Source organism: Methylobacter sp., from assembly GCF_036845245.1.
Lineage (GTDB): Bacteria > Pseudomonadota > Gammaproteobacteria > Methylococcales > Methylomonadaceae > Methylobacter_A.
Genome location: NZ_DAIUEH010000029.1, coordinates 1 through 57,671 on the forward strand (window position 1 = coordinate 1; position 57,671 = coordinate 57,671).

Here is a 57,671-nt window from a genome sequence, read left to right on the forward strand (position 1 = left end):
CTCATCTTTAATACAGCATAAAAGGCTTGCGCCTTTCTTCATGACACACTAGCCCGAAAAAAGCAGTGTAATCCGGCATAAAGCCCTGCTGTCGAGAGGACTCTACGGGTTGCTTGTAAAACAAGCCATCTGCAATCGATACCAGCAACAAGAGACAATCAATTTATTCGCAATGATGGGGGTTGATTATGCGGCATGAATGATCGCCCTGCGGCGATAACAAGTCCAAAACCCAATTAACGTCACGATGACCAACCCCGCCAAAGTTGAAGGTTCCGGCGTTGCACCGCCTGAAAAATTTTGTGCCGTCATCATGGCTTGTGTTGGGGTTGTTTGCCCTGAACTCTCACCATAAGCTTTTGCTCTGACGCCGTTGACCATCGGCAACGGAACATGTCTTTGCACCGCTTGCTCAGGATGCGTATTAACAATTTTTTGCGCTACGGCGACAAAAGCCGTCCAACGCGTGGTTAATCCATAGTTCAATCCTAAATCGACGACTTTGGCTTTTAACACGTCATCGGCAATGGTTTCGGTACGTAAATACGAGGGCGTATTGATCTGCCGCATCGCTTCGGCAATTTGCGCGCGCGCCCAAATCACCGGTATCGGGTTATCCTTGTCGTCCGAACCGGCAGGCAGTGTGACGGTGACAGGCAGCTGGGCTTTGCGTCCATTGACTAAACCGCTAACTTTGATGGTGTGTTGCCCGGATTGTCGGTATTTGCCTTGAATACGTAACGCGCCACCGGCAAACAAATCGGGGATTTTCGTCGGCGCGATGTCGCTAACCTGCAAATCGCCCCAATCGATGCTGATGTCGGTCAGCACCGGGCTTTCCAGCTTACCGGCCAATTGTATTGCCACATCGTCGGCGATTTCGGTAGGATCGATAAAACGGGCAAAACCGCGTCCCATACCGGCCATTTCTTCCAGTAAAAAACGATTCACGGAAGTGCCGACACCTAAAGCATATATTCTCGCTGTGCCTATTTTTTCTGCAACTTGCTTCAGAACAGTAGATTCGTTACCGATATAACCATCGGTCAGGAATACCACTAAGCGTAATGTGTTAGCTTTGGCGGGCTTGGCAAAAGCCTGCTGTATCGCATTAGCTGCTTCCGTGCCACCATCGGCGGTCAGTGCTTGCACATAGCGCAGTCCTTGCTGGATGTTTTCTGAAGTTGCAGCAACCGGTTCGTCGGTAAATTCTTCGGCATTGTTGCTGAAGCGGATTATGCGGAAATAATCGTTGGGATGCAGGTTATGGAGCGCGTGCAGCATAAACTGCTTGCTTGCCTCAATCGGCTTGCCGCTCATGGAGCCGGAGGTATCGAGCACGAAAACCATTTCCCGCGCGGCAATGTCTTTCACTTCAGGAACGGCGGGCGGTTCCAACTGTAAACTGAAAAAACCGCCGCGCTCATCTTGGTGAGCCAATAAACCGGCCTGCGTGGCGCTGCCGCTCAAGCGGTAACGCAACACAAAATCCTTGTTGTCGATGGTTTTGCCTTCGGCCAAACGTATGACCCTCTGGCTTGCCGACAGTTTTTCTTCGCTGACGGCATGGGTTTTACTGCTCAACTCGGTAATCGGTAAGCCCCCGTCCAATTCAACGGTAATCGCAACACGTTCTTTATCGATGATTTCCGGGCTGTTTAAACCTGCCACATCGGGATAATCCGGCAGTTTTTCGATTTCCCATTGTCCTAAGGATTCGGTGCTTTTCACTTCGGTAACAGGCGTCGGCGCAACGCCTGCACCGGCCGGTTGATAGCGAGGCCCGACAATTAACGGCAACACCAGTTCATATTGCCCGTCGATTTTAGGCAGTGTTTGGCTATAAGTGAGGGTGACTTGCACCGGCAGCCCCGGCATCAGGTTAGCGATGTCTTGGGTGAACATGTTGGGACGGTGTTCGGTCAGCAATGAGGCGGCCTTGCCTTGTTGTTTGGCCTGTTCAAAAACGGCCTTTGCGTCTTCAATGCGCTGGATTTTTGCCTCGACGCGCTCATCGCCGACGTCCATCACCATCCGGTGAACCGCCGCATTTTGATTCAACGGGAACAAATAAGTCGCGTGCAGTGGCTTATCGTGCGGATTGGCAAAGGTTTGTTTGACGGTAACCGTCACTAAATCGCCTTTAACTTTGGCAAGCATATCGGTTTTCAGTAACGGGAAGTTTATTTTCTTGCCGTCGGCCAAGGCTTCAATGGCACCGCTCATTTCCGATGCGGCCGCCGAAACGAAACAGCTTAAGCAGAGCAACAGCAAACAGGCGGTATGTTTAATCAGGTTTAGCATGAGAATTCTCCTGGAAGTGGACTGAAGTTAAATCCAAGGCTGCAAACAGGGTGTTATCCCATTCGGAAGCTTCGGATTCGGGGATGGAAACGGGGGTAATGCGTTGCAGAGCATACCAAGTGCTGTGCGGCTGTTGCAGCCAGCGCCACACCACTTCGGAAACGTTGGTCGTAAACTGCCCAAGATCGGAATAAAAAGTCACGGCGATACGCCACTGCGCTCCGTTTGGAGCGGTCGCCAAGTAAATAGCCGTCGGCAGCGGTTGATACTGAATGCCTTGATAGTGCACATCGAATCCCAAGCCGCGCAGGCAATCGTCGGGCGTGTGCATATGTCGAAGCGGCGAGTTGGTGCGAATTAACATTGCGCTGTTGTCGCCGTAACGCATTTTTACCGCAGTGCCGCCGTATTGGGTGAAATAGGCTTGTTCTTGAATACTTAAGGCGACGGTTTGCCCGTATTGTCCGTTTAGGTAAAGCGGCAAGCTGAGCGCGGTGCGGGTATCGGAAATATCCAAAGGCTGCCGCGGCAGCGCAACAATCACAGCTGCCAGCATTGCAAACCCAAGCGCTGCCAGTGTTTTTGTTTTTCCGGCTTGAATGGGCTGCGGACAGTTATGGCTTGGACTTTTTTGACTGCCCTCCTCTCCCGAACGACGAGGAGGACAAAGCAAAGCCAACGGCATAGCCGCCAATATCAAGCAAAACAATCCGATTAAGTCATGCCAAGGCTGCGCCAGCACATTGATGCCGCCTATTTTTTCCGGGTAGGCGATAAAGATGGACAGGCAAGTGATGCGAATAATATTGGCCAGCAACGCGCTAGCCAGCGCCGTCAGCCCCATCACAACACTATTTAACAGCGTCGGCCTGAGTACGCACATCAGCGCGGCATACAGAACCAGCAACAGGGTGATGCTTTTTACCCCTGAACAAGGCAAATCCACCAGAACGTCGCGGCCTGCCAACAGGATTCTTATCCCTGCACACTGCACATCGGCGAATAACCCTTGCAGCACCCTACATGCCCCGTCCGCTGATAGGTGTTGCAAACCGAAACCGATGATTCGTTGCAGAATGCGTTCCAGCGGCAGCGAAAAGGCGAACAGAACTGCCAACCAGCCAGCCGATAGCGGGGTTTTCCTGTCGTTCAATGCGGCCAGTAAACCAATGGCGTAGACATCAATCGCTAACGCTACCGCGCCCAACACATTAACCGCAAAAACCTGGCCTATGCCTCGGATGAAGGCGGTGACTAACAACAAAATAACGGCTTTTTTATGGGTCTTGCCGGTAACGGCTTGTTGCGGACTGCGCACGCTCCAAAAAAACAGCCCGGCGCAGAGTAAAAATATCCAGCCGCCTTTGGAATCGTGAGCGGGTTCAAACCAAGTGTTAACCAGCCAGGCGATGGGTTCGACAGCCATTAACAGCATCCCGATGCCCATCAATAATGGATAGATCGGAAGCTGTACCGGCAAATGTTTTTTTAAGTGAGTATCCATGTCTTTATAGTGACAGGACGATGTGCAGGGCGAATGGCGGGGTTAAGGATTTTTTGTGGAATTTTTGTGCAGATAGAATGATGCTACGATTCACTACGAACGACTTTTTGTCTCGGTCCCACGCGCTGTGCTCATCGTTATACACAAGTGTCTGCGGGCTATCGAAATGACGACAGCCCCTTACCTCCGTTAGGCGGGAAACATGCCGATAGGCGGACCTTCCCGGTTTTTAAAACCTGGAAGGTCTGCCTGGCAACGTTCTGAACGGCGGGACGTTTTGTCTCGTTCCCACGTAGCGCGTGAGAACGAGGGTAAAAAATTCACCACGAAGACACTAAGAGCACGAAGCAAACGAATAAATATAAAACTTCGTGTCCTTCGTGCCTTCGTGGTGAATAAAAAACCTTAAAAGACTTTTGATCGACTGCTTAACGGCAAACTCAACACAAACAAAGCCCCCTGCCCGCTTTCGGCCAGTTCAATCCTGCCTCCGTAGGCCTTCAATAATGAATGCGTGATCTCCAGCCCCAAACCGGTACCGCCGCTATTTCGGCGTGTGGTAAAAAATGGAATAAAAATCTTGTTGCGATTGGCCGGTGACACACCTGTGCCATTGTCTTGCAAGCTAAGTTGCAAGGTATTTCCGTGAAAACCAGAGGTAATTTCGACTCGGTCGGCCGCATGTTGCAAGCTGTTTTCGAACAGGTTGATCAGCACTATTTCCAGCGCATCCGGGGCAATCGCCAGCGTTGTACCGGGCAGGTTGCTGTAATGCAGTTGCAAACCGCGTTCAGCATAACGGCTTTGCAGCGCAATAATAGCAGCCGGAACATGACTATCCTGGCGACTGGGCTCCAACGCGTCGGCACGGGCAAGTTCCAACAACCGGTTGACCAACTGCTTTAGGCGTTGGGTATCGGCCAGCAGGTTATCAATGAAACGTCGGCGCTGGCCGTCGGGCATGGTATCCGGATGATCCTGCAACAATTCCAGTGCGCCTTGCATGGAAGTCAGCGGGGTTTTGAATTCGTGCGACACATGGGTTGCGAAACGCTGAATGTAATCAGTACGCTCCGCCAAGGCTAGCGACATGCTCGCGAAGCTTTCCGAAAGCTGGGCAATTTCGTAGGTGACAGGATTTTTCAACGATTCGAGCAGTTTTTGCTCGCCTTGTTTGATGCGCTCCGTCTGGCGGATGAGTTCGCGGATAGGCCGCGAGATGGTGGCCGACACCAGCAGCACCAGCGACACGACCAAACCCAGCAGGATCGAAAAGGCCACGAAAACCTTTTTTCTGACTTCAAACAAATGCCTGAGGATATTTTCCGGCGTTCGCGAAACATAGATTACGCCTTGCAAGTGCCGGTCTTCAATCACCGGAAAGGCGACGAATACGCGAATATTAGCGCCTCGGCTCATTGAATACAAAGGCGGCGGGGGCTCGTCGGAAAGACGCTGACGAATCGTACCGGCATAGTGTCCGTCCAAGGCGCGCCGGACTTCAGAAATATCTGCAAACGACAGCCCAACGTCTTCGTTCCCGGCTATCACTGTGCCATTCATATCCAGTAAACGTATTCCGGACAGCGTTATGCGTTGGGTATCCGCTATCACCGGGCGCATTATCTCGCCGATATGTTGCGCCAGTTCATCCGCAGGAATTTGTACCGGCTGTGCGGCAGGGCGCGGCGGCTGAACCGGGTTAACCAAGCTCAATACAGGAATAACGGGGTGGTAGGTATCGCTTTCGGGCGGCAGCGACGGCAGGATCTTTCCGTAAGCGCTATCTTCATGGTGCAGATTCCGCACATGTTGCCGAAAATCGGCCGACAATACCGCAGATTGCGAGATTAATTCCCGCTCGGTTTGTTGCACCAATTCGTTTTCGTAAATGCGGAAGAAATACAATCCGCCCAGCGGCAAGCCCAATACCATCAGCATTACAATCAGCAAAATATTCCTGAGCCGAAACAGACGCCGATTTGACATCGGCAGTTGCGCATTTATTGGCATGAGGCGAGCTTGTAGCCGACGCCATGGACGGTTTCTATTACCGCCTCGCAACCGGCATCATTGAATTTTTGGCGAATGTGGCGAATATGGCTGTCGATGGTGCGATCGCTAACGTAGACATTGTTGGAATAGGCGCTGTTCATGATGGTATCGCGGCTGAACACCCGGTTGGGTTGGCGTATCAAAAGCAACAGTATGGCGAATTCCGTGGCCGTAAGACCGATAACTTGGTTGTTCCAGCTGGCCGCGTGTTGTTCAACCTGAATGCGCAGTTTGCCATGATAGAGATTGCTTGCTTCGATAACAGGTTTTGCTGCGCTGTGAATACGTTTGAGTATGACGTTAATACGGGCGACCAATTCGCGCGGGCTGAAAGGCTTGGTGACATAATCATCGCCGCCGATTTCCAGGCCCAATATCCGGTCGATTTCATCATCGCGCGAAGACAGGAACAAGATTGGCACATCGGAGGTTTTACGAAGTTCACGGCAGACTTCCAGCCCGTCAAACTCCGGCATGTTGATGTCCAGTACAATCAGGTCAACGGCCTGTGCGTTAAATTGCTGTAGCGCCTGTCGTCCGTCTTCTGCGAGTGTCACTTGCATACCCGCTTTTTTCAGCGCGAAGCTGATGACTTCGCGGATATGGGCGTCGTCGTCAGCGATCAAAATGTGCTTATTCATGATTTGTTTAAATCCTTTTTGGCAATATTGTAGGCGACTTGCCGATCACCCAGACGATGGAATTAAAATCGTGCCGGGATCAAGGTAAAACATTCTATTCCAAGGCTCTGGTTTACTGTCATCGTATTGCCAAAATAACGGAAACAAACTGCGAATAACAAAATGCAAATGTGGTGGTTTCCCTTGCGCATTGCCGGTACTGCCGACTGTGCCGATAGTATCACCCACGCTGACCAGCCGTAAAACGCGGGTATTGATTCGCTGCAAATGAGCGTAGTAATAAAAACGCCATTTCTCCCCCAATACCACTATGACATTACCGCCTATGTCGTTAAAACCGGTATAAATCACCACGCCGCTACTCGCCGCCAACACGGGAACGCCTGCCTTGGCAAAAATATCTATGCCTTTGTGTGTGCCGGAACGTCCCCAGGGATAGTACCAGAAGGATACCGGATTCCAATCGGTAGCGGTCGCGCCTGCTACCGGTATCTTGTGGCTCACCGGGACCAGAAAGCCAACGGCAAGCCCTACGAATAGAAAAATCAACGATATTTTTTTCATGGCGTTGAATATCGGTTTTGCGTTCTAATTATCCTGAACTTTCATTATTCTTTCATATAAGCCAAACAAAAAAAGGGATTGCGACGAATCACAATCCCTTTTTTATACCCTTAAGCCGCCCTATTGTTAAGAGCGGCAAACAAAGCTTGGGTTATTCCGCTTCGACTTCTTTCATGCTCAATCTAACTCGGCCTTGACGGTCAATTTCAAGTACTTTGACTTTGACCACATCGCCTTCATTCAATCTGTCGCTGACTTTATCAACACGTTCGTCAGAGATTTGCGAGATATGAACCAAGCCGTCTTTACCGGGAAGAATGGTAACGAATGCGCCGAAGTCCATTAATCTGACCACTTTGCCTTCGTAGGTTTTACCGACTTCAACTTCAGCGGTAATTTCCTCGATCAAACGACGCGCTTCTTCACCGGCAGCTTTATCGACAGATGCCACTTTAACGATGCCGTCATCGGTCAAATCAACGCTGGCGCCAGTTTGCTCGGTGATGCTGCGTATGGTTGCGCCGCCTTTGCCGATAACTTCGCGGATTTTGCTAGGATCGATTTTAAAGGTGATGATACGCGGTGCGAAGTCAGACATTTCTTCACGCGTGGTGGACAACGCTTTGTTCATTTCGTTCAGGATATGCAAACGACCGTGTTTTGCCTGATCCAGAGCTGTCTTCATGATTTCTGCGGTAATGCCATCTATTTTGATGTCCATTTGCAGTGCGGTAATGCCGTTCACTGAACCGGCAACTTTAAAGTCCATATCGCCCAGATGATCTTCATCCCCCATGATGTCGGACAATACTGCAAAGCTGTCGCCTTCTTTAATCAGGCCCATTGCGATACCGGCAACCGGTGATGTAATAGGCACACCGGCGTCCATCAACGCCAGACTGCTGCCGCAAACCGAAGCCATGGAGCTTGAACCGTTGGATTCAGTGACTTCCGAGACCACGCGAATGGTGTACGGGAATTCATCCATATTAGGCAACACGGCGGCAACGCCACGTTTCGCCAAACGGCCGTGGCCGATTTCACGGCGTTTTGGTGAACCGACAAATCCGGTTTCGCCAACGCTGTACGGAGGGAAGTTGTAATGCAGCATGAACGGTTCTTTGTATTCACCGGCTAACGCGTCGATGATTTGCGCATCGCGTTGTGTACCCAATGTTGCAACAACCAAGGCTTGAGTTTCGCCACGGGTAAATAATGCGGAACCATGAGTTCTGGGTAATACGCCGGTTCTGACAGTAATCGGTCTGATCTTGTCCAACTCGCGTCCGTCAATACGTTTGCCTTCGTTAAGAATAGCGTTACGCACGATGCTGTATTCCAGATGTTCGATAATGCCGCGTATATCGCTTTCTGCATATTCGCCATTTTCCGTCAGTTTTTCAACCACGGCATTTCTAATCTCTTTCAGTTGTTCTTGTCTAACCAATTTTTCGGCGACTTGATAAGCGGCTTTAATACCTGCTTCAACTTCGGTAGTTACCAATTTTTTAAGTTCGGCATTCGCTTCGGGAGCTACCCACTCAACAACGCCTGCACCGGCAGCGGCTGCAAATTCGTTAATGGCGTTAATGGCGACCTGCATTTGCTGGTGACCGAATAAAACCGCGCCCAACATGACGTCTTCCGACAGGTTGTCGGCTTCAGACTCAACCATTAATACCGCATGAGCGGTTCCGGCAACAACCAGTTCCAGCTGCGATTCTTTTAATACGGCAGGAGTAGGATTTAGTAAATACTCGCCGTCTTTATAACCTACAGTAGCTGCGCCTACCGGGCCGTTAAAAGGCAAACCTGAAACCGCCAAGGCAGCAGAGGCGCCTAATAAAGCAGGAATTTCGGGATTAACTTCAGGATTTAATGATACGACTGTGGCAATAATCTGAACTTCGTTGGTATAACCCTCTGGGAAAAGAGGACGGATAGGCCGGTCAATCAAACGAGACGTTAAAGTCTCTTGTTCACTTGGACGACCTTCTCTCTTAAAAAAGCCGCCTGGTATTTTACCGGCTGCATAAGCTTTTTCTTGATAGTTAACAGTCAATGGAAAAAAGTCGCCACCACTTGCCTGTTTTTTACCGACGACGGTGACTAACAGTGTCGTACCATCTACATCGATCATTACAGCACCGTCAGCTTGACGTGCTATTTCACCAGTTTCTAATTTAACGAGTCGATCGCCGTACTGAAATTCTTTCCTGATAGGGTTCACTATAAGGTTCCTTTGTGTCGAGGTTGTTTAAAAATTTGTTCAATCCATGAAATGTTAAAACAGAAACGGCACAAGAGCTCTGTGCCGTTTCTTTGTTCTATTACTTACGTAATCCGAGACGTTCAATTAAATTACGGTAACGGTTTACGTCTTTATTTTTTAGATAGTCCAGCAACTTACGACGTTGATTAACCATGCGCAACAATCCACGACGTGAATGGTTGTCTTTTTTATGTTCTGCAAAGTGCGGTGTTAAATGCGTGATATGTGCCGTCAATAAAGCAATTTGCACTTCAGGCGAACCGGTGTCGGTTTCTGATTGACGATAGGCCTCAACGACCGCTTTTTTTTGTTCTGCTGTAAATGGCATTTGTAATCCCTATTTAGATTAAAAATTAAAAATAAAGCCGCCAACATGGCGGCTCCTTATGCACACTGTTTCCACGATAGGGTGTAGGAACAGATGTATTTTCTCTGTCTGAGTGTATAAATTCAGAGCAGTTCGTTGCTCATATTGAACAACTTTTTCGGTGCTAGTTTACCATCCATTAGCATTTCTCCCAAGCCTAAAAAGACCGCATCATTATACATGCGCACTGTACCTTGCCTCCTTTCCGGACTTGTGCTGCCTCCATTTGCGCCGAGCTCTTCCGCTACGCTCAGTAGAGTTTCATCGAAAGATAAAAAATCGAGCGACTGGCCGTATTTTATGCAAATTGTCTGTTGATCCGACAACTGCACGGCGGGCAGAGCTTCCAGTGGTTTATCGACATTAATCAGGCATTGAAACAAGCTTTGCTGATCCATTGCCGTCAGCTGTTCGATGGTTTTGGCATTTGCAATGTTAAATTGACCCGCTTCGAGTCGGCGTAACTCATTTACCGTTCCGCCGCAACCCAAGTAATGCCCGATATCTTCCGCCAGCGAGCGGATATAAGTGCCTTTCGAACAAAAGACATCCAGCGTCAATTGATCCGGTTGCAAAGCAAGCGCTTGAGAATCAGTCAGCAACTTCAATTCAAATATGGTGATACGCCTGGCTTTACGCTCAACCGTTTTACCTTCCCGTGCCAGCTCATAAAGCTTTTTACCGTTATGCTTTAAAGCCGAATACATCGGGGGAACTTGGTCGATTTCGCCGGTAAATTTTTCCAGACAGGCCTGTATGTCGTCGATGGACAGCTCTGGCACCGGCTTAGTCTCTAAAACCGTACCTTCCCGGTCTCCGGTATCGGTCATAACCCCGAGTTGAATGACGACTTGATAACGCTTATTGTCATCCAGCATCAACCCCGAGACTTTGGTCGCTTCGCCGAAACAAAGCGGCAATAAGCCGGTAGCCAAAGGATCCAGGCTGCCGGTATGTCCCGCTTTATTGGCATTAAACAAGCGCCTGACTTCCTGCAAGGCTTTATTTGAAGATACCCCAAGGCGCTTATCTAACAGCAATATGCCGTGAATATTGCACCCGGACTTGCGTTTACTCATCTGAACTAGCCTTCGTTTTCGTCGTGCCCGTCCTGAGCGGATTCGATAGGCTTATCCAAACCGCTTAACAGTTCCGACACCCGCATGCCGGTATCGAATGAATCGTCATAATAAAAACGCAAATCGGAAATATGCCTTAAGCGCATTCTTTTGGCCAATTGATGCCGAATCACAGGCGCCATCTCGTTAAGCAATTTAACATTGGCTTTTTTGCCCTGCTCATCAACATTCAATACCGTAACATATACTTTTGCCACAGCAAGGTCTTTAGTCACTACCACTTCATTGATAGTAATAAAGCCCAGCCTGGAGTCATCAATATCCCGTTGCAAAACCAGAGAAAGCTCTTTCTGCATCTGCGATGAAACGCGGGCATTACGACCAAATTCTTTTGCCATAAGGTTTATATTTCCCGTTTAACTTCTATACGTTCAAACACTTCGATCTGGTCGCCGGGCTGTACGTCGTTGTAATTTTTTACACCGATACCGCACTCCATGCCCATCTTGACCTCGGATGCATCGTCTTTGAAGCGGCGTAAAGATTCCAGCTGCCCTTCATAAATCACTACGTTATTACGCAGGACCCGTATCGGCAGATTTCTCTTCACATAACCGTCAACAACCATACAACCTGCAACCGCACCGAATTTAGGTGATTTAAAGACATCACGCACTTCGGCAAGACCGACAATCTGTTCTTTGATTTCTGGCGCCAACATACCGCTGATGGCTTTTTTAACCTCATCAATCGCTTCATAAATGATGCTGTAATAATGCAGGTCAATGCCTTTTTCTTCAATCAGTCTTCGTGAAGCCGCGTCAGCCCGAACATTAAAGCCCATCAAAATCGCACCGGAAGCCAACGCCAAGTTTGCATCGCCTTCATTAATGCCGCCGACGCCACCGAAAACAACTTTAACTTCGACTTCGTCATTCGACAACCCGACCAAAGAGCCGCGCAACGCTTCCAGACTACCCTGAACATCGGTTTTAAGCACCAGATTGACACTGGCAATTTCACCGGTCGTCATTCTGGAAAATACTTCATCCAGTTTAGACGCTTGCTGCACTGCATGTCGGGACAGTTTTTTGCGGTCTTCGCGATGCTTAGCCAAATCTTTGGCAATGCGTTCGTTCTGTACCACCAGGAATTCATCCCCGGCATTCGGCGTGCCTGAAAGCCCAAGAATCTCAACCGGCGCACACGGTCCGGCATCTTTAATGGCTATGCCGTTCTCGTTAAACATGGCTCGAACACGTCCGTATTCATGACCGCACAGTACCATTTGACCACTTTCCAGCGTACCTTTTTGAATCAGCACTGTTGCCACGACACCGCGGCCTTTATCGAGCCTTGATTCAATAACAATACCCGATGCAGCACCTTCAACAGGCGCTTTCAATTCAAGGATTTCAGTCTGGACAATCAACGCTTCGATCAAGTCATCGATACCGTCGCCGGTTTTTGCCGAAATTTTCAGGAACTGCACATCGCCGCCCCATTCTTCCGCAAGTACGCCGATGGTGGACAGTTCCTGCATTACTTTTTCAGGATTCGCGTCGGGCTTATCGATCTTGTTAATTGCGACAATAATCGGCACATTGGCCGCTTTGGCATGTTCGACCGCTTCCTTGGTTTGCGGCATAACACCGTCATCCGCTGCAACCACAACAATGACCACGTCGGTAACGTCAGCACCTCGGGCACGCATCGCGGTAAATGCCGCGTGGCCCGGTGTATCTAAAAAGGTTACTGAACCATGATCGGTTTTAACCTGATAAGCACCGATATGCTGGGTAATACCGCCCGCTTCACCGGCGGCAACACGGGTTTTACGAATATAATCGAGCAGCGAGGTTTTACCGTGATCGACGTGACCCATGATGGTAACAATAGGTGCTCGCGGCAATTCGACGCGATTATCTTCTTCTTGCGCCTCAGCCAGCATTTCCTGCTCGAGATCGTCATCACTCTGCATAATCGCTTTGTGACCCATTTCTTCAACCAAAATGACCGCTGTGTCCTGGTCTATGCTTTGATTAATCGTCGCCATAATGCCGAGTTTCATCAGGTGTTTAATCACTATCGCAGCTTTAACACTCATTTTTTGAGCAAGATCGGACACAATAATCATTTCCGGAATGGTAACCTCTTTTACAATAGGTTCAACCGGCATTTCAAATTGATGCTTACCTTCAGGCTTTACAGCGACGCGCTCAGTCTTCTTACCTTTTTTCTTAGGCTTTTTATTGTCTTTACCGCCTGCTCCTGCACGTGATCCTTCTTCCTGTTTTTTTCTATGCAGAATTTCTTGCTTGGCTGATGCCTGTTGCCTTACTTTGTCAGCATTTCTTTTAATAGACTCTTCAAGCCGAAGATCTTTTTCCTGCTGTTTTTTTCTAGCTTCTGCCGATTCTTTGACTTTAACCGATTTTTCATGGTCAAACTTCTTTTCTTCCTGAGCTGACAACGCTTCAATTTTTTCGTCGACCTCCAAAGATGGCGAGAGTGTTTCAACTACTAGGGAATCGCTCTGATCAGTCCCAGGGGCAGCAACTACTTCAGCTTCAACGGGCTCGACAACTCCCTTAACTTCCGGCTCAAATGCAACTTCTTCTTTCTTTTGTTCCAAAACAACTTCTTCTGGTTTTACCGGCTCCTCAACTGGAGGAATATTTTCGGCTTGCTTTGCAATCTGCTCTTCGAGAGCATGCTTGGCCAACTCCAAATTCTTTTGTTCGTCAGAATCCGCTACTTCACTACGTTTTATATACGTTTTCTGTTTGCGAACTTCAACGCTGATCGTTTTGGTAGTACTGCCTGGTACGCTCGCCTGCTTAAGCTCGCTCACAGTTCTGCGCTTTAAAGTCACCCGCTTCAGTGAACCTTCGGCGGCGCCTTCGTCCTTACCATGGCGTTTGCGCAAATGCGCAAGCAGTTGCATTTTTTCGTCATCATTAATGACATCATCAGGGGCACTTGCAGATAGCCCTGCTTCCTTCAGTTGCTCTAATAATCGTTCCAGAGGTATTTTTACCACCTCCGCTAATTGCCGTACCGTTTTATTGCTCATTTCATACCCCTTACCTACTCGCCTGTTCCTCAGCAAACCAAGGCTCACGCGCCTTCATAATCAACTTTGCCGCCCGATCTTCGTTCATTCCCGGAAAACTCAACAAATCATCTACCGCTTGCTCTGCCAAATCATCCATCGTAATTATACCTTGGCTTGCCATATCATAAGCCAAATCCCTATCCATACCTTCCATTTCCAGCAAATCCTGTGCAGGTTCGGCCGTTTCTATTTTTTCTTCAGCGGCAATTGCGCTAATCAGTAAAGCATCTTTAGCACGGCTTCTAAGTACAGTAACAAGACCCTCATCAAAGCCTTCAATTTCCAGCATTTCACTAGCCGGAACATAGGCGATTTCTTCGACCGTATTAAAACCCTCTTCAACCAGAATCAATGCGATTTCTTCATCGACATCCAACTGCTCGATAAACAACTGCTTTATCTTGTCAGCTTCGGCTTCACTGTTTTGTTCGGCTTTGGAAGCATCAATTACATTCAGCTCCCAGCCTGTTAACTGTGTTGCAAGACGTACATTTTGTCCACCGCGACCGATAGCCTGAGACAAATTATCCGAACTTACCGCCAGATCCATACTGTGTTTGTCTTCATCGACAACGATGGACTGGATTTCAGCCGGTGACATCGCATTAATCACGAACTGGGCATCACTGGGATTCCAAAGAATAATGTCGACGCGTTCTCCGGCCAGTTCATTTGAAACCGACTGTACTCTTGACCCTCTCATGCCAACACAAGCTCCGACCGGGTCCAGCCTGGGATCATTGCCTTTGACCGCAATCTTGGCTCTGGAACCGGGATCACGCGCCGCACCTATCACTTCGATCAAACCTTCGCCCACTTCCGGCACTTCAAGACGAAACAATGCAATCAACAATTCCGGCGCAGTTCGACTGACGAATAATTGAGGGCCGCGAGGCTCTGAACGCACGTCTTTTAAATAACCCCTGATTCTGTCGCCAATACGGATGGCTTCGCGGGGAATCATGTCTTCTTTGGCAATATAAGCCTCTACATGTCCGCCCAAATCCAGGTAAACACTACCCTTTTCAATACGTTTTACGATACCGGTAATCAGCTCACCCACACGACTCTGATAGGCATCAACAATTTTCTTGCGTTCGGCTTCCCTGACTTTATGAATAATTACCTGCTTGGCAGTCTGCGCAGCGATACGTCCGAAATCGACAGATTCAATTTCTTCTTCCACAAAATCACCGACTTGGGCATCCGGATTATCAAGTCTTGCAACTTCCAACAGTATTTGCGTTTCCGGAAACTCGACATCGCCGTCAATTTGGCTATTGGCATCAACTACTTCCCATATTCTATGAGTAACATAGTCGCCGGTTTTTCTGTTAATGTTGACACGAGCTTTAATTTGATTCGCATGACGCTTGATTGTAGCAGCTTCTAGCGCTGATTCTATGGCCTGGAAAACGACCTCCTTTTCAATATCTTTTTCATTAGAAAAAACATCCACTACCAACAAAATTTCTTTATTTGCCACTGCGCCCCCCTTTTTCAATTAAATACTCAGGAACCAAACGCGCTTTGCTCATCGCGGTAAATGGAACCTCAAAAACCTGTTCGCCATCCTTTAGCGTAATAATATCGCCTTCAACTTTCTCAATCAGGCCTGTAATTTTTCTACGGCCATCTATGGCCTGAAATAAATTAACCAACACGGTACTGCCAATATACCGCTCAAACTGGCTCACTTTAAAAAAAGGCCTGTCTTCGCCCGGCGAAGAAACCTCCAAATGATAGTAGCCTTGAATAGGGTCTTCCACATCCATCACGCCACTGACCTGATGGCTGACTTTAGAACAATCTTCAACCAGAATTCCATTCTCGCTATCAATGTAGATTCTTAACAGGCCATGCTTAGGATGAGGGTTATATTCAATGCCGACGCATTCATAACCTAAACCTTCAACAATTGGCTCAATTAGATTAACCAAATGCTCAGGAGCCTGTTTCATTTTTTCCTCACTTACTTTCGCACAAAAAAAAAGAGCCTAAGGCTCTTCCATTAACAATCAACAATGAGCCTTAAAATTCACCAAAGCCCAGAAAATAAAAAACCCCAAAATGGGGTTCTCGGCAACCAATCCTTGAGTCACACTAACTCCTGCATCCGTGCAGTTCTATATGGTAGCGGGGGCAGGATTTGAACCTACGACCTTCGGGTTATGAGCCCGACGAGCTACCAAGCTGCTCCACCCCGCGATTGATTTTGAGCATTATAGAGTATTTTCAACATTTGGCAACTTATTTATTTCTTTAGTTTGAATGAATGACTTATTAAGCCCCAAACACTGCATTTTCTCGAGCGCATAAACTTCCAAGGCATTAATTATCTGCGTATTTATATTTTCGCCATACCGCAGCTCTTCCAATCGATTGAAATATTTATCGAGTACAATGCCCGCCCCTCTTTGACAATTTGTTAACCGATTAACACAAAATTCATTCCATCTTTGTAGCTCATCAGCACTTAACGTTTCAGGATAATTTCTGGCACGGTACCTAAACAACATTTCCGGTAATCGACTATCCGTAAATTTAAATGCAGACTGTGCTAATTGTTCGGGCAGCATTCCCCTGATTTTGACCATTTGTTTTTTATCATTGTCAGAAAAAAAACCGCCACTGTAGATTTCCAGATCAGGATCAGAGTCTTGTTCGATGTAAACTTTTCCATCAAATACAGCAGCCACCTTTTCAGCCAAGCCGGCAGCAGCTTTAATCTTATCGATATTGACATAGCATAAAGCCAGATCAATTTTTAACCGTTGCGCATCCTCGGGCCTGATAACAGACATGGGCGCTAAAACAGGACATTTATTGATATGCACGGTTTTTAAAGGGATTCTTTCCACACCGTCCGGCAAGTCCGCAGTTGCGGTAAAGATTCTTTGCTGAATTTCTTCTACGGACAAAGCAAGCATCGGCCCAGGGTCAACGGACAAGTCATAGACGATCACGCCGTTGGCATTGGTAGGATGCTTGCAAAGAGGCAGCACTATAGCCAAACAATTTTTAACGGCAGGGTATTTGCCTGAAATATGAACAACGGGTTTAAAACTGCCTAACTGAAGCAAATTAAGCGCTTCGGTTTTAACTCTATGCTGCAACAGAAACTGATAGAGTTTTGGTTGAGCCTGTTTAACCAATTTGGTGATTGCCAAGGTCGCATAGACATCCGAAAGCGCATCATGCGCTGCTTCATGGTCTATATTGTTGGCACGGGTAAGCTGATCCAGCCTGAAACTGGGACCGCCCTCTTCGTTAACAGGCCAAACAATACCTTCAGGACGCAAAGCCCTAGCCGCCCTGACCACATCGATCAAGTCCCAACGGGAATTGCCGTTTTGCCACTCCCTTGCGTAGGGATCATAAAAATTACGATAAAGACAATTACGGGTGACTTCATCATCAAAACGAAGCGTGTTATAGCCGAGGGTACAGGTATTAGGCTGGGATAATTGCTGATGAATCAAGCGGATAAACTCGGCTTCGCAAACTCCCTTTTGTTCGGCAAGCTGAGGAGTAATTCCGGTGATTAAACAGGCTTCCGGATGAGGAAGACAATCTGTAGCGGGCTTGCAATAAACAACTAAAGGATCGTCTACGATATTAAAATCAAAATCAGTACGAATCCCGGCAAATTGGACGGGGTTGTCTCTTTGAGGATCCGTACCGAATGTTTCGTAATCATGCCAATAGAAAGTTTGCGTACCACTCATTTCTTTTGACAGCCGTGGATATTGGAAATGCCGCAAGAGTCGCCACGACTGTGGAGTTGCTTCACAATGAAATCTTAATGAATTGAAGCCAGAGCCCGTAAGACATCTGTGCGACTAACAATTCCAACCAATTCATTATCCTCAAAAACCGGAAAACTCCTGACTGAAGTCTGCTGGAACTTCTCAGCCAAATCCACAATACTGGATTCGCCATCCACGCTAATGATTTCTTTAGTCATATAATCGCCGACCTTTCCGCCCATACTTTGGTTATAGGCCGTTTCCAACACAATGCTCATGACGTCTTTTTCAGAAAACATACCCAGCAATCGACCTACCTGATCAACAACCGGAGCACTGGTGATTTTATGATCCAGTAATTTATTCACAGCATCAATTATCTCGGTATCCTTGGTAAGCGTGACCAATCTTTTCGACATATAATCTGCAACAGTAATTTTCGCCAACATGATAGACCCCTGCGTTGTTTATTATTATAAATAAGCTTCCCGTCTACGATCCTTGATTCAAATGAGCTTCCGCTTCCATTTTCTTTCTTTTATCACATTTTTCCACACAAACACAATCCGCATTGTTCGCAGCACCGCCGCAGGATCCTTTAATGGCGCGCCTTCCAAAAATAACGCCTATTGCCATAATGGCAATAACAACAGCCATGAACACAAAAGTCACTAGAAAGTAAGTCATGGTATCACCTCATAAAGTTTATAAAGGCCGGCAATAAAAAAACGAGGAGCAGGTCAGGCCGCACTCCTCGTTTATTTTAATGCCATCTACTCTCTTTCCAAAAAAGTTTAGAGAAAGAGAATTTAGGTTATTTATCCGCCAAAATCATCCAGCAAGATATTTTCCGGCTCTACGCCATTATCCAACAGCATCTTGATCACCGCTGAGTTCATCATCGGCGGTCCGCACATGTAAAACTCGCAATCTTCCGGAGCCGGATGGTTTTTAATGTACTCTTCAAAAAGGACATTATGAATAAAGCCGGTATAGCCCGTCCAGTTATCTTCCGGCAATGGATCTGACAATGCAACATGCCATTCAAAATTATCATTTTCCTTGGCCAGCATATCGAAATCTTCTACATAGAACATTTCGCGTTTGCTGCGGGCTCCGTACCAGAACGTCATTTTACGCTTGGACTTCAACCTGCGTAATTGATCGAAGATATGTGAACGCATCGGCGCCATACCTGCACCCCCACCGACGAAGACCATTTCATTCTGGGTATCTTTAGCGAAAAATTCGCCGTAAGGCCCGGAAACGATGCATTTATCACCTGGCTTCAGGTTAAAGATATAAGAAGACATGATACCTGGCGGTACTGTATCGGGCGCACCGGGAGGCGGTGTCGCAATACGCACGTTCAGCATGATTTCCCTTTCTTCAGGATAACTCGCCATCGAGTAGGCACGTAATGTAGGTTCTTTTACATCGGAAACATAGCGCCATAAATTAAACTTATCCCAATCATCGCGGAATCTTTCTTCGATATTAAAATCACTGTATTTAGCAACGTACGGAGGACATTCAATCTGAATGTATCCGCCCGCCCGATACTTGATTTCTTCACCTTCCGGCAAATCCAATACCAGTTCTTTAATGAAAGTAGCAACGTTATGGTTCGACTTAACCGTACATTCCCATTTTTTAACGCCGAAAACATCGTCTTCGACTTCAATGCTCATGTTGTGTTTAATCGAAACCTGGCAAGAAAGGCGTTCGCCGTGAGCCGCTTCCCGTTTGCTGATATGGCTTAATTCGGTCGCTAAAATTTCACCGCCGCCTGAATGCACTTTCACTTTGCATTGTCCGCAAGTACCGCCGCCGCCGCAAGCCGATGAAACAAACAAACCGTTATCAGCCAAGGCGGTTAATAATTTTGACCCTACGGGTACATGAATTTTCTTTTCATCATTGATCAGAATCTCCACATCCCCTTCAGCGACTAATTTGCTTTTCGCACCGATAATCACAAATACCAGCGCGATCACAAAAGCCGTGAAAATAATAATCCCTAATAGAATTTCAAGCATGTCGCACCCTTAAAGTTGGATTCCAGAGAAAGCCATGAAGCCAAGCGACATCAGACCCGCAGTAATAAAGGTAATACCTAGACCTTGTAAACCAGCAGGTATATCACTGTATTTGAGTTTTTCGCGCACACCCGCCATCACAGTGATAGCCAGCGCCCAGCCAAAACCACTACCTACGCCGTATACAACACTTTCAGGCAGATTGTAATCACGCTCGATCATGAACAAGCTACCGGCCAAAATCGCGCAATTTACCGTGATTAAAGGCAAGAAAATCCCTAACGCATGGTACAAAGCAGGAAAGAATTTATCTAAAATCATTTCCAGAATTTGCACTAAGGCTGCAATAACGCCGATACAACTCAACAACGCCAAAAAGCTTAAATCAACACCTTTAATACCCATCCATGACAAGGCATCTTCCTTTAACAAGGCGTGATAAATAAAGTTATTGGCCGGTACAGTAATGATTTGCACCATCATGACCGCAATACCCAAACCCATCGCTGTCGAGATTTTCTTGGAAACCGCGATAAACGTACACATGCCCAAAAAGAAGGACAGCGCCAGGTTTTCAATAAAGACAGCCTTTATGAAAAGACTAATATAAGCTTCCATTAGTGATGCCCTCCTTCACCATGAGCAAGCGCCATGATTTTGAAATCGGCCGCTTCAGCTTGCTTCGGCTTCCATTGACGGACGCCCCAGATAATCAAACCAATGATAAAAAACGCACTCGGAGGCAACAGCATCAAGCCATTAGGATCATACCAACCGCCATCTTTACTGAGCGTGAAAACCTCGATACCCAACAATTTGCCTGAACCCAGTAACTCTCTGATAAAGGACACAGTAATCAAAATCAAGCTGTAACCCAAACCGTTACCGATACCGTCCATAAAGCTTGCTAATGGCGGATTTTTCATCGCGTAACCTTCAGCACGTCCCATCACGATACAGTTGGTAATAATCAAACCCACGAATACCGACAATTGCTTGCTGATTTCATAAGCAAAGGCTTTCAATAGTTGATCTACCACGATAACCAGCGAAGCAATAATAGTCATCTGTACGATGATTCGAATGCTGCCTGGAATGTGGTTTCTGATCGCACTGATTGCCGCGCTGGAAAACGCAGTCACCAAAGTCAACGCCAACGCCATAATCAACGAAGTCGACATTTGCGAAGTAACCGCTAACGCCGAACAAATACCCAGAACTTGTAAAGTAATGGGATTGTTATCAACCAACGGCTCTATCAGTACCTTTTTGGTTTCATCATTTAAAATTTCATTCATGACACACCTCCTTTAACCGCTCTTACTTTAGCCAGATACGGGGCAAAACCTTCTTTGCTCATCCAGTATCTGACCAGGTTAGTTACACCGGTGCTGGTTAATGATGCACCCGCCAGACCATCGACCTGATATTGAGATCCGGGTTTCGTGTTATCAACCACACCCTTAATCAAGCTTAACGCAGGCTCGCCCATTTCGGCTTCCTCTATCAAGCCTTTTTCCAATGAAGGCTGATCGCTTTCGGCATAAACTTTTTTACCTTTCCACAGCGCACGCCAGTTGGGATTAACTACTTCACCACCCAGCCCCGGAGTTTCCGCTTGATCATAAAAGTTGATGCTCTGCACGGTTTGCCCATCAGCATCTAATGACAGGAAGCCATATAATGTTGACCATAAACCGTAACCGTTGATCGGCAGAATAATCGACTTAATCGCACCCGCGTCCTTGACTAAAAAGACCTTCGCATATTTAGCTTTTACCCTGATATGCGCAATATCTTTTTCTTTAGGAATAACAACGCTCAAAGCAGGATCCTTTGCCGCTTTACGTTGGTCGTATTCAGCAGGATTAATATCCTCAACATAGTCGCCTGTTTCCAGATTGACGATTTTCGCTTCGATCCTGTCTTTAAACACTGCATCAATATTACCGCCTTCCTCAAGCAAGCCCACTACATCAAGAATATTCTTCTTCATGTCCAGCTCTTTGTTATTGACTTGAAGAGGCTTTAACGCAACCGCAGAAAATGAAACCAAAACCGCACAAACCAGACAAAGTGCAACCGCAATAGCAATAGTTTTTTCCAAACTATCATTGCCTAAGGCAAGCACTTTATCCTTGTAGACTTTGAACTTTTGGTAATGCTCGCACTTATCCAATGCTGCGCAAATTTTATTGAACTGTTCGCATTTAAGCATGACGTTTCATCCTTCTTCTGATATTGGCCTGAATGACAAAATAATCAATCGTAGGCGCGAACATATTGGAAAATAGAATTGCCAGCATAATACCTTCTGGAAATGCCGGATTAACAACCCTGATTAATACCGTCATGGCTCCGACCAAGCCCCCGAACACCCAACGACCGGTATCGGTCATTGCCGCGCTCACCGGGTCGGTCGCCATGTAAACCATGCCGAAAGCAAAACCGCCCATCGTCAAATGCCAGTACCAAGGCACAGCAAACATGTGGTTGGTGTCACTGCCTACAATATTGAACAGCAAGGAGGTCAGCACCATGCCTGCAAATACGCCGCCCATAATCCGGTACGACGCTACTCTGGTGTACAACAGGAATGCCGCACCAATTAAGATAGCCAGCGTTGAAGTTTCACCCAAACAACCCGGCTCAAAACCGAAAAAAGTTTGCATCCAGCTGTAATTAGCTGAGTAAATCGCATCAAGACCGCCATTTGCCGCCAAACCTAAAGGCGTTGCCGCAGTATAACCATCAACCGCAACCCAAACGGAATCGCCTGAAATAGACGCCGGGTAAGCGAAATATAAAAACGCCCGCCCGGTCAACGCAGGGTTCAGGAAGTTTTTACCGGTACCGCCGAATACTTCCTTACCGATAACGATACCGAAAGAAATACCCAAAGCCACCTGCCATAAAGGCATATCGGGCGGCATAATCAATGTGTACAACATTGACGATACCAGAAAGCCTTCATTCACTTCATGCCCGCGAACGGTTGCAAACAACACTTCCCAAACACCGCCGACAGCCAGCGTGACGATATAAATAGGCAGAAAGTACAATGCACCGTGAACCATATTGGAAAATGGGTTCATCGTACTGTAGCCGAAGATCATCATCGGGATACTGCGCCAGCCCGGAACCTGTTCCAAGCCCATCTTTGCCATGGCTAAATTGGCTTGATAACCGGTGTTATACAAAGCCATCAAAATACAAAAAAACGTAGCGATAACCACAAAAGTCATGGTTCGTTTCAAGTCATTGCCATCACGAACATGCGTGGTGCCGCGCGTTACATCAGCCGGTGTATAGATGAAAGTATCCACCATCTCATAGAGACCGTAATACTTTTCGAACCGCCCACCCTTGGTGAAATGCGGTTCCATGCTATCTAAAATATCTCTAGGCGACATTATCCTTCCTTCTCAATTTTAGTTAAATTCGCCCTCAAAACAGGAGCGAAATCGTGTTTACCAGGATCCACAAACGTAAATAAGGAGACATCTTCCTCATCAAGTTCCAAACAGCCTAACAATTGAGCCTGATCCGAATCTCCGACCACCAGCGCTTTTAACAGCGGTGTAGGCAAAATATCCAGCGGCATCACGGCCTCATAAACACCAACAGGAACAATCGCCCGGTTGCTGCCGTTTTTATCGGTTGTTAATGGGAATTTACGGTTCAACTTGCGGTCGACGCTTGACGTATAAACATTGAGTGCCGAATATTTGTCTTTACCCGGAACGATCCAGCCGAACAACTCGCGCGCACGACCCTCTTGCAATACTGAAACTTGGTTGCTGTAGCAACCCAAAAAAGCTGCCCAATCCGCGGCAAGATGTCCATATAACACCGAACCTGAAATGACCCTGTTTTCAACTTCTTCCAATTGACCTGCAACCAAGTCATCGGTGTTGGCGCCGACGCGGGCACGAATCAATCTAGGATTTTTAACGGTAGGCCCAGCCAATGAAACAACGCGCTCAACATTGATTTTACCTGTGGTAAACAATGCGCCGATTGCGATCACCGCCTGATAATCCAGGTGCCAGACGAATTTATCGATACTGACCGGATCCAGCAAATGAATATGGGTGCTTGGCAATCCCGCAGGATGAGGACCGGAAAACTCGGCGACGGTTACCGATGCATTACCGGTTGCAATCTCAGCGCCGGTCGCCTTACAAACATAAATTTTACCTTCCGCCAGTTTGGCAATAACCGCCAAACCATTGGCAAAATCATCGCTTCGTTCTTTAATGATGACCGCAGGATTTGCCGCTAACGGACTGGTATCGATTGCGGTAACAAAAATAGACCGTGGCTTACTGTCTACAGCAGGAATTTTGCCGTAAGGACGTGTACGCAACGAGGTCCACAACCCGGACGCCAGCAGATTTTCTTTAACCTGTTCTGCCGATAAGTCGCTTAACTCGGAAGCTTTGTATTTTGCAAATGACTCCTGCGCCGTTCCTTTCAGTTCGATCACAACAGACTGCAAAACCCGCTTTGCGCCGCGATTAATGGATTGAACAACACCCGCGCCGGGTGAAGTAAAATTGACGCCAGGATTCTTCTTGTCAGAAAAAAGCACTTGGCCCAGCTTGACCGTATCACCCTCGCTAACCATCATGGTAGGCTTCATGCCCACATAATCCATCCCCAGAATAGCAACGGATTTAACCTTATTGCCATCCTCAATAACTTGTTCGGGCTCTCCAGTGATAGGTAGATCCAAACCTTTTTTAATAATAAATTGCATAGTTAATAGCCTGCTCTCCAATCAAGTTGCGGCGAAACCATCCTTTCATTTCAAATATCAATAAAACAAGAGGCCCATAAGACGTAAAACCATGGCATTAAACCACAAAAGCAAGGCATTCTCAACTACGGCAAGGCGACCAGGAGCCTTTTAATAAGCGCAAAATACAGACTCTTATCGCTGCCGCTTACCCCACCATCCCTATTTTATAAATCGTATAAAGAGCGTTAGCCCGCAGTCGGCATTTGATAAAAGCGACTATAATGATCGAACGTCAATTTACTGATTTTATAGCATTTACTCACAGTAAAACCGGTTTAGCAACCCTTTCAAAGACAGAAACGGATGGCACTGAGTTAAATGCATCATCGGAAAATGAATTGACTTTACACGGATAAAACACTATTAAACTCAAGATAATTCATATCTCCGTGGCCGCAGTGCCACGCGAACAGAGCATCCCGCAATGACTCAGAATAAAACCCCACCAACCCCATCGATTCACTCGAAAAATAAGCAGCGACAAAAAGGCGGCTTTCCTATTGTCGGCTTAGGCGCTTCCGCCGGAGGCCTGGAAGCATTTGAACAATTCTTTCGCCATGTTTCTCCTGATTCCGGCATGGCCTTCGTGCTGGTTTCGCATCTCGACCCGAGCCATGCCAGCATTCTGACCGAAATCTTGCAACGCACCACATCCATGCCAGTGGTGGAGGCGCAAGATCAAATGCAAATCGCGCCTAACTGCGTCTATGTCATCCCCCCCAACCGCGACATGACTATTTTCCACGGCGCCCTGCAACTAAGCCTGCCGGCAGAGCCGCACGGTCAGCGCATGCCTATTGATATGTTCCTGCGCTCGCTGGCTGAAGATCAGTCGGAGAAGGCTATCGGCATTATACTCTCGGGCACCGGCACCGACGGTACTTTAGGATTACGCGCTATCCTCGGCGCGGGCGGCATCACACTGGCACAGGAGCCGAATACCGCAAAATTCGACGGCATGCCGACCAGCGCCATTCAGGCGGGCTATGTCACCCATATTTTGCCCGTGGAAAAAATGCCTGAAGTACTGTTATCCCGAAGCATGCTTAATCCCCAATCCCCTCCCACCTCCTCAATTGCACTAACTGGCATCAATCACATCCTGATGCAATTACGCACCAGCACCGGCCATGATTTTTCATGCTATAAGAAAAGCACCATCACCCGCCGCATTCAACGACGCATGTTGCAAAACGGCATTGAGGATACCGACACTTATGCCCGCTACCTCAAGGAGCATCCGGCAGAGGTAGCCTCGCTGTTCAAAGAGCTACTGATCAATGTTACCAACTTCTTTCGCGATCCGGAGGCATTCGCTGTGCTAAAGCAGGAAATCCTGCCGGCACTGTTGGCCGACAAACCGGAAGATTACGTGTTTCGTGTCTGGGTGGCAGGTTGCGCCACGGGTGAAGAGGCCTATTCCATTGCCATCGTGCTGCGTGAACTGATGGAAAAAAAACACTATGACTTTAAAGCGCAGATTTACAGCACCGATCTTGCCGATGACACCATTACCACAGCCCGTGCCGGACTATACCCGCCCAACATTAGCCTTGATGTCACACCTGAGCGGTTGCGCCGTTTCTTCATCAGGGAAAACAGTGGCTATCGGGTAAAAAAGGAAATTCGCGAGATGGTGGTATTTGCTGTTCAGAACATCATCAAAGATCCGCCATTCACCAAGCTCGATCTGCTCAGCTGTCGCAATTTGATGATTTATCTGGAACCGGAACTGCAAAACCGCCTCATTCCGGCCTTTCACTACGCGCTTAAGCCCGGCGGCGTTCTGTTTCTGTCGCCGTCGGAAGGCATCGGCAACCATACCGAACTGTTTACCCCGCTTAATCGTAAATGGAAGTTTTATAGCGCCACGCCCACGGCCGCATCGACCCGTTCAATGTTGACCAGCAACTTGAACTGGACGACAGAACCGGCGCACAAAACGCCGGAAGACATCATACAATCCTTCAGGGAAACCAACTTGGCCGAATTGACCCGGCGCATGCTGCTTCAATATTACGCCCCCACCTCGGTGGTGACGGATCTCAACGGCAATATCCTCTACGTTTATGGTGAGACAGGAAAATACCTGCGCCCTGCTCCCGGCCATGCCACTCTCAACATGATCGAAATGGCTCGGGAAGGCCTGCAACTGGAACTACGCTCCGCTATTTCCGCCGCCAAACAAGGCACACCGACCCTGAATCAGGAACTGTCGGTCAAAACCAATGGCGATTTTCACCCTGTGCTACTCTGCGTACGCTCCCTGCCGAAACCGAATAATCAGCAAAACCTGCTGCTGGTGAGTTTTCAAGACGTAATCCATCCGATATCCGGCAAACCGGCGCGTATCAAGCGTACTTCCAAGCAGAAGGAACTGCACCATATGGAGGAACTGGAGCGTGAACTGGCTTACACAAAAGAGAATCTACAGGCCACCATCGAGGAACAATATGCGTCCAACGAGGAACTGAAATGCACCAACGAAGAGATGCAATCGACCAATGAAGAGCTGCAATCTACCAATGAAGAGCTGGAAACGTCAAAAGAGGAACTGCAATCCATCAATGAAGAGCTGGTCACCGTAAACTCCGAGCTACAAGCCAAAATTGTTCAACTGGCCGACACGCAAAACGACATGAAGAATCTGCTCGACAACATCCACATCGGCACCATCTTCCTCGACCAAAACATGATCATCCGGCGTTTTACACGGGATGCAACACAAATCTATCGCCTGGTCGCCTCGGATGTGGGCCGCGCACTGGGCGACATCAAGCCTGAACTGGAAGGTGAAGACCTGCTGGACACCGCTCATGCCGTTCTCAATAATCTGGTACCGATAGAACGCGAAGTAAAAACCATGAGCGGCCAATGGTACCTGGCACGTATCCAGCCCTATCGGACACTGGAAAACATGATTGACGGCGTGGTGCTGACTTTCACCAACATCACCGAACGCACCCGAGCTTTAGCGATACAGGAAGCGAAATTATTGGCCGAAGGCATCGTCAATACGGTGCGCGAACCGCTGATTGTGCTTGATGACGCGTTAAAAGTCGTCACTGCCAGCCGCTCGTTTTATCAAAGCTTTCAAGTGTCAACCGAAGAAACCGTGGGCCGTCCGATTTACGAACTGGGCGACGGACAATGGGACATCCCAGACTTACGCAACCTTCTGGAAGCCGTCCTGCCGCACAATCAGGCTTTTGAAAATTATCAGGTAGAGCATGATTTCCCCACCATCGGTTATCGTAAAATATTGCTCAATGCCCGCAGCATCATCGGCCAGACCGGCGAGCCGCGATTGATCCTGCTGGCGATGGAGGATGTTACCGACAGGCCGTAGATTATATTAATAGAACCTGCCACTTATAATCAAAAGGACAACCCGATCTATCTAGCTTATTTAAATAACAGATGGAGTTTACATGAACAGCAAATCCACCAAACTGGATCGACAACTAAAACCACGTACCGGACCCGTGGATCGACGCTCCCACGCTCTAACCGGGCCATTGCCTCATTCTGTGGAGAAGCTGCTGCATGAACTACGGGCGCACCAGACCGAATTGGAGATGCAAAACGAAGAGCTACAGCGCGCCCGTGCCGCCCTGGAAGCCTCTCATAAGCGCTATCTCAATCTTTATGAATTCGCTCCCGTCGGCTACCTCACCCTCACGCTCGAAGGCAAGATTATCGAGACCAATCTTACCGCCGCCGCGCTGCTCGGAGTGGAACGCAACAACCTGATAAACCGGCCGTTCAGCAGTCTGGTTGCCCCCAAAGACAGCGAGCACTGCTATCTTCTACTCAAAAATATACTGAAGCACAAAAAAGAGCAGCAAATTGTCGAACTGATGCTAAAACGCGGCGATAACACCTTTCATGCCCGCCTGGACTGTCTGCCGCTAATGGCCGACGATCACCCTCCTATACTTCGCGTTACCCTGACCGATATCACTGAAAGCAAGCATACGGAAGAAGAACTGCGTATCGCCGCTGTCGCTTTTGAGGCCCAGGAAGGCATCATGATCACCAATGCCGACAAGCTGATTTTGCGGATTAACCGCGCCTTTACCGACATTACCGGTTACAGCCCCGAAGACCTCGTCGGCCAAACGCCCAGCCTGTTCAAGTCGGGACACCACGATGCGGCCTTTTATGCTGACATGTGGGAGTGCATCAATCATACCGGCTCCTGGCAGGGCGAAATATGGGATCAACGCAAAAACGGTGAAATTTATCCCAAATGGCTAACCATCACAGCCGTGCAGGACGAACCAGGAAATGTCACGCACTATGTCAGCTTACATACCGATATCTCTGCACGAAAGACCTCTGAAGAAGCAATAAAACAATTGGCTTACTACGATCCATTAACTACTTTGCCGAACCGCAGACTACTGGTGGACCGATTGCAGCAAGCGCTGGCCACCAGTACGCGCAGTAAAAAATACGGCGCATTGCTATTCATTGACCTGGACAACTTTAAATCACTGAATGACCATCTGGGACATGACATGGGAGACATCTTGTTGCAGCAGGTCGCACAACGCCTTATAGAGTGTGTGCGGGAAGGCGACACCGTGTCTCGCCAAGGCGGCGACGAGTTTGTAATCATGCTGGAAGAATTGAGCGAGAATATTGAAGAAGCTGCTATCAAGGCTAAAACCATTGGCGAAAAAATTATTAACTCGCTTAACCAAGCTTACCAGCTCACCAGGCAAGAGTATCGAAGCACCCCGAGTATCGGCATCACGCTATTTATGAATCATCAGCATGAAATAAATACCCTGATGAAACGGGCGGATATCGCGATGTATGGCGCCAAGGCCGCAGGCCGTAACACCTTGCGTTTTTTCGACCAGAACATGCAAGATGCGGTTACGGCCCGGGCCGCTCTGGAAGCCGACTTACGCTTTGCGCTGGTGAAAAACCAATTCAAACTCTATTTTCAACGACAGACGCAACACAACGGTCAAACTATCGGCGCCGAAGTGTTGTTGCGCTGGAAACACCCTGACCGCGGCTTTGTCCCGCCTGATGCGTTCATCCCATTGGCTGAAGAAATCGGATTAATAATACCTATAGGACAATGGGTGCTGCAAACCGCCTGCGCCCAACTTAAACAATGGGAAAATCATGTACAAACCCGCGATTTGCAGCTTGCCGTTAACGTCAGCGCGCGTCAATTCCATCAACCCGACTTTACCGAGCAAGTATGTACTCTGCTGGACAAGTCCGCCATTAATGCAGACCGGCTCAAACTCGAATTCACCGAAAGTCTGATATTCGACGACATCGACGACAGCATAGCCAAAATGAAGATACTCAAAGAAATCGGCGTGAGCTTCTCTATCGATGATTTCGGCACCGGCTATTCATCGCTGACTTGCTTGGCGCAGTTGCCATTCGATCAACTGAAAATCGATCGGTCTTTTGTGCAAAATATTGGCGTCAAACCTGCCGACACGGTAATCGTACAAACTATCATTGGCATGGCCAACAACTTGGGCATGGATATTATTGCCGAGGGCGTGGAAACCGAAGCGCAGCGCGACTTTCTGGAGCGGCACGGCTGCCATTGTTACCAAGGCAACCTGATCGGCGAGACTATGTCGTTGGAAGAGTTTAAAGACTCTTTGGGAATTTGAATAATAAAACAATTGCCGGCTTTTTATGTCAATTCTATGCTTGCAATTATTCAGGCTGAAATACATTCGCCACGATATACCTTGAACGATTGGACCGGACTTTTAACTGACGCTACTGTTTTAGAAAGCAGTTCATCCGATTTTCATCGCTACTGATGAGCTTGAGCAAGCCTTTGTTTTTAAATAATTAATCAACAAAATGAGCCATTGACAAGCGTAAAAACAATCTATTAAATATTCTATGTCTCTGAGGTATAGAGCTTTCAAAAAGTTTCCGCCTCAGGTTTTTTATAACCGGAAATTTCTGGAGTATTCGTCATGAAAGTTGTAGCCGACAAAAAAGCTGAAGAAGCCTCGGTTGAAAATGCAGGAACTATTAAAAAATCCAAAGTTGCATTAATAGGCGTCAAAAAAGGCGCCCTGGCAGCCAAACAAGCCGCCGCCAGAATGGCCTCCGCGCCATCGAAAATATTTGATGATGCGTTATATCATGCCTGTTACGGCATATCCTACGGTGCTGTTTTTACTTCGTTGGCCGTCGTAAAAATCCTGCCGATCAGTAGCCTGATGAAAAGAGGCTTCCACGATGGCGCTAGAATCGCACGCAAGGACTTTAAAACCAGCCAGGAAAAACACATAGCACACGAAGACTCAGCTGTAGTCAGCTGAAAAACTTTTCCTTGGGCATAAGTAAGCGGGGGTAGTTAGAGGACTTTCCCCGCCTCGTTCTACACTTTCAGGCAATTCGGCAGACGATTTTTCTGATCTGCTTAAGCTTTTTTTAGCTATATATTGCCCGGCCCGCTTGGATTGCTTCCAAAGTCTGCGCCAATAATCTTCTTTATGATATTCCTTTAGGCAGCGGAGATAGCGCACCTGCTTGGCTTGTTCGAGTTGCTGAAAAATGGCCGGTATCAGCCCTTCCCCAACATTGTATTCAAAGCCCGGCTTTAAATTGACCGGCGCAATCCGGTCGATATTCAAGCCTAATTCCGTCGTTATCGCATCCATCACCAGCCTTATTGCCTGGGCTTTTGTCGAACAAGGACTCATCACATCATAAGGCGGATTCCACTCCCTGATCGGCCGTAGCTGATCGACATGCGTCAGTGCGACAACAACGGGCGGTAAACTGCCCTTATCTTTAAGCTCAAAACAATTCTGAATAGCTTGAAGCATTTTTTTATCGGGATCACGCGCTGCATTGGTTGCGGAAATCGCTAAAAGAATAATGTCACTGCGGATAATTTCTTCTGAAGCTTTTGCAAACCAACGTTGATAGTCATCGCTGCCGTAACCTTCGCAATCCAATATAATCGCAGTTTCCAATCCGGGACGTTCCAGCAGATAAGAAGTAATGCCTTCTGTGCTGGGGACCACATCGGTTTCGGCTTTTTTGATCCCGAACAGGGTATTGATCAGGCTGGATTTACCGGCATTGGTCTGGCCCAGCACCAGTATGCGGAACGGTTCCGCCGACGCAACCGCTTCTCTACGCTTGATTTTTTCCAGTTCTTGTTGAGACCGTCGCGTCGCGTTCTCAAACATTTCATCACCCAGAACCAGATTTCCACTGTAAAGCTCAATCGCGTAATAGCCTATCTTCTTGATATAAGCGTCGATAAGCCAGCGCTTGAGGTCATCGGTGGAATGGGACAACAAACTATCGGTAGCCAGTATTCTCAGCTCGCGAACCATTGCCGATACCGGATCCAATCCGGCCGATACGATGCGAAACAAGCGATAAAGCTCACGTCCGCGATTAGCCAGGCGGTGACTGCGGACAATATCGTTCACTGAAAAAATATGGCTGCCCGGCACATTTTCCGAAAGACCAACGCGTAATTCCTGCGCCAACGTTTCGATGACTTTGAGCAGATAGGGCAGCTTAATTTCCAACACAGCGTCTTTACGTTGCGGATAATACTGCTCCGCTACAGCCTGCGTCACTTCAAGCAGGGTCTGCATATAAAATCCCGAAGAAGCCAGATCGGGATTGCTGTTTCTGTGTAATTTGGAAATCCGCTCGATTTTTTCGTAAGCTTGTTTGCTTTGAGCGGTTTTTTCGACCGATGCCGAAATATCGAGGAGTTCCAGTTCCAGATCCAGGCGGTTCAAGCGTTGGTTAACGAGCCACCAAAGCGCGCCTAATAATGCCGAAGCGATTAGCCATAAAATCAGCATTTGATTCAGCCATAACCAGTAAAAACCGGCCGCCAAAAGGATACTGAACGGGATCATTATGATAAAAAAATGTATCTGCCAGCGAGTCTTCATTTTCATTTCAACACCTTCTGTTGAATTTCATTTACATAATCTTTCAACATCGATCGCCCCTGTTCAAACTGTTCCGCATAAATAGCCCGGAATGCTTCACTTGACAACGCTTTCCCGCTATGCAAATTTTGAAAATAGACCGTTAGCGTCTTTCCTAATGCATAAGTTGTTGCAGCAGTCAGCACCGATGACACGGCCGAACCATAGACGGGAATCAGTTTGATTAATTCACGGCGGCCGAGATTGATCAGTAGGCTGATGCCGAGCGAGCTACTGATTTCAGCCCAACTTTGTCGATCCAGTTTGTAATTATAAATTGACGCTATGGTCTGAAACATTTTGACCTGAACCAGCGTCACGATAGGTATATCAACAAAGGGGATAGGAACGGCGCCAGCCACGCCTGAAGTAAGCGCATAGGCGACAATATGCGGATGCGCCGCTTTGCTGTAGACATCATGTAGTTCCTTGCGAATTTCTTTCATGTCATGAAGTATTATTGCGATGCCATGCGGCAAAGCTGTTTCCAGGCTACGCCAAAACGCTTCCAGGCCATAATTGACCGGCTGGTATCCATCTTCCGGCAACGTAAAATCAACCGCGACAAATTGAGCATCTATCCCTTTAAATAGCGATCTTTGTTTAAGCAGGGATCGGCTCAGATTTTCGGGAACCCTATCAGCCCAGTCTTCGGTATCAAACGGATAAGGACTCAAATGTTCGAAGGCCGAGTCGGGATAACCCTCGTGTAATGCGGTTTGCGCAACGATAACAGGCCAACCGGGTTTGGCTTTATGAACCAATCGGACAGCCTCCATAACAGCATGTTGAGAATGATCCATGGCTTTCATTACGACGATCAATACGTGAGCTTGTTCGCGAAAAGCTTCGATATCGCAATCCGGTTCATAATCCACTTCGCCCAGTCCCCGCGTATCCAGGAAGCGCATAATGCAATCTTGAGAATCTGGAAAATCATAAATGAATGCGGTTTTGGTACAGGCATGCATACCGTTACCTATCTGAGCGCGGCTGTCTCCAGTCAGGGCCTTAATGATCGAAGTTTTTCCCGATTGCGTCTTCCCCAACAACCAAAATATCGGCGTGGGCATAGCTGATTTTACGACTTCAAGACGCTTACTGAGTTCCTCATCATCAAGACGAGGTGTGAAGACTGTCGAGTAAATTTTTTTCCACATACGCAAAACCTCAACTCGGGAGAAAAATTTTATGATGTATAGCTTAGGCACTGAATTTATTCTTAATTGTGACCAGTCGAAGCATAGTCCTACAATGAATAAACCCTGTCATATTATTAATATGACAATGATATTAATAAAATATGACAATTTAATGACCCAAGATAATAATTTTATTCACTTTAATATAGCTATCGACCAGGACAGAGATAACTCTCTCCTGAATTTTAATGTTGCAACACAACGTTAAAACGCTTTCTTTTCGAGTACATCAAAACCTTTTTTTGCAATAAACCGGCCTGCATTTTTCGATTGCGTCCAAAGCCTGCGCCAGTAATCTTCTTGATGATAATCTCTTAAACAACGGGTATAGCGAATTCCTTTAGCATAATCGAGCTGTTGCAGAATCGTCGGAATCAATCCTTCTTCAACATTATATAGATTCCCCGGCGCTAAACAGACGGCCGCTATCCGGTCATTGCTTACTTTTAATTCTTTCGCAATTGCATCCATGGACTGACGGATCATATTCGACTTTACTGAATCGGGATCGGAAATATTGTAGGGCGGCTTCCATTCTCTCATAGGCCTGAGTTGATCGATATGCGTCATCACCGCAATAAGCGGAGGCATCTTATTTTGAGGATTTGACCTGATCATTTCATTGAGTAACTGCAACATGTGCCGGTCATCCTCCCTTGCCGCGTTAACTGCGGATATCACCAATAAAATCATATCGCAATGCATAGCCGCTTCCAGTCCTTTTACAAAGAATTTTCCGTCCTTTTGCTGACCATAACCCTCGCTGTCGAGAATAATCGCCGATTCCAATCCCGGCCGTTCAAGCAGATAAGGGATGACTCCTTCGGTGGTCGGAATGACGTCCGTTTCGGCTTTTATGATTCCGAACAAGGCATTGATTAGGCTTGACTTCCCCGCATTGGTTTGACCGACGACAAGTATTCTCAATGGCTCGGCAGACAGGCTTTCTTCTTTTTCCTTAATATCCGTTAAATCCGCCCGGGTACGACGGTCGACATGCTTTGCTAATTCATCTTCATCCAGCTCGAGATTACCGCTATATAATTCAATCGCGTAATAGGCGACTTTCTTGATAAACGCATCGATCAAACTGCGCTTGATCTCCTCGTATGTTTCTGCGTAAAGCTTGGAACTTGCGGCAGTTGCGACTTTCTCCACAATGCTGGCAAGAGGGTTATTAACCACTAACCGCAATATATGATAAAGCTCAACTCCCTGGGCAGCCAGACGGTGCCCGCGAACAATGTCCTTTAATGTAACAATGTGGCTGGCAGGAACGTTTTCGGTAAAGCCGATACGAAGATCTCTCGCCACCATTTCAATGACGGCAAGTAAATAAGGAATACGAATTTCCAGAATGGCTTCTTTCTGCTCCGGATGATAATGCTCCGCAACCGTTTGTATGATCTCCACCATGGTTTCCATGTAGAACCGGACATCGCCAGGGTCCGGATTGTCATGGGCTACCCTTGAAGAAATTACCTCTATTTTTTGCCAAATTTGATCGTTATTTATCTCGCCATCCGCAGTTGCATTCTCCTCCTTACGCTCTAATCCTTGCTCGAAGACAGGTCGCCTGGAACTGAAAAACCACCCTGCCAGCCCAAGCGTTGCAGTCATTCCCAACCAAATAAACAAAAAATGATTAAGCCACAACCAATACAGTCCGGCTATCGATATGCTGATAAGCGGCAGTGAAAAAACAGCACTTGTGATCATCCAACGCGTCTTGAGTTTCATTTGACGACTGCCCCTGCTCTATGAATCCTGCCCTCGAAATATCTTAATAATCGACTGAACTGAAATATTGCGGATGAGATCGGCGTTAACCGATAGTTGGCTTAGTGCTTACCAAGGCTCTTACTTTTTGTTCGACTACAGTCCATGAAAGAAGCAGCGGCTTACGTAAAACGTTGATCGTTAGCATATCCTTCTGAAGCAGGTAGTGAGCCTCTATTCCAAAACCTATAATCAATCCTTTTTCAGCATCGCCGGTAAACCGCAAGCCATGCTTTTCAGCTGCCTGTTTGGCTTTAATGATGAGCTCGTCCGGATGGTCGGTAATCTTAACCTTTATAGAATTTTTCATGACTATCCAAAGCACAGTTAAACGTTCAGTTTAAAATCCAATACATGTCCACCTGCTTTATAGAGCATTTCTTGACTATTAACAAACTCTTTGAGCAGGCAGCAACTAAATAATCATTTTTACAAACAATAACATACGCATAATTACTTATTGACGGAAGGAGCTATCTATAGCAATGTGGACTTAAAAACAAAGGGGCAGGCAGCCGAAACTTCCAAGTAACGACTGCCTGGTACGATTTCGACGGAAAACTGAATATGAAAATAGATGACTTTACTAAAACCGGCACTCCTTTGGGTATCGCCATCGGTATTGGAGCCACTGTCTTGGCGACAGCGGTGATTCCCGCGTTGCCGGCGCTCGCCAGAGCCGCCCGTCCTACAATCCGCGCCGCCATTAAATCGGGGATACTGCTGGCAGAAAAAGGACGAGAGCTGATGTCCGAAACCAGCGAAGAACTTGAAGACATTTTTGCCGAGGCCAGAGCCGAGCTGCTAAGTGAAAGCGAAATAGATCAGACCGAACCTGCAGAGCATGGCGAGCCGTCAACTCATAAAGAAGATTTATGAGCGGCAACGTAAACCATCCTACTGCGTACATTAAGCACCAATTACCGGGACGCGTCAGGCTGAAGATTCCGCAAAAAAGAGGCGACATCGGTTATTTTGACCGTATTGCAGAATTATTCGCCGACTGCCCCGGCATCACCCAGCTGCAACTTAACCCTCCTGCGGCAAGTATTTTAATTTGCCACAGGACGAGAACCCGTTTCTTGAAAATTGCCGAATTTGCTCAAACAAACGGGCTGTTCACGATCACTGAACAACCGGAGGAGGAGACTTTTTCGCTTCCCTATCTGCCTATACCAAAGCTCACCTCATTAAGCCTCAATCGCCTTGACGAGTCGCTGATGGATTTCAGTCGAGGCCGGCTTGACGGACGCTCATTACTGTTTCTGGCATTAGTCGGGTTGGCCGTTCGTCAGATGACCAAAGGCCATCTTCTAGGAGCCGCATCCAGCCTACTTTGGTATGCTTTTAGATTATTAAAAGAAGAAAACGAGGAAACGTTTAATCCAAACAATCATGCCGACTACGACTCCTAGTACTCAGTCAAATTTATAATGTCGAGTGAAGAAGGCTATGTGGGAGCGGCTTTAGCCGCGACAATCGCGGCTAAAGCCGCTCCCACATTAAATTATCACACGACAAAACAAGATTGACTGAGTACTAGCTCATTGCAGCCATAGGCGACTTTCATTCGGCAAGCAATTCGGCCTTGTCAGTCTTTTCCCAAGGTAAACCATTAGCGCCAAAGTGACCGTCGACGGGCAATTTTTGATAAAAGACACCGTCATTTTTTTGCGTAAGCTCTCGTAATTCCAAATTCCTGACAATGGCTCCCAGGCGGAAATCGAAGTGCCTGAGCAGCCGCTTCCGAATTTCATGATCATCGACAACACCTGTTCCTTTCGTCGTCAAATAAACACTGACCGGGCCGGGAAAGCCAATACTGTAACTCAGTTGAACCTCGCATTGTTCCGCTAGACCCGCTGCCACGATGTTTTTAGCGGCATAGCGGGCCGCATAGGCCCCAACCCTGTCGATACGTGAAGGCCCCTTGCCGCTCAAAGCCGCTCCGCAATGCCTTGCAAAACTTCCGTAAGTATCACTGTCTGTTTTTCGACCGGTCATGCCCGAGTGGGCAGAGGGTCCGCTCCGCATATAAGGGCCGTTGGGATTAATGGTAATGCGGGTCAAATTATCCGGCTTGATAGCCGCGTTTCGAAAAACCGGGTTGATGACATTGTGCCGAAGATCTTCTTCGATCAGTGCAAAAGCAGGCAGTGAATCGGGATCTTCGCAACCGATGATCAGGGTAATGCTGTCGATTCGACTCGGGACGTCATTCGCGAATTCAACTCCCACCTGGGAAGTACAATCCGGTGACAAATAATCGATCATCGCATGTCGCCTGGTTTCGGATAATTGCCTCGCCAATTGATTAGCCAAAGTAATGGGAAGCGGCATTAATTCCGGAGTATGCCTACAAGCGTAACCGAAAACCGTCGTTTGATGGGAGACGGTAACCCGGTCTATTTCCCCATCCTCAACGCCTGAGAAAATCATTTCCCGCGGTGTCTTCGATTGTTCTATCTGACTTGCCACAACGGTACATTCTTCGGCATTGAAGTCCTCAAGCCGGTAACCGACAGTCTTGATGATGGAGCGCGCTATTTCTGGAATATCGACAATCGCTTCGCTTGCAAACCGTGTCGCCAGAAATAATACGTTCTTTGACAGCGCACACTCCGACGTAATTCTGGAGGTAGCGTCTTGCCGGAGGAAGGCGTCGACGATAGCGTCGCTGATGGTATCGCAGAGCCGGTCGGGATGGCCTTCAGTGACGGATTGAGAGGTAAAAACAAAGTCAGTGATCATTTTTTATTATCCTGATTAAAGGTGTTTTTATTGATCCCTTTTATAGCTTCGTTGGCAATAAACGGCAATCCTGCGCCAGCCAGAATGGCAATCATATCGAAAACGCCTACCGGGCTCAGCCTTAGCAGCCTACGCAAAGACGGCAAAGTCACTGCAAGCACTTGCATCAATACCGACAAGCCGACTGCGGTATCGAGATAGCGATTGGGGAGACGGTTCTTTAAATCAAAAATAGAGGTGTGCTCCGAGCGGCATCGATAAGCATGCAAAAACTGAGCGATTATCTGCGACATAAAAGCTTGGGTACTGGCGTTTTGTCCGGGGCCATAGCGCAGAACGCCGTAACCATAAACCCCTAAAGTCCCGGCCGTAATGATGCATGATTCCCGAATCAATTTTGTATAGTCGCTACGACTCACAATGGCTGCATTCGGATCACGCGGCGGTCGCTTGAGCACATCGAACTCCGGCGGATCCATTGCCAAAGCCAGAGCGGGAAAGATATCGGTGATTAAATTCATCCACAATAGCTGCCTCGGATTAAGAATTTCGGCCCCGCCCAACGCAGCACTGACCAGCATCACCTCGATTTCGCCGAGATTGGTCGACAACAGAAAGTGCAGGCTTTTACGGATATTGTCATAGATAGCCCGGCCTTCGCGTATCGCAGTCACCATGGTTTTCAGGTCATCGTCTTCCAAAATGACATCGGCTACCGAACGCGCTGCATCGGTCCCTCTTTCGCCCAGCGTGACGCCGATATTGGCGGCTTTAAGCGCCGGACTATCGTTAATGCCGTCACCGGTCATCGCAACAACCTTTCCGTTACGCTGCAATGCCTCCACAATCAGCAGCTTGTGAGCCGGGCTCACGCGGGAAAAAATTGTGGTGCGATTCACCAAACCCGCAAGAACCGAGGGATCCAGTTTGTCCAGATGACCTGAATCGATAATTTCCAGCGGTTTATCAATACCATTCAAGCCCAGCCTTTTGCCGACAGACAAAGCCGTCGAGCTTTGATCGCCGGTAATCATCACCGTTTCGATACCGGCATCATGGAACTGGGCCATGAGCTCTTCCATGCCGGAGCGGATCACATCTTCCATGCCGACCAATCCCAGCCAAATGAGAGTTTGCTGTTGATAGCCGCTTACATCCCCGGTAATGCAATAAGCTACGCCCAGCACGCGCAAAGCATCGGCGCCAAGCCTTTCGTTCCAGGTTAAAATCGATTTGCGCTGATCCTCGGACAAAACTTCCAGGCGACCATTGATGCTGCATCTGTGGCAAAGTTCGAGGACCTCATAAGGGCTGCCTTTAACGGCCGTAAAAAATCCCCCGTCTTCCAAAGCATGAACAGTAACCATATAAGGCCGGTCCTCGGCTCGGTAATCCACTTGTACAGCAGGGCGACTCTCTCTTAAAAAATGGATGTCTTCGCCTGCATCGATCGCTATCTGGAGCAGTGCGTTCTCTGTAGGCGAACCTCGCAAGAAGCAGGCGCCCATTTCAGCAGGCGTCGATTCATTACAAAGCACCAGTACTTCCATCATGCGCTGCAAGGTTTCATCCGTCCGGTAAGGATCGATTTTAGCGTCCCCTTGATAAAAGCCGCCCTCCTTGACTTTAATGCCGGTTTGCACGGTTTGCAGCGCCACAACGCTCATTTGATTTAGCGTCAGTGTTCCGGTTTTATCAAGACAAATGACCTGTACCGAGCCCAGATTTTCAACCGCAGGTAACTGGCGAATCAGCACTTTCCGGCTCTTCATCGCCTTGATTCCAAGCGCAAGGGTCGATGTAGCCACTGTCGGCAACCCTTCCGGAACCGCAGCGACCGCCAGGGAAATAGACGACATCAGCATTTCCAGTAATGGGCGGCCGCGCAAAAGGCCGACAACGAACACCAGTACGCAGATGCCCGAACTAAGCAAGGCCAGCTGCATGCCCATATCGTCGATTTGCATCTGCATCGGCGTTACCGGCGTTTTTGTCGCCCCCACCAGATCCTGAATTTTGCCGATTTCGGTATACCGGCCGGTGGCAACCGCTATCGCCCGGCCATTCCCGCCGGTCACCGTCGCTCCCATATAAACCATGTTTTGCCTATCGCCTAAAGCGGTATCCTCTTTGCCCAGGTACTCGTGGTTTTTGACGACGGGAAGACTTTCGCCGGTTAAAGGCGATTCGTCCAGGGTTAAGCGATGGCTGTCCAACAAACGGGCATCGGCGGCGATATAAGAGCCTGGAGCCAGGGCCAATATGTCGCCTAACGCCACCTCCGACATTGAAATTTCCAGTTTCTTTCCGCCACGAATCACTGTCGCTGTTTCCGGAGTCAATTGACCCAAGGCATTAATAGTTTTTTCCGCCGATTTTTCGGTCACAAAACCAATCGTTGAATTGACCAAGACAACGATCAAGATAACGGCTGCATCTGCTACGCCTCCAGTAGCCAATGAAACAACCGCCGCTACACCGAGCATCGCCACCGGAGCGGAAACAAATTGCTGTAAAAACATTTGCAAAGAGGATCGCCTGACATGTTCGGATAACAGGTTATATCCGTACTTTACCAGTCTTTGTGCGGCAGCCTCTTGAGTCAGTCCTTGTTCACTACCCTGTACAAAGTCGATGACTTGAACACCTGAAAACGTATGCCATAGCTGTAGCGGCTGAGTTGGATATTCTGTGACTTCAGGTCTTCGCCGCGCTTTTTTAGGTTTTCGTTCGGTTATCTTTTTCGGCGGACGATCGATGGTTTCGGTATGGCGAATGATCGGATAGCCCAATTCCGCTTCGAGCAATTGAGCAATACCGGCAGGCATTTCACGGGTATTGTGGGGCGCTGCATATTCAACCAGAAGATTACCCGTCAACGTATTGGCGCGCACCAGTCGGATTTCATCAAGAACTATTAATCTCGATTCCAGATTCGCGCGCATGCGATCGTTCCGGTATAGACCGGGCACCTTGATCCGTGTTCGTCCCGCGACACGATCATTAACAATCAGCAAATAATGTTGCGGCTTGTTATCTTGCGTAACGGAGTTTGTCATCGTTGCATTCAATAATAAACTTTACAAAAACCATCGCATACGCTCGATCAGGCGGTTTGACCATTGATAAACATGAAGTACGAATTTATCAACAGGAGCAATAATAATACCCAGCTAATTACGCCTATCATTTTCAATATGCGTTGCTCAGGACGATAAAACAAACCAATGATGGTAAAACCCGTCATGATTAATGACGTCACCACCGATACGGCATGGACCGGTGAGATCTTGGAAAAAATCGGCCCGTTTTTGTAGACTATATCTTCAATCGCAAGCACTGCGTTATTCATCAGATTATTTCCAAAAATACCGCCGATAGCCATATCCAGGGCATGGATTTTAACCGCCGTCACCGCAACAGTCATTTCCGGAACGGTAGTGATGAAAGCAACCAGCAAGGTACCTACAAAACTTTCTTGCCAATGCATAATCATCGCAATTTGCTTTGCCACCACCGGTAAAAAAATACCTGTAACTATAACGACTAAAGCCGCGGCTATATATCGTACGATAACGGCGCTCAGCGAAAGATGCGGAAAAGCATCGGGTTCTTTTTCGGTATATAACTTGATCTGATGGCTTTCGTAACTGAAAACCGTATAAACGGCGACCAGATACAAAACTAATATGACGGGACTGAAGACACCGACATGACCGAATGCCAAGGCTTCCCCGTTCAATGCCATATTCATCCCCAAACCATTAAAACCGATCATTACAATACCGAATCCGGCGGAAAGAATGTGTCCCTGACTGGCTGAATGATAAATAGAATCCCTGCGATACAGCAGATCCAGGATCACGATAATAGCCAGATTAAAAATGCAGGCGCCAAAAATAGCACCAACCGCAAGATTGGGTGAATCGGCAATAGTTACCGCACTGATTCCGCTGGCTAACTCAGGAACGGAAGTGACTATACCTATCAACAAAAAGCCTATCCAGTTGCCGCCTAAGCCGGTTTTATCGGATATGGCGTCACCATAAACGGTCAATTTGACGCCTGCAAAACCCACCAGCAAGAGACAAGCAAAAAACTGCAACCAAACAACAGTTATACCGTTAATGATAATGGCTCCTCAGCTATTAAACCTCTTGTTTCATACCGGCCATTCAAAAGCCAACCGACAAAATCAAATTTAATTCGCCGCATTTAACGCGACAGAACCCGGCGTAAAATTAAGTCTCAAACCTATCGTGTTTTTCGGCAAATCTTTTAATACTTTCCGGAAGCTGCCCGAAGAGGGACTGAAGATGCACTGGCCTTGATATTCTGTCCTCAATAATAAAGTTAATGATATTAAACAAGTTATAAGGGATTTCCGATGTATTGCTTATCTCAATATCATCAGGATCAATCGCATTGTTCCCTGCAATGCCGCAAGACTCGAGAGCTTGCAGCACCTCAACAGGCAATCCTTTCTCAACAAGACTTCCGATATCTTTGTTGATATTTTCACCTTCTTCCCCAAGCGTAATCATCACTTTTTGAAGCGCAAGTTTCAGCAAAGCCGATGCGGCTCTGGGAGAAATATCAACAATACCTCTTGCCTCGTCATAGTCCGCAACACACTCTTGCGGCATGTCTATATGAGCCGGCGGAACAAGCGCTACTGAAGGGACTATCATGCGCTCATCGTACCAGTACGACCATTTTTTGCAGTGTTCGCAAACGCAATATTCAAGGGGTTTATGAATAGAATACCCGGCGTGCAATTTATTCCAGCAATAAAAATTCTGCCAAGAATGTACGGAATAGACAGCACAATGAATGCAATGAAACTGAAGCTTTTTATATTCCGGTGGATAGTAATTCTGCATATGAATTTCCAGAAACTTATCGTTGAATGATTAGATGTGGGTGGCGCCCCGCTGATTACATCGAAAGCTGACTGGGTTATTAAGTGCAATTGCGGTATTCATAACAATCATGAATAGCTGATTTATGGGACTGAAATAAAGTAAAGATGAAAGAGATAGAGATTACTTATTTATCTTTCATTTTTAATCAAAATACACGTTCTTGGACGCAATAAGAATACGTATGAACGCCTATTAGTAGGTAGGTATTACTTTGAAAAGCTCGTAGCTGGGCTTTTACACGGCTTCGGCCCAACCGGACTATACGGTGACAAACGGTCGATCGGAACATTGAACCGATCTTGTCGTTTTTGTAATACTCAAACACAACAAGAATCTAAAAGGTCTGCCGACGTTTTGACCGATGTGTTTAACGTTAGCGTTCGATAGGATTACGCCTTTTTCTCTTATGCGTCCTTAGCCATCGATTCTAGATCATGTGAATGATGGATGCTCGCGGGGCAAAACTTCCGTTTATGTCCCAAAAACTCCCGATTACAGTCGCTTAACCGATGCTGATAACACAAAACACAGCGATTTAACCGACGCTGGTAACGGCAATAAGCCCACATTACCAAGCGGTCCAGACGATCAAACTGAGCTTTGTTTTCTATAGCTCGCATATATTGTTTGACATGTAATACGGCATATAGACGCCGCGCTTGATTTATTAAGGTATCGTTATCCATTTTAATTACTCCCAAGTTGTTACTTGTTAATAACGGCAAAGGGTCTCACCGGGCAACAGGGCTCCTAGAACGGTTAAATTCACCTGAGAGTTGTTATGTATATATTTATTATACAATAAGTATATGAATAAAAAGGATAGTTTGTTATTTTTTTAAAAAATACTTTTATTTTAATGTAAATAATTGCTCTTATTTCTACGAAATTCTTTACAAAAAGATAAAAGCTCCTGTAGCTAATAAGCTCTGATTTATGCGTTGCTATAGTGGCCTTAAACTATCCAGGAACATATTAATTGACTTTAAGGTTGTGTGGGTTTCGTCACAGTCAATTGGATGTGCCCAACTTTGCTACAGAATAACTCTGCTTGTATCAAGAATAATCTATGATTTTTCTCCATTACCTTCTTTTGTCCGGTAGACTTAGTCTGACATTTTTCTAACCTAGAAGATGTTGCAAATTAATAAATATCAAATTATCACTCATCTGGAAATATAAGAAGTTCAGTTGGGCTTATTTCTAGTGTTTCAGCGAGTTTACAAATATTTTTCAACGAAATATTTCGAATTCCTCTTTCAACGCCACTAACGTAACTTCTTGCTAAGCCGCTTTCCAAAGCAAGTTGCTCTTGAGACCATGACTTTTTTTCTTTTCTAAGACGACAAAGTCTTTTGCCAAATTGTACACAAACATCTTGATTATCGATCATTTTCTTTAGTACACACTTGATTTCATTGAAGCGATACTAGAAATCACACCTCTTTAAGTCCACAGCTAATAAGAGCACTCACTAAAAGTTCACGTACTATAAGTTTCATTTTTTAGTTTTTCTGATTATACTAAGCACATATTGTTTTATTTGTAATGCAGCTCAGGCATCAGTTTTTGGTGTGTATTTATTATTGTAATGACTTGTCAAAAATTTTAATTTAAAAAAAAACATAAAATAATGATTATTATAACATATTTAATATTATCAAATATTAATAAAATTAGTATATATGATAGAAATATATGATTGGTCGATTAGAAAAGTTGTATTCAAACACTGCAATTTCTATGAGTCATATTTGGTCGGTTATGCGCCTGATTGTCGCAGGCTTGATATTGCATGCATCAAACGATTTTATTTAAAAGAACAGCTGATCTGTTGCAAGAATAGAGACAAATTGTATTTACTATACGGCAGCTCTGGACTTACTGATGAAGCCGAAGAAATTTGGAGTGGTTTTAAAAAAGTCAGCCGCATCATTTATGAAATAGACATAACCGATAAATACGATAAATCAGAGAATGAGCTGAATCACCAATAAATGACCTATTTATGTATTCGCACGCAAAAAATAATAAGCTCCGGCACTATTTAAAACATAAAGCCGCTGTTAATGAACCGGAAAAAGAAATCGATTCCTCGCAAATGCCCGATGTCATTGAAGTCTTTGATATCGACAAAATGCATGCCGTGCTCAATATTCACGAGAAAAGAAGTAATTTATATCGAAATCATCAGCGCTACATTGATTATTTGGGTGAAACGGATGGCTTTTTAACTTTAGCCATCTTACCCAATGATATCCCTGAACAGCTTGAGCAATTACGCATGTCATTTCCAAATTTCTCTGATGCTATCGATTTTTACCGTCAGCAATTTGCGCTGGCGCAGCTTTCGGATCAAGTGATCTTTTCGGCCAATCCACTGTTATTGACCGGTCCTCCCGGGGTTGGGAAAACAGCCTTTTGCCATGAGTTGGCCAAGCTGGTTTCCACTCATTTCGAACTGATCAGCTTATCCGGTATCACGGCGGGGTTTGTATTGGGTGGGATGTCATCGGGCTGGTCGGAAGGCAAGCCGGGACGCATTGTGGAAGCCTTGGCTCGCGGTCACAACGCAAATCCATTAATCGTTGTTGATGAGATCGACAAATCCGGCGGCGATCAACGCTATGATCCGCTAGGTCCCTTATATCAATTATTAGAAAAGGAAACTTCGGCCGCCTTTGTCGATGAGGCCTTAGAGATTGCCGCCGACTGCTCCCATATCGTCTGGGCAGGGACCGCGAACAGGGCCGAGTCAATTCCAGAGCCCATCCTCTCACGCTTTACCGTGATTGAAGTCAAACGACCCACACAAAAGGAAATGGAAAAAGTGTTGCGTTCGATTTACCAGAAAATCCGGCAAAATTATCCCTGGGGAGAGCAATTTAATGAGGATTTATCGTCGACAGTCGTCAGTAAAATCATTGAGTGCGAGCTAGAACCAAGACTTGTGCAGAAAGAGTTGATCGCTGCCTGCGGCAATGCCGTTCTCAGAAACTCAGCTGGAAAATCCTCGGGCAATGGCCGATATGACATGAGTCCAGAGGATTTCAACCCGCGTGATAGTGTTAAACCCAGAGGAAGAATTGTGATGCCTATTTTTAGTGTAGCCCCAATCTACGAAGAACCTAAAGAAACAATTGTGCGTTGGTCTATACGCGAAGCGCTATTCAAGGACTCCCATGATAAATCCCGCCATTTAATCGGCTACATAGCCCGAAAATGCGCGGGCCGAGTTACGTCCGCGATCCAGTCGTTCGATCGCGAAACGATGCGCATTAAAACGACGAGCGGGCGCATTTACCAGCTCGAAGGTCAGCCCGGTTTCGACCCCGACGCGGAATATGTCTGGGCGCAATGGAAAGCACTGAATGAGGTTCGAGATGAGGTTGATGTGACTCACGAATACCGACTGATGCATTAACCTAAGATCATGATGGGGCATTAAGAACCCCTTGGTGAAAAAATGCTGGATGGAAAAACCATCGCTATTGCATTCGAAATAAAAATATCACTTTTAATTTGAGGATAACACGATGACTATTTATGCCGTCGATCCCCCCGACGAATACCCGGAAAACATAATCAGATGGTCTGTGCGAGAAGTGTTGTGCTGCGGCTCGGAAGAACGGACGCGGCATTTAGTGGGCTATATTCCCCTATTGCGAAGTGGCAGGGCATCAACGTCTATTCAAGCTTTTGATCGTGAGCGAATGCGTATCTCGACAAGCAGTGGTCGGGTTTATCAGTTGGAGGGACAACCTGGCATTACGAGTGATGCTGAATATGTTTGGAAATACTGGAAATCAGCCAATGAGGCTAACGATGAAATTGATGTCAGCGATCAATATTGTTAGCGGTAGGAAACTAAATCTTTTGTTGTGCGACAAAAATTAAAATGTTGCACAACGTTATGGAAGCAATCATGACAATCTGTGAAGAAAACGAGAGCTTAACAATAGAAGAGAGCCGTGTGCAGGCGCGAAAAGAAACTTCAGTTCAGGTCCTGTCTAATGCAACAATGCAGCTGACATCTAAGCCCAGCCAAGGCATGCGCATCGTTTGTCTTTCCGACACCCATTTCCCACCCCAGGCTTTACAGGTCCCGGAGGGCGATGTATTGATTGTTGCCGGCGATGTCTGCCTTCGCGGTCATGACTATGAACTTGAGCTCTTTGACCGTTTTCTGGGGCGGCTGCCCCACCGGCACAAGCTGCTGGTGGCCGGGAATCACGATTGGGTGCTGGCTGACGCAGGCCGTGAAGCGGCCAAATTGCTGGTTAAAAACGCGATCTATTTGGAAGATAGTGGCGTTGAAATAGAGGGAGTGAAGTTTTGGGGCTCCCCCTGGCAACCTGAGTTTATGAACTGGGCTTTCAATCTGCCGCGCGGACCCCAGCTTGCCAATGTCTGGGCCAAAATCCCCAATGATATTGATGTGCTCATCACCCACTCGCCACCCTGCGGCATCCTGGACCAGATCCCTAGCGGTGAACACGTCGGTTGTGATGACTTACTAGCAGCCTTACAGCGGGTCAGGCCCAAAGTACATGTTTTCGGGCATATCCATGAGGGCTATGGGGTGCTGAAACACAGCGGCACAACCTTCATCAATGCTTCAATTTGCGATGATAGGTACCGGCCTGTCAATGCACCGATTGTCATCGACTTATAGCGTATCGAGGTAGAAAACCAACGATTCTCAGTTGTTTTACGTCTAGCAAGAACATACTCAGGTTGGATTCTACATCACACTCTAAGTCAAGCCCTTCCTGGATTTTTCATAAAGGTTGCGAGAACGGCCAAGCTTAATATTATGTAATTATCATAATAACATAATTACGTAATTATTTGATTTTGTTATAAAATATTATGGTAAGCTTGATCCAGCTCAACTTGATTAGGACCTATGAAATGGCCAGCTCTAGACTCACTGAAGAAGAAGTTCACGCCGCCTGTATCGATATGGCCGGCCAGGGCGAACGGCCCACCGTTATAAAATTGCGGGGACAACTGGGAAGAGGTAGCATGACTACTATCACCAAGTACCTGAACAGCTGGAACGACACGGATCAGGCACAGGCAATTAAGGCTGAAGCGCTCCCGGCTGTGGTCAACCTACCTCGGGAGTTGGCCACAGCCGGGGAGGACCTAGTCAAGAAGGTATGGCATGCCGCCAAGGCCATCGCTGACGCAGAACTTGAAATCCAACGTGAAGCCTTGAAACAGGCGGAAGTAATCAATAAGGCCAAGGTTGAGGAAGCCTTCAAGTTTTCCGAAGACCAGGAGGCGAAAATTGAGCAGATTGAGGATGCTTTGACAGCCATGAAAAAGGATCTCTCCAGTAAACACCTGGACCTTACTCAAATCACAGACAAGCTCAATAACGCTGAAAAACTCAATATGGGGTTATCGAAAGATAACGAGCATCTGACCCTTTCCATTACCGACCTGAAACTGAAAATAGCCGATCTGGAAAAACTAAATGCCGCACTGGCTGAGAGAAAGCAGTCCTCACAGGAAATCTACGACAAAGCGCTAAAACAAAAAGATGCTGAACTTTTTGACAAAAATGTTGAGCTTGCAAAATTGAGCGTTCGTTATGAATCTGTCGCTCTGGAATTGACAGAAGTTAAAGTCGATTTGGAAAAGGTCAGCAAAGCCGCTGCCGCAGCAGGGAGTTTGATTTCCAACTTAGAAGGCCAGCTGAAGGTTTATCAGTCATTAGATAATTCACTAGTTAATCAATCTTAACTGCTAAGTGTTGTCGCCGATCACGAAATGGCTACGGGTAACGATCTCAGGTTGACCAGAGTCTAAGAGTTTTAAGGTTCTTGGCTTAGGCATCGCTGTGATTAGTCCTACCTTGGAAATAGAACAACAAAGTCGGCCTAACTTGATGTGACTAATAAAATTATAATCAATTATAGTTCTTTATAGTTTTTGCAAAAAGAATGAAAATTTCAAGCCGCTGTCTGCTCGTGTTGATATTTTTTAGAACTAAATTTGCGAACCACGAACACCAGCTATCGACAAGAAATGGACGTTGGTTAATATCGGGTAACGATCTATCGCTGACCACCGTGACCGGCAGCAGTCGGCCAAAAGCGGACTGCTGCGTACAGTTTTGAGTGACAGCAATTGAATGGGTAACAGTCTTCCATGTTAGCTATACATGCTTGATTGAAAGACCTGACCCCCGACTTTCTGACCCCCGGCTTTCCGCCGGACGAAAGGGGCGGAAACAGATAGACCAAGCCCACGGTAAGCGGAATCCTGTTCTCTACTTTACCCGACTTTTGCTTATGTACAACAGTATTTTCCAATCCAGGCATGGGCTTAAGCGAAAATATTTTGTGAGTAGTTGCTCAGGCGACGCTTTGTTGGGATTTGTTGATTAATTGAAAGAGTTCAGCCCTGGCCTCGTTGAGATGTTGGGCGGCGTCATTATCGCTGCATTCGGTGGCCAATGCGTCCGAAATCCAAAACAACTTAAGTCCTAGGAAACCGATAATCAAGATAAAATAGCCGCATAAGATTTTTGCATTGAGGCGACAACTAGTGCTTAATTGCATTAATTCGAATCGTATTCTTCAGATAATTTATTTATAAATATCAATTACTTAATTTGAAAAATAAAACATCTAATTTTTGCAATTAAACACTAGATTGACAATTTCCGTAAATGTATTCTCCACTGAAAAAAGGATTGAATGTAGATGCAACAAAAAAGCCTTGCATACGCCAAATATTGGCGCATCTGTTTAGCCGATGCCGATTTAGGCAAAGGTACACTCAAAAGAACAGATATTGAAAAGCTGAACCTGCGCCCGGGCATCGAACTCCAACATGGGCGGGTGGGTGCTGAACTTATCCAGGAGTTTTTCCAACAGACTGGTCAAGACGTTGATGAAGTAGAAATCACCATCCGTCCCTACATTTACCATTCCCATCTTGAGCATGGAAGAGCGAGATCAAGTGGAATTCCCGAAGTTGTTACGCCCATAGTCAGTCAAGCTGTGCTGGATCGTCAAGGGAGAATTTATCCGAACGAAAACACTGTCATCCCGCGTGATATTTTGGAACCACTTGACAAGGGCTCCTTTGCGGTTGGGGCTGTGACAGACTTAGACGTGTGGTTGACTGACCACGATGTGCCTAAATTTGACAAACAGACGATTGGCAAACGCGATGCTGACGAATGGCACCATGAACGTTGGTTAGCATATTTGGATTACTGCAAGGCGATGCTCAATAAGGTCGCTGCAGGCTGGCCGGAGGAAACGGCTCCATTCCAGATGGACGAATGTTGGACCATCGTTAAAGATAGCGACGTGGTGGGGGCGAGCACGCACATTTTGGCGCTCTACGATAACATCAGGACCCAAGCACCATCTTCCCCTCTATTCGAGAAATACACTTCGGAAGATATTGAGTCGCCAGAACCTTGTTTATCACCCGGCTCAGGATTTTCTCTTCGACTTGGACATTCTTCAGACACCCACCCATTGGCGGATGCGCAGCGCGATTCTTTGACGCACCAGCTTGTATCCAAACACGGTGAGATATTGGGAGTCAATGGCCCGCCAGGTACTGGTAAGACAACGATGTTGCTATCGGTTGTTGCTTCGCATTGGGTTCGCGCTGCGTTGGATGGCGGCGATCCGCCTGTGATTGCCGCAGCATCAACAAATAACCAAGCTGTCACAAACATCATCGACGCTTTTGCCAAAGATTTTTCGACAGGCGTCGGGCCGTTTGCAGGGCGCTGGCTGCCCGACATCAAGAGTTTTGGCGCGTACTTTCCATCAGCGAGTAAAGAAAAACAGTCCACCGGGAAGTACCAAACACGATCATTTTTCAGCACTGTTGAGGAACAGAGCTATTACACCCGAGCTAAGGATGAGTTTTTGAAGGCCGCAAATACTGCATATCCAGACCTCATTCAGCCTTCAGTTAAGGACATTGGTGCTCAGCTACAAATGTTGATTCAGGGCGCCGAAAGAAAATTGAAGGCCATCGAAACAGCATGGTCCCCATTGCAGTTGGCTACACATGCAATGTATGAGGAGCTTGGCACATCGCCTGCTGAAACCCTTGCAACGCGTCAAAGCGCGGTCTCTGTCAAAGATGACGCCTTGAGTGAGTACAAGGCATTGATGGATAGGTGGGAAAAGTTCCTCGGGAATGAGTCATGGTTATACACGCTGCTGTCGTGGCTGCCCCCCGTAAATAGAAAGCGCCTTTTGCTCGCAAAGAGCTTCTTAAAAAGGTTATGGCCGGTTCCTTTCCCTGATAAACAGTGGTCTAGCGTCGATCAATTCACGAATGAAATACAAATCAATGCTGACGGCATAAATGAGGAACTGACAGCCCTCAAGATTGATCTCCAGCGTGGCAAGAAGGTGATGAAGGCACACAGTGACGCTGTAATTCAATGGGCGAATGCCACCGACTGCCTAGGAATGGAGACTCCCCCCGAATTAAGGACATTGGCCGCATGTGACAAAGTGGCAGATACTTCCATTCGATTCCCTGCATTTCTTCATGCAACCCATTACTGGGAGGCGCGTTGGCTCCTTGAAATGGAGGGGGCACTTAATACATTGGCAGAAGAAAAAAAGAAAACAGGTGCTGTTGCTGTCACAAAACGCTGGCGCAGGAGAATGATGTTGACCCCTTGTGTGGTCTCAACTTTTTTCATGCTGCCGAAAGAGTTGAAAGTCAACCGATATGAACGTAACAGCAATGCATACGTACCCGACTATCTCTACGACTTTATTGATCTCTTAATTGTTGACGAGGCGGGGCAAGTGTTACCTGAGGTAGCGGGCGCATCTTTTTCACTGGCTAAACGGGCTCTCGTTATTGGGGACACGCTCCAAATCGAGCCCATCTGGAGGATGACGCCACAGGTGGATATCGGGAACTTGATTAAAGCCAATATCATGGAGCACGCTAATGTTCAGGCCAACTACAACAGAATTGCAGAACTTGGAAAATCTGCAGCATCAGGTAGTGTTATGGAAATCGCCCAAAAAGCCACTCGATATCACTATGACAAGGACTTGGCGCGAGGCATGTTCCTTTACGAGCACAGACGCTGCTATGACGAAATCGTGGGGTACTGCAATGCTCTTTGCTATCACAACAAGCTGATTCCGAAGCGCGGGCCACGTGGTTTAGCGCCAGGATTACCTGCAATGGGCTATCTTCATATTGACGGCAAATGTGAGCGTCGTGGCGGCAGTAGGGCCAACAAGATTGAAGCAGCGACCATCGCAGAATGGATCGTTCATCACCGAGACGGGCTGGAAGCCAAGTATGGCAAACAAATACATGAGATCATCGGTGTGGTAACACCATTTGGTGGGCAGGTCGCCGCTATTACTGAGGCATGTGTGGATCGCGGCATCCGTGTAGGTAAAGAAGATGGTGAGATGACCGTCGGCACCGTTCATTCCCTGCAAGGGGCCGAACGTTTGTTGGTGATTTTCTCCCCAACTTACTCTCGGGACGCAGACGGCGGATTCATGGATCGCAGCCCCAGCATGCTGAACGTCGGTGTCTCACGAGCTAAGGACAATTTTTTGGTGTTTGGCGACATGTCCATTTTTAAACCCGGCGATTTAGGCTCCCCTCGCGGGCTGCTTGCTTCATTCCTCTTTGCGGAAAAGAGGAATGATATGAACGCGAGTTAAAGGGACAGAGTTCGATATTTCTTTCAAACCATTTCCCCCGATTATTTATTTCAGCCCGCTCCGGTCAGCGATAGCGTAATCGGAGGTATGTTGGCTTCGAAATGTGCGATTACGCAAGCTAATCGCACCTACATTTTGATGACAGCTTTTTACAATTTCTTGTCGTTGCATATTGACTCATTTTTGGCGGCTTAGGGTCGGTTTTGTCCTTTCGGGTTTGACAGAGCAAGTTCGGCCACTAGTTGACATCCGAAGCTTTGCGCTCAGTGTCGGTAGGGATTCAATGAGCTGCCATTCAACGTTGAATGTAATCGGCCTCGCGCACCTTGTGCGCGAGGTCCGTGTTGACCTACGGGTTGGGCGGCATGCCTGATGGAAATTAAGTAGTTTTAATCCTAGCCAGGCATCAGAGTGGCATCACGAAAGAACTTTGATTTTGGAATATGTAATTCCACCGTGAAGCTTTTTTCCGTCCTAACGGTACTGACAGATACCCCTTCCTTTGACATGAGGTCATGTACATCCTGTAACCCTAATCCGCGAAATGGGGATGAGACTACTTGCCCGGACTCAACCTGCGGTATGGGAGTGTTCGGCGATACCTTGTTCTTGAACCGTAGCAGAATCGTATCCTCTCTATCCTTGGCTTGAGCGCCGATGTATTCGTGAACGCCATGTTCGATTGCGTTACTGAATATCTCGCACAAACAGCGAAATAAATTTGCACGATCAAGTCGCACAGGAGGAAGGTTGTGAACAGATCGTCCAATTCCAACCCTCAACTTCAGTATGTTCGAGGCAGCCAACTTAATGCATTCCGGTACGAAGATGTATCCCTCCTCTGCCACGACTCGGCTCTGCCTAGTTTTCTCGATAAGATTCTTAGCTTGAGTTATTGAGGAGTCCTTAACGTTAGCTTTAAGGCGTGATTTTGCGTGCTTGAGGAAGCTGGCAGTGTCATACATATAGAAAGTCTGAACACAAGGCGCCTCAGTGTAGATTTCGTTCAAAAGTTCCTTTCGTGGCCCGAGCTTCTTGCCTCTCTTTTCAAGCCACCAGTCTTCTTTGATGTCTCCCGTGACAAGGACAACGCTAGTAATTTCGTCTGCCTTGGCCTTTCTTACTATTTCTTTCCAGAGGATTAAATCGCCATACTTTCTAATTAGCTCTTTGTCCTCAACCGTATAGGAGCCTTGTTTTGATTTATCCTTGTAGCCTGGGGGGACGTTGTTTTCGTAACGCTTTTCTCCAGCCTTGTAGATTTCCTCTAGCTCCTTGCGATCGAAGCCTTCACCGACCTTATCGGCGAATATTTCAAGGACAACGTCTTTTATCTGATCTCGATCATTAACATCAGACTGCTTGCTTTCCAAAACAGAGAGTTCGCTTAAGAAGGCTTCAATCAAAGATTTGCCTTCTGCGATTTTGGCTGGTGTGATGAATTTGTCCGGATCAATGAGCGAGTGTCGCTGTTTTAGCTTGAGCTTTCCCAGATCGTCAGCCAGTTTCTCGAATACTTCGTCGTACTGATTGCTCGCTTCTTCAAGAAGACTTCTCACTGTATTGAACTTGTTCTTTTGATCGCTTATTGCCTCGTGACGATTGTTTAAGAACTCAACGATCACTTGAAAACCAATCCAGATTCGTTGGCGCAGTTGATCATCTCGCAGTACACCAATTAAGTCGTTACTCGCGGACTCAGGAAGGCGATACAGATCCAGCAGTACGTTCGAGTCAAAGACAAAGAGCCCATTCTCCCAAATCGAATTGAAATCAATGTCGTCGGGGTCTCGGTGAACTCTGAGCAGAACTTCTAGCATCGTGACGGTAATCCTTGCGTTGTTTTTTCGAATTTTGCTGGTATCAATTGCGCTTAGAAGGAGCTTCTATGATGATGCCCAACAAGGAATTAAATAGTTAACTGTATATCTACCTAAAAATGATTTTCGACACGATAATTTATTGATCTGCATTTAATTTTCCTTTCTGTATATCATCGGCGACGGCATCAATGACTGGTAACGGTCAAGTCGCTGTCATTGAGTCACTTCGGATGACAGACCGCAACGGGTCGAACTGCGTCACTCATTTATGAACAAGCCCCACCTTAGGTAACTTTTATTAAAAAGTTAGAACTGGCTTTCACAGGGATCACCATCATTGTCGCCATCCATTTTTGTGCCTGGACAATTGCGCAAATAAAATAGCGCTTCATCATAAGAAGTCATTTCCGAACAATACACCTTGCCTTGGCATTGAAACGCTTCAGCCAATTTGGGTGGTTCGGCTATTTTTGCTATTTCTGACTTAGAGCTATCTGGATAGGATTTCTGAGAGATTATTCTGCTATAGGTTGCAAACACAATCATTATGATCAGCATTATTGGAATAATTTTACTTCCTCTTTTTGCGCGTGTTGATCGAGTGGTTCTGTGTACATACGTATTACGTATCTGATGATTTGCCCTTTCAGGTCTTGCTTTTCTAGCTATTGGGACCAAAGCCAGTGCTTGAGGTACGCCTTCGATTTTGGCGTTGATCGCACGAGTTTTGCCATTATCACCGAAGCCAGTTTCATAGTGGATAATATCACCAACTATAGGTGCCCGGCTCATGCTCTTTAATGCCGAAATATGAATAAAAATATCAGCGTTGTCATTATCAGGCTTTATGAAACCAAACCCTTTGTCTTCATTCCAGCGAACCAATTTACCTTTTGTATTATTTTCTATAGCCACTGATTAGCCTGTATTACAAAATCTATGATATTTAATTTATGGGCGCTTAACTAAAGCTAGAGTATGGGTTGGGGGGCGTCATAGGTCAAGTGTATAAACATAGTGATGGCGCCGATTGGAATTTGGTCAGACGTATCGATTGTTAATTGACCATTCCTATCAGCCATAACTATCTGGACTAACGATGGTTTTCTGTCTGCTGTGCTGGTCAGTCAATTTTCGGCATAAGACTTTGAAAATAGTAAAATTTCAACCGGTGTCAACATCTTTATAATTCAAAGAGTGTGTTTCATTAACCTTTATTACACCCTCGTGGAATAATCCACGACACACTCGGCTTATCATGTTTCGCATAATCAGCCACTGGAATTTTCTCACCAGTAATGGCTTCAATTTCATCAATTGTCACCAAATAACGATCCAGGTTTTTCTGGGTAGCCTCTGTGTGTTGGCGCCGATTGAAAATTGACCAGGGAGAATTGCTGTATAGCGTACTCTACAGCATTGGAAAAGCAAAGAATGACTAGAAACAGATTGCCCCATTGCTGGCTATATCACCCGCCACGATTTGCCAATAATTGAAACGGAATATTGGCCAGCTGGACTATCGACCGAAACAAGCACAGAATTAGAGCGGATAATCGCAGATCAGAGGCTACTAAAGTCCTGAAAATGACTGAAGAAGTGATTGGAAGAATTCTTCTGGACTGTAGTCTGGAGCCAGTCTCGGGGGGGATAAAAGTCAATCAAGGCACCGTTATCGGTCATGAGTGTATTTATCAATTGTTTGGATAGACAAACGTTATGGTGGCCTGTGTTGTATAAGCATGTAAAAAGTATCCAATTTTGCCATTTTCAACGTTACTTTTTCCATTAATTAAACTTAGAAATAGCTTTAGAACAATAAGATAGCAATGATTCGTGGTAAAAATTTGACGTTTTTAATTGAGAAAACTGGGAAGCTTTCAACGCTCTTTGATACTTCTGCTGGAAAGCGCAAAAGCAACAGTGAAGTGTAGACAATTAGCAAGATCTCGTAGTGTGGTTCTGCGAAAGCATACCGCCGATACCCGCAGGCTAAGGTGGATTGCTTGGCGGCTAATAAGCCTTACATCTTTCTGGATGTGGTATGGTTATTGCCTCGTATCGACATAACAACTACTTGTGCTGACAACATTAGATAACCGAATCTCGTAATCCATGCAAATATTTCTTAACGGCTTACTTCAAGGCATACTCTTCGGTGCCATCGGCGTGGCATTTGCGCTGGTGTACCGTACCACGAAGGTGTTTCACCTCGCTCTTGGGGGTATCGGCGCACTGGCACCATATCTGGTGATCACAACAATTGCAGTCGGTCTGCCCGCTTGGATGGCGGCGGTACTCGCCGTTTTTACGGCGGTTTGTTTGGGGGTGTTGATAGACGAGAGCATTCATTGGCCGTTCTCGCGTAAAAGGGCACCGGCTGAGGTTCATCTAATTGCTTCGCTGGGTGCTTATATTGTAATTGTCCAATGCATCGCGCTCACCTGGGGCAACGAGACTCAAGTGTTGCGGATTGGTGTGGATCAAACCTGGACAGTATTCGAGGTCACGCTGGCACAGGCTCAAGTACTGGGGCCCGTGCTTACTCTTTTGGCGACAGTAGCGCTTTTCATCTGGCTGAATGGTGCCAATCGCGGGCTGGAACTTAGGGCCTTAGCTGACAATCCGATTTTGGTGTCGCTGCTCGGACGCAATGTGCGTGTCCTTCGCCGCTGGGTTTTCGGTCTAAGTGCTGCGCTCGCATCGATAGCCGCACTTGCTGTTGCATGGGACGTTGGCTTCGACCCGCATATTGGCCTCAAAGCAGTACTGCTTGGTATGGTTGCGATGATTATCGGCGGCACGGGCAGCTTCATCGGCCCATTTTTGGGAGGCGTACTGCTCGGTGTATTGCGTGCCGAAGTGGTATGGTTCGGCTCCGCCCGCTGGGAGGAAGCAGTCACGTTCACGCTTCTAGGATTGTTCTTGTTTTTCCGGCCGCAAGGCATATTTGCACGCAAGGTAAGGCTTGAGGAGGGCGCATGAACTACCTCTATCACCTCATCATCTATTTCGAAATAT

At 46.9% G+C, this 57,671-nt stretch carries 46 protein-coding genes and 1 tRNA gene (1 of these 47 running past the window's edge); 14 read left to right on the forward strand and 33 right to left on the reverse strand.

The features are described from left to right. Positions 1–186 precede the first annotated feature (186 nt). The 22 genes from V7051_RS13725 to V7051_RS13830 form a co-directional block, all read right to left on the reverse strand. A complete protein-coding gene (locus tag V7051_RS13725) occupies positions 187–2,304 on the reverse strand; it encodes a VIT and vWA domain-containing protein (RefSeq protein WP_333875696.1) in 2,118 nt (705 codons plus the stop codon). Next, positions 2,288–3,808 (reverse strand): exosortase T, encoded by a 1,521-nt coding sequence (xrtT, locus tag V7051_RS13730; RefSeq protein ID WP_333875698.1) that lies wholly within the window; start codon positions 3,806–3,808, stop codon positions 2,288–2,290. Before xrtT ends, V7051_RS13725 begins: the two co-directional genes overlap by 17 nt. Positions 3,809–4,213: 405 nt before the next feature. Beyond that, a complete protein-coding gene (locus tag V7051_RS13735) occupies positions 4,214–5,821 on the reverse strand; it encodes a sensor histidine kinase (RefSeq protein WP_333875700.1) in 1,608 nt (535 codons plus the stop codon). After that, complete coding sequence (locus V7051_RS13740) at positions 5,812–6,504, reverse strand: response regulator transcription factor (protein WP_333875702.1); 693 nt, start codon at positions 6,502–6,504, stop codon at positions 5,812–5,814. The genes V7051_RS13735 and V7051_RS13740 overlap by 10 nt, the downstream gene beginning before the upstream one ends. Before the next feature lie 45 nt (positions 6,505–6,549). Beyond that, positions 6,550–7,068, reverse strand: coding sequence for a M23 family metallopeptidase (locus V7051_RS13745; RefSeq protein ID WP_333875704.1), 519 nt, complete (start codon positions 7,066–7,068; stop codon positions 6,550–6,552). A gap of 151 nt (positions 7,069–7,219) precedes the next feature. Continuing rightward, positions 7,220–9,298, reverse strand: coding sequence for a polyribonucleotide nucleotidyltransferase (gene pnp / locus V7051_RS13750; protein ID WP_333875706.1), 2,079 nt, complete (start codon positions 9,296–9,298; stop codon positions 7,220–7,222). 100 nt (positions 9,299–9,398) lie between these two features. Continuing rightward, a complete protein-coding gene (rpsO, locus tag V7051_RS13755; protein WP_333875708.1) occupies positions 9,399–9,668 on the reverse strand; it encodes a 30S ribosomal protein S15 in 270 nt (89 codons plus the stop codon). Positions 9,669–9,790: 122 nt separating this feature from the next. Further along, on the reverse strand, positions 9,791–10,786 hold the full coding sequence (truB, locus tag V7051_RS13760) for a tRNA pseudouridine(55) synthase TruB (protein ID WP_333875709.1): 996 nt from the start codon (positions 10,784–10,786) through the stop codon (positions 9,791–9,793). A gap of 5 nt (positions 10,787–10,791) precedes the next feature. After that, positions 10,792–11,184 (reverse strand): 30S ribosome-binding factor RbfA, encoded by a 393-nt coding sequence (rbfA, locus tag V7051_RS13765; RefSeq protein ID WP_333875711.1) that lies wholly within the window; start codon positions 11,182–11,184, stop codon positions 10,792–10,794. A 5-nt stretch (positions 11,185–11,189) separates the two neighbouring features. Further along, positions 11,190–13,862: a translation initiation factor IF-2 gene (gene infB / locus V7051_RS13770; RefSeq protein WP_333875712.1), complete on the reverse strand. Its 2,673-nt coding sequence runs from the start codon at positions 13,860–13,862 to the stop codon at positions 11,190–11,192. Positions 13,863–13,872: 10 nt separating this feature from the next. After that, the gene (gene nusA, locus V7051_RS13775) at positions 13,873–15,390 is read right to left on the reverse strand and encodes a transcription termination factor NusA (protein ID WP_333875714.1); all 1,518 of its coding nucleotides are present in this window, start codon (positions 15,388–15,390) and stop codon (positions 13,873–13,875) included. Then, the gene (gene rimP, locus V7051_RS13780) at positions 15,380–15,865 is read right to left on the reverse strand and encodes a ribosome maturation factor RimP (protein ID WP_333875716.1); all 486 of its coding nucleotides are present in this window, start codon (positions 15,863–15,865) and stop codon (positions 15,380–15,382) included. The genes nusA and rimP overlap by 11 nt, the downstream gene beginning before the upstream one ends. A gap of 170 nt (positions 15,866–16,035) precedes the next feature. Beyond that, positions 16,036–16,112 (reverse strand) — tRNA-Met (locus V7051_RS13785). 14 nt (positions 16,113–16,126) lie between these two features. Next, on the reverse strand, positions 16,127–17,632 hold the full coding sequence (gene sbcB / locus V7051_RS13790; protein ID WP_333875718.1) for an exodeoxyribonuclease I: 1,506 nt from the start codon (positions 17,630–17,632) through the stop codon (positions 16,127–16,129). Between the two features lie 74 nt (positions 17,633–17,706). Next, complete coding sequence (locus tag V7051_RS13795; protein WP_333875720.1) at positions 17,707–18,102, reverse strand: CBS domain-containing protein; 396 nt, start codon at positions 18,100–18,102, stop codon at positions 17,707–17,709. Between the two features lie 43 nt (positions 18,103–18,145). Continuing rightward, positions 18,146–18,340: a (Na+)-NQR maturation NqrM gene (gene nqrM / locus V7051_RS13800; RefSeq protein ID WP_333875722.1), complete on the reverse strand. Its 195-nt coding sequence runs from the start codon at positions 18,338–18,340 to the stop codon at positions 18,146–18,148. 131 nt (positions 18,341–18,471) lie between these two features. Then, positions 18,472–19,692 carry an NADH:ubiquinone reductase (Na(+)-transporting) subunit F gene (gene nqrF / locus V7051_RS13805; RefSeq protein ID WP_333875723.1) on the reverse strand — a complete coding sequence of 407 codons (1,221 nt, stop codon included), beginning with the start codon at positions 19,690–19,692 and terminating at the stop codon, positions 18,472–18,474. Positions 19,693–19,701: 9 nt separating this feature from the next. After that, positions 19,702–20,310: an NADH:ubiquinone reductase (Na(+)-transporting) subunit E gene (gene nqrE, locus V7051_RS13810; protein ID WP_333875724.1), complete on the reverse strand. Its 609-nt coding sequence runs from the start codon at positions 20,308–20,310 to the stop codon at positions 19,702–19,704. Continuing rightward, entirely contained in the window at positions 20,310–20,990 is a 681-nt protein-coding gene (locus tag V7051_RS13815; RefSeq protein ID WP_333875725.1) for an NADH:ubiquinone reductase (Na(+)-transporting) subunit D, read from the reverse strand. The genes nqrE and V7051_RS13815 overlap by 1 nt, the downstream gene beginning before the upstream one ends. Beyond that, entirely contained in the window at positions 20,987–21,910 is a 924-nt protein-coding gene (locus tag V7051_RS13820; RefSeq protein WP_333875727.1) for a Na(+)-translocating NADH-quinone reductase subunit C, read from the reverse strand. The genes V7051_RS13815 and V7051_RS13820 overlap by 4 nt, the downstream gene beginning before the upstream one ends. Beyond that, on the reverse strand, positions 21,903–23,105 hold the full coding sequence (locus tag V7051_RS13825; RefSeq protein WP_333875729.1) for an NADH:ubiquinone reductase (Na(+)-transporting) subunit B: 1,203 nt from the start codon (positions 23,103–23,105) through the stop codon (positions 21,903–21,905). The genes V7051_RS13820 and V7051_RS13825 overlap by 8 nt, the downstream gene beginning before the upstream one ends. Next, positions 23,105–24,454, reverse strand: coding sequence for a Na(+)-translocating NADH-quinone reductase subunit A (locus V7051_RS13830; protein WP_333875731.1), 1,350 nt, complete (start codon positions 24,452–24,454; stop codon positions 23,105–23,107). The genes V7051_RS13825 and V7051_RS13830 overlap by 1 nt, the downstream gene beginning before the upstream one ends. A 263-nt stretch (positions 24,455–24,717) precedes the next feature. On the opposite strand from V7051_RS13830, the gene V7051_RS13835 reads away from it, so the two are divergent. The 4 genes from V7051_RS13835 to V7051_RS13850 all read left to right on the forward strand — a co-directional run bounded on the left by V7051_RS13835 (position 24,718) and on the right by V7051_RS13850 (position 30,822). Continuing rightward, a complete protein-coding gene (locus tag V7051_RS13835) occupies positions 24,718–24,852 on the forward strand; it encodes a hypothetical protein (RefSeq protein ID WP_333875732.1) in 135 nt (44 codons plus the stop codon). A gap of 68 nt (positions 24,853–24,920) precedes the next feature. Next, entirely contained in the window at positions 24,921–27,845 is a 2,925-nt protein-coding gene (locus tag V7051_RS13840) for a chemotaxis protein CheB (RefSeq protein ID WP_333875733.1), read from the forward strand. Positions 27,846–27,927: 82 nt separating this feature from the next. Further along, positions 27,928–30,153, forward strand: coding sequence for a sensor domain-containing protein (locus V7051_RS13845; RefSeq protein ID WP_333875734.1), 2,226 nt, complete (start codon positions 27,928–27,930; stop codon positions 30,151–30,153). A gap of 318 nt (positions 30,154–30,471) precedes the next feature. Continuing rightward, the gene (locus tag V7051_RS13850; RefSeq protein ID WP_333875735.1) at positions 30,472–30,822 is read left to right on the forward strand and encodes a hypothetical protein; all 351 of its coding nucleotides are present in this window, start codon (positions 30,472–30,474) and stop codon (positions 30,820–30,822) included. Here V7051_RS13850 and V7051_RS13855 read toward each other — a convergent pair. The 4 genes from V7051_RS13855 to V7051_RS13870 form a co-directional block, all read right to left on the reverse strand. Further along, positions 30,805–32,436: a GTPase family protein gene (locus tag V7051_RS13855; protein ID WP_333875737.1), complete on the reverse strand. Its 1,632-nt coding sequence runs from the start codon at positions 32,434–32,436 to the stop codon at positions 30,805–30,807. The genes V7051_RS13850 and V7051_RS13855 overlap by 18 nt on opposite strands. Continuing rightward, a complete protein-coding gene (locus tag V7051_RS13860) occupies positions 32,433–33,629 on the reverse strand; it encodes a DUF697 domain-containing protein (RefSeq protein ID WP_333875739.1) in 1,197 nt (398 codons plus the stop codon). The genes V7051_RS13855 and V7051_RS13860 overlap by 4 nt, the downstream gene beginning before the upstream one ends. Before the next feature lie 246 nt (positions 33,630–33,875). Then, a complete protein-coding gene (locus V7051_RS13865) occupies positions 33,876–35,411 on the reverse strand; it encodes a GTPase family protein (protein WP_333875741.1) in 1,536 nt (511 codons plus the stop codon). An 85-nt stretch (positions 35,412–35,496) separates the two neighbouring features. After that, positions 35,497–35,760, reverse strand: a complete 264-nt coding sequence (locus V7051_RS13870; protein ID WP_333875743.1) for a hypothetical protein — start codon at positions 35,758–35,760, stop codon at positions 35,497–35,499. Between the two features lie 257 nt (positions 35,761–36,017). Between V7051_RS13870 and V7051_RS13875 the strand changes: the two genes are divergently transcribed. Together V7051_RS13875 and V7051_RS13880 are read left to right on the forward strand one after the other, a co-directional pair. Continuing rightward, on the forward strand, positions 36,018–36,329 hold the full coding sequence (locus tag V7051_RS13875) for a DUF5132 domain-containing protein (protein ID WP_333875746.1): 312 nt from the start codon (positions 36,018–36,020) through the stop codon (positions 36,327–36,329). Continuing rightward, on the forward strand, positions 36,326–36,865 hold the full coding sequence (locus tag V7051_RS13880) for an HMA2 domain-containing protein (RefSeq protein WP_333875748.1): 540 nt from the start codon (positions 36,326–36,328) through the stop codon (positions 36,863–36,865). The genes V7051_RS13875 and V7051_RS13880 overlap by 4 nt, the downstream gene beginning before the upstream one ends. A gap of 151 nt (positions 36,866–37,016) precedes the next feature. Here V7051_RS13880 and metK read toward each other — a convergent pair whose 3' ends face one another. The 5 genes from metK to V7051_RS13905 form a co-directional block, all read right to left on the reverse strand. Next, a complete protein-coding gene (metK, locus tag V7051_RS13885; protein ID WP_333875750.1) occupies positions 37,017–38,201 on the reverse strand; it encodes a methionine adenosyltransferase in 1,185 nt (394 codons plus the stop codon). Continuing rightward, a complete protein-coding gene (locus V7051_RS13890; protein WP_333875751.1) occupies positions 38,198–41,260 on the reverse strand; it encodes a cation-translocating P-type ATPase in 3,063 nt (1,020 codons plus the stop codon). Before V7051_RS13890 ends, metK begins: the two co-directional genes overlap by 4 nt. A 47-nt stretch (positions 41,261–41,307) precedes the next feature. After that, a complete protein-coding gene (locus V7051_RS13895) occupies positions 41,308–42,306 on the reverse strand; it encodes a sodium:calcium antiporter (protein WP_333875752.1) in 999 nt (332 codons plus the stop codon). A gap of 136 nt (positions 42,307–42,442) precedes the next feature. Continuing rightward, on the reverse strand, positions 42,443–43,084 hold the full coding sequence (locus V7051_RS13900; RefSeq protein WP_333875754.1) for a DUF4145 domain-containing protein: 642 nt from the start codon (positions 43,082–43,084) through the stop codon (positions 42,443–42,445). Positions 43,085–44,288: 1,204 nt separating this feature from the next. After that, complete coding sequence (locus tag V7051_RS13905) at positions 44,289–44,519, reverse strand: helix-turn-helix domain-containing protein (RefSeq protein WP_333875756.1); 231 nt, start codon at positions 44,517–44,519, stop codon at positions 44,289–44,291. Between the two features lie 292 nt (positions 44,520–44,811). On the opposite strand from V7051_RS13905, the gene V7051_RS13910 reads away from it, so the two are divergent. From V7051_RS13910 to V7051_RS13935, 6 genes are all read left to right on the forward strand, one after another. Then, positions 44,812–45,123, forward strand: coding sequence for a hypothetical protein (locus V7051_RS13910; RefSeq protein WP_333875757.1), 312 nt, complete (start codon positions 44,812–44,814; stop codon positions 45,121–45,123). A gap of 11 nt (positions 45,124–45,134) precedes the next feature. Continuing rightward, entirely contained in the window at positions 45,135–46,550 is a 1,416-nt protein-coding gene (locus tag V7051_RS13915) for an AAA family ATPase (protein ID WP_333875758.1), read from the forward strand. Between the two features lie 112 nt (positions 46,551–46,662). Further along, positions 46,663–46,983 carry a hypothetical protein gene (locus tag V7051_RS13920; RefSeq protein WP_333875759.1) on the forward strand — a complete coding sequence of 107 codons (321 nt, stop codon included), beginning with the start codon at positions 46,663–46,665 and terminating at the stop codon, positions 46,981–46,983. Between the two features lie 68 nt (positions 46,984–47,051). Further along, complete coding sequence (locus V7051_RS13925) at positions 47,052–47,801, forward strand: metallophosphatase domain-containing protein (RefSeq protein ID WP_333875761.1); 750 nt, start codon at positions 47,052–47,054, stop codon at positions 47,799–47,801. 239 nt (positions 47,802–48,040) lie between these two features. Further along, positions 48,041–48,880, forward strand: coding sequence for a DNA-binding protein (locus V7051_RS13930; RefSeq protein ID WP_333875763.1), 840 nt, complete (start codon positions 48,041–48,043; stop codon positions 48,878–48,880). Positions 48,881–49,845: 965 nt separating this feature from the next. Further along, on the forward strand, positions 49,846–52,827 hold the full coding sequence (locus tag V7051_RS13935; protein ID WP_333875765.1) for a DEAD/DEAH box helicase: 2,982 nt from the start codon (positions 49,846–49,848) through the stop codon (positions 52,825–52,827). Positions 52,828–53,222: 395 nt separating this feature from the next. Here the strand turns inward: V7051_RS13935 and V7051_RS13940 are convergent, their stop codons facing one another. Continuing rightward, positions 53,223–54,647 (reverse strand): PIN-like domain-containing protein, encoded by a 1,425-nt coding sequence (locus V7051_RS13940; protein ID WP_333875767.1) that lies wholly within the window; start codon positions 54,645–54,647, stop codon positions 53,223–53,225. A gap of 309 nt (positions 54,648–54,956) precedes the next feature. Next, entirely contained in the window at positions 54,957–55,565 is a 609-nt protein-coding gene (locus V7051_RS13945) for a cold shock domain-containing protein (RefSeq protein ID WP_333875768.1), read from the reverse strand. Positions 55,566–56,765: 1,200 nt separating this feature from the next. Between V7051_RS13945 and V7051_RS13950 the strand changes: the two genes are divergently transcribed. After that, complete coding sequence (locus V7051_RS13950; RefSeq protein ID WP_333875770.1) at positions 56,766–57,635, forward strand: branched-chain amino acid ABC transporter permease; 870 nt, start codon at positions 56,766–56,768, stop codon at positions 57,633–57,635. After that, on the forward strand, positions 57,632–57,671 hold the beginning of the coding sequence (locus V7051_RS13955) for a branched-chain amino acid ABC transporter permease (protein ID WP_333875772.1). 830 nt of this gene lie beyond the right edge of the window; 40 of the gene's 870 nt are visible here — the first part of the coding sequence; the start codon lies at positions 57,632–57,634; its stop codon lies beyond the right edge, outside the window. The genes V7051_RS13950 and V7051_RS13955 overlap by 4 nt, the downstream gene beginning before the upstream one ends.

Coding starts and splice junctions, on each gene's coding strand:
- rpsO (WP_333875708.1), bottom strand. CDS start 9,668: ATGCCATTTACAGCAGAACAAAAAAAAGCGGTCGTTGAGGCCTATCGT.
- nqrF (WP_333875723.1), bottom strand. CDS start 19,692: ATGCTTGAAATTCTATTAGGGATTATTATTTTCACGGCTTTTGTGATC.
- V7051_RS13880 (WP_333875748.1), top strand. CDS start 36,326: ATGAGCGGCAACGTAAACCATCCTACTGCGTACATTAAGCACCAATTA.
- V7051_RS13815 (WP_333875725.1), bottom strand. CDS start 20,990: ATGAATGAAATTTTAAATGATGAAACCAAAAAGGTACTGATAGAGCCG.
- V7051_RS13825 (WP_333875729.1), bottom strand. CDS start 23,105: ATGTCGCCTAGAGATATTTTAGATAGCATGGAACCGCATTTCACCAAG.
- V7051_RS13940 (WP_333875767.1), bottom strand. CDS start 54,647: ATGCTAGAAGTTCTGCTCAGAGTTCACCGAGACCCCGACGACATTGAT.
- V7051_RS13865 (WP_333875741.1), bottom strand. CDS start 35,411: ATGAAACTCAAGACGCGTTGGATGATCACAAGTGCTGTTTTTTCACTG.
- rimP (WP_333875716.1), bottom strand. CDS start 15,865: ATGAAACAGGCTCCTGAGCATTTGGTTAATCTAATTGAGCCAATTGTT.
- V7051_RS13835 (WP_333875732.1), top strand. CDS start 24,718: ATGATCGAACGTCAATTTACTGATTTTATAGCATTTACTCACAGTAAA.
- V7051_RS13875 (WP_333875746.1), top strand. CDS start 36,018: ATGAAAATAGATGACTTTACTAAAACCGGCACTCCTTTGGGTATCGCC.
- V7051_RS13830 (WP_333875731.1), bottom strand. CDS start 24,454: ATGCAATTTATTATTAAAAAAGGTTTGGATCTACCTATCACTGGAGAG.
- V7051_RS13930 (WP_333875763.1), top strand. CDS start 48,041: ATGGCCAGCTCTAGACTCACTGAAGAAGAAGTTCACGCCGCCTGTATC.
- V7051_RS13860 (WP_333875739.1), bottom strand. CDS start 33,629: ATGTGGAAAAAAATTTACTCGACAGTCTTCACACCTCGTCTTGATGAT.
- nqrE (WP_333875724.1), bottom strand. CDS start 20,310: ATGGAAGCTTATATTAGTCTTTTCATAAAGGCTGTCTTTATTGAAAAC.
- V7051_RS13950 (WP_333875770.1), top strand. CDS start 56,766: ATGCAAATATTTCTTAACGGCTTACTTCAAGGCATACTCTTCGGTGCC.
- rbfA (WP_333875711.1), bottom strand. CDS start 11,184: ATGGCAAAAGAATTTGGTCGTAATGCCCGCGTTTCATCGCAGATGCAG.
- V7051_RS13840 (WP_333875733.1), top strand. CDS start 24,921: ATGACTCAGAATAAAACCCCACCAACCCCATCGATTCACTCGAAAAAT.
- truB (WP_333875709.1), bottom strand. CDS start 10,786: ATGAGTAAACGCAAGTCCGGGTGCAATATTCACGGCATATTGCTGTTA.
- V7051_RS13935 (WP_333875765.1), top strand. CDS start 49,846: ATGCAACAAAAAAGCCTTGCATACGCCAAATATTGGCGCATCTGTTTA.
- sbcB (WP_333875718.1), bottom strand. CDS start 17,632: ATGAGTGGTACGCAAACTTTCTATTGGCATGATTACGAAACATTCGGT.
- V7051_RS13910 (WP_333875757.1), top strand. CDS start 44,812: ATGATAGAAATATATGATTGGTCGATTAGAAAAGTTGTATTCAAACAC.
- V7051_RS13920 (WP_333875759.1), top strand. CDS start 46,663: ATGACTATTTATGCCGTCGATCCCCCCGACGAATACCCGGAAAACATA.
- V7051_RS13870 (WP_333875743.1), bottom strand. CDS start 35,760: ATGAAAAATTCTATAAAGGTTAAGATTACCGACCATCCGGACGAGCTC.
- V7051_RS13745 (WP_333875704.1), bottom strand. CDS start 7,068: ATGAAAAAAATATCGTTGATTTTTCTATTCGTAGGGCTTGCCGTTGGC.
- V7051_RS13925 (WP_333875761.1), top strand. CDS start 47,052: ATGACAATCTGTGAAGAAAACGAGAGCTTAACAATAGAAGAGAGCCGT.
- xrtT (WP_333875698.1), bottom strand. CDS start 3,808: ATGGATACTCACTTAAAAAAACATTTGCCGGTACAGCTTCCGATCTAT.
- V7051_RS13740 (WP_333875702.1), bottom strand. CDS start 6,504: ATGAATAAGCACATTTTGATCGCTGACGACGACGCCCATATCCGCGAA.
- V7051_RS13850 (WP_333875735.1), top strand. CDS start 30,472: ATGAAAGTTGTAGCCGACAAAAAAGCTGAAGAAGCCTCGGTTGAAAAT.
- V7051_RS13725 (WP_333875696.1), bottom strand. CDS start 2,304: ATGCTAAACCTGATTAAACATACCGCCTGTTTGCTGTTGCTCTGCTTA.
- V7051_RS13915 (WP_333875758.1), top strand. CDS start 45,135: ATGTATTCGCACGCAAAAAATAATAAGCTCCGGCACTATTTAAAACAT.
- V7051_RS13845 (WP_333875734.1), top strand. CDS start 27,928: ATGAACAGCAAATCCACCAAACTGGATCGACAACTAAAACCACGTACC.
- V7051_RS13890 (WP_333875751.1), bottom strand. CDS start 41,260: ATGACAAACTCCGTTACGCAAGATAACAAGCCGCAACATTATTTGCTG.
- V7051_RS13735 (WP_333875700.1), bottom strand. CDS start 5,821: ATGCCAATAAATGCGCAACTGCCGATGTCAAATCGGCGTCTGTTTCGG.
- V7051_RS13900 (WP_333875754.1), bottom strand. CDS start 43,084: ATGCAGAATTACTATCCACCGGAATATAAAAAGCTTCAGTTTCATTGC.
- infB (WP_333875712.1), bottom strand. CDS start 13,862: ATGAGCAATAAAACGGTACGGCAATTAGCGGAGGTGGTAAAAATACCT.
- V7051_RS13905 (WP_333875756.1), bottom strand. CDS start 44,519: ATGATCGATAATCAAGATGTTTGTGTACAATTTGGCAAAAGACTTTGT.
- metK (WP_333875750.1), bottom strand. CDS start 38,201: ATGATCACTGACTTTGTTTTTACCTCTCAATCCGTCACTGAAGGCCAT.
- nqrM (WP_333875722.1), bottom strand. CDS start 18,340: ATGACTTACTTTCTAGTGACTTTTGTGTTCATGGCTGTTGTTATTGCC.
- V7051_RS13795 (WP_333875720.1), bottom strand. CDS start 18,102: ATGTTGGCGAAAATTACTGTTGCAGATTATATGTCGAAAAGATTGGTC.
- V7051_RS13820 (WP_333875727.1), bottom strand. CDS start 21,910: ATGCTTAAATGCGAACAGTTCAATAAAATTTGCGCAGCATTGGATAAG.
- V7051_RS13855 (WP_333875737.1), bottom strand. CDS start 32,436: ATGAAAATGAAGACTCGCTGGCAGATACATTTTTTTATCATAATGATC.